The organism is Variovorax sp. F042 (genome assembly GCF_057814215.1).
Genome location: NZ_JBVASX010000001.1, coordinates 1,219,410 through 1,275,829 on the forward strand (window position 1 = coordinate 1,219,410; position 56,420 = coordinate 1,275,829).

Annotated in this window: 51 protein-coding genes (2 of these 51 cut by a window edge); 13 read left to right on the forward strand and 38 right to left on the reverse strand. The window is 65.3% G+C overall.

Annotation, left to right across the window (positions count from 1 at the left end):
* Positions 1-113, forward strand: the final stretch of a protein-coding gene (locus ACZYSP_RS05865; protein WP_143062633.1) for a rhamnan synthesis F family protein. The gene continues 1,225 nt to the left of window position 1, outside the view; only the last 113 of its 1,338 coding nucleotides appear in the window; its start codon lies beyond the left edge, outside the window; it ends in the stop codon at positions 111-113.
* 4 nt (positions 114-117) lie between these two features.
* Here the strand turns inward: ACZYSP_RS05865 and ACZYSP_RS05870 are convergent, their stop codons facing one another.
* The 12 genes from ACZYSP_RS05870 to ACZYSP_RS05925 all read right to left on the reverse strand — a co-directional run bounded on the left by ACZYSP_RS05870 (position 118) and on the right by ACZYSP_RS05925 (position 13,158).
* Positions 118-1,329 (reverse strand): DUF1501 domain-containing protein, encoded by a 1,212-nt coding sequence (locus ACZYSP_RS05870; RefSeq protein ID WP_093050516.1) that lies wholly within the window; start codon positions 1,327-1,329, stop codon positions 118-120.
* 22 nt (positions 1,330-1,351) lie between these two features.
* Positions 1,352-2,950: a DUF1800 domain-containing protein gene (locus ACZYSP_RS05875; RefSeq protein WP_093081480.1), complete on the reverse strand. Its 1,599-nt coding sequence runs from the start codon at positions 2,948-2,950 to the stop codon at positions 1,352-1,354.
* Positions 2,950-3,420 carry a hypothetical protein gene (locus tag ACZYSP_RS05880; protein WP_093081482.1) on the reverse strand — a complete coding sequence of 157 codons (471 nt, stop codon included), beginning with the start codon at positions 3,418-3,420 and terminating at the stop codon, positions 2,950-2,952. The genes ACZYSP_RS05875 and ACZYSP_RS05880 overlap by 1 nt, the downstream gene beginning before the upstream one ends.
* 123 nt (positions 3,421-3,543) lie before the next feature.
* Positions 3,544-4,230, reverse strand: a complete 687-nt coding sequence (locus ACZYSP_RS05885; RefSeq protein ID WP_093081485.1) for a DsbA family oxidoreductase — start codon at positions 4,228-4,230, stop codon at positions 3,544-3,546.
* Positions 4,231-4,276: 46 nt separating this feature from the next.
* Positions 4,277-5,686: an MFS transporter gene (locus ACZYSP_RS05890; protein WP_093050522.1), complete on the reverse strand. Its 1,410-nt coding sequence runs from the start codon at positions 5,684-5,686 to the stop codon at positions 4,277-4,279.
* Positions 5,687-5,738: 52 nt separating this feature from the next.
* On the reverse strand, positions 5,739-7,607 hold the full coding sequence (locus ACZYSP_RS05895; protein ID WP_093081488.1) for a bifunctional sugar phosphate isomerase/epimerase/4-hydroxyphenylpyruvate dioxygenase family protein: 1,869 nt from the start codon (positions 7,605-7,607) through the stop codon (positions 5,739-5,741).
* A 134-nt stretch (positions 7,608-7,741) separates the two neighbouring features.
* Positions 7,742-8,506: an alpha/beta fold hydrolase gene (locus ACZYSP_RS05900; protein WP_093081490.1), complete on the reverse strand. Its 765-nt coding sequence runs from the start codon at positions 8,504-8,506 to the stop codon at positions 7,742-7,744.
* Positions 8,503-9,729 (reverse strand): multidrug effflux MFS transporter, encoded by a 1,227-nt coding sequence (locus ACZYSP_RS05905; protein WP_093081493.1) that lies wholly within the window; start codon positions 9,727-9,729, stop codon positions 8,503-8,505. The genes ACZYSP_RS05900 and ACZYSP_RS05905 overlap by 4 nt, the downstream gene beginning before the upstream one ends.
* Entirely contained in the window at positions 9,726-10,148 is a 423-nt protein-coding gene (locus ACZYSP_RS05910) for a carboxymuconolactone decarboxylase family protein (RefSeq protein ID WP_093081496.1), read from the reverse strand. Before ACZYSP_RS05910 ends, ACZYSP_RS05905 begins: the two co-directional genes overlap by 4 nt.
* The gene (gene pcaB / locus ACZYSP_RS05915) at positions 10,145-11,356 is read right to left on the reverse strand and encodes a 3-carboxy-cis,cis-muconate cycloisomerase (RefSeq protein WP_093050537.1); all 1,212 of its coding nucleotides are present in this window, start codon (positions 11,354-11,356) and stop codon (positions 10,145-10,147) included. The genes ACZYSP_RS05910 and pcaB overlap by 4 nt, the downstream gene beginning before the upstream one ends.
* Before the next feature lie 16 nt (positions 11,357-11,372).
* On the reverse strand, positions 11,373-12,206 hold the full coding sequence (locus ACZYSP_RS05920; protein ID WP_093081498.1) for a shikimate dehydrogenase family protein: 834 nt from the start codon (positions 12,204-12,206) through the stop codon (positions 11,373-11,375).
* Between the two features lie 28 nt (positions 12,207-12,234).
* Complete coding sequence (locus tag ACZYSP_RS05925) at positions 12,235-13,158, reverse strand: shikimate dehydrogenase family protein (protein WP_093051775.1); 924 nt, start codon at positions 13,156-13,158, stop codon at positions 12,235-12,237.
* 199 nt (positions 13,159-13,357) lie between these two features.
* Between ACZYSP_RS05925 and ACZYSP_RS05930 the strand changes: the two genes are divergently transcribed.
* From ACZYSP_RS05930 to ACZYSP_RS05960, 7 genes are all read left to right on the forward strand, one after another.
* Positions 13,358-14,152 carry an IclR family transcriptional regulator domain-containing protein gene (locus ACZYSP_RS05930; RefSeq protein ID WP_093050543.1) on the forward strand — a complete coding sequence of 265 codons (795 nt, stop codon included), beginning with the start codon at positions 13,358-13,360 and terminating at the stop codon, positions 14,150-14,152.
* An 82-nt stretch (positions 14,153-14,234) separates the two neighbouring features.
* Positions 14,235-15,248, forward strand: a complete 1,014-nt coding sequence (locus ACZYSP_RS05935) for a Bug family tripartite tricarboxylate transporter substrate binding protein (protein WP_093081501.1) — start codon at positions 14,235-14,237, stop codon at positions 15,246-15,248.
* A 26-nt stretch (positions 15,249-15,274) separates the two neighbouring features.
* The gene (locus tag ACZYSP_RS05940; protein WP_093081504.1) at positions 15,275-15,940 is read left to right on the forward strand and encodes a response regulator; all 666 of its coding nucleotides are present in this window, start codon (positions 15,275-15,277) and stop codon (positions 15,938-15,940) included.
* Positions 15,941-17,350, forward strand: a complete 1,410-nt coding sequence (locus tag ACZYSP_RS05945; RefSeq protein ID WP_371258873.1) for a sensor histidine kinase — start codon at positions 15,941-15,943, stop codon at positions 17,348-17,350.
* Between the two features lie 13 nt (positions 17,351-17,363).
* Entirely contained in the window at positions 17,364-18,377 is a 1,014-nt protein-coding gene (locus ACZYSP_RS05950) for a Bug family tripartite tricarboxylate transporter substrate binding protein (RefSeq protein ID WP_093081507.1), read from the forward strand.
* Entirely contained in the window at positions 18,377-18,805 is a 429-nt protein-coding gene (locus ACZYSP_RS05955; protein ID WP_256216985.1) for a DUF6194 family protein, read from the forward strand. The genes ACZYSP_RS05950 and ACZYSP_RS05955 overlap by 1 nt, the downstream gene beginning before the upstream one ends.
* Before the next feature lie 196 nt (positions 18,806-19,001).
* Positions 19,002-19,466, forward strand: coding sequence for a DUF2846 domain-containing protein (locus ACZYSP_RS05960; RefSeq protein ID WP_097198853.1), 465 nt, complete (start codon positions 19,002-19,004; stop codon positions 19,464-19,466).
* A 128-nt stretch (positions 19,467-19,594) separates the two neighbouring features.
* Here the strand turns inward: ACZYSP_RS05960 and ACZYSP_RS05965 are convergent, their stop codons facing one another.
* The 16 genes from ACZYSP_RS05965 to ACZYSP_RS06040 all read right to left on the reverse strand — a co-directional run bounded on the left by ACZYSP_RS05965 (position 19,595) and on the right by ACZYSP_RS06040 (position 41,589).
* Positions 19,595-20,818: an ROK family transcriptional regulator gene (locus ACZYSP_RS05965; RefSeq protein ID WP_093081513.1), complete on the reverse strand. Its 1,224-nt coding sequence runs from the start codon at positions 20,816-20,818 to the stop codon at positions 19,595-19,597.
* Positions 20,811-21,608, reverse strand: coding sequence for an ATP-binding cassette domain-containing protein (locus tag ACZYSP_RS05970; protein ID WP_093050559.1), 798 nt, complete (start codon positions 21,606-21,608; stop codon positions 20,811-20,813). Before ACZYSP_RS05970 ends, ACZYSP_RS05965 begins: the two co-directional genes overlap by 8 nt.
* Entirely contained in the window at positions 21,608-22,567 is a 960-nt protein-coding gene (locus ACZYSP_RS05975) for an ABC transporter permease (protein WP_093050562.1), read from the reverse strand. The genes ACZYSP_RS05970 and ACZYSP_RS05975 overlap by 1 nt, the downstream gene beginning before the upstream one ends.
* Before the next feature lie 29 nt (positions 22,568-22,596).
* Positions 22,597-23,574, reverse strand: coding sequence for a sugar ABC transporter substrate-binding protein (locus ACZYSP_RS05980; RefSeq protein ID WP_177142476.1), 978 nt, complete (start codon positions 23,572-23,574; stop codon positions 22,597-22,599).
* Positions 23,575-23,817: 243 nt separating this feature from the next.
* On the reverse strand, positions 23,818-24,273 hold the full coding sequence (locus ACZYSP_RS05985; RefSeq protein WP_177192878.1) for an SUKH-3 domain-containing protein: 456 nt from the start codon (positions 24,271-24,273) through the stop codon (positions 23,818-23,820).
* A 297-nt stretch (positions 24,274-24,570) separates the two neighbouring features.
* Positions 24,571-24,861 carry a hypothetical protein gene (locus ACZYSP_RS05990; RefSeq protein WP_177192879.1) on the reverse strand — a complete coding sequence of 97 codons (291 nt, stop codon included), beginning with the start codon at positions 24,859-24,861 and terminating at the stop codon, positions 24,571-24,573.
* Complete coding sequence (locus ACZYSP_RS05995) at positions 24,858-26,393, reverse strand: RHS repeat domain-containing protein (RefSeq protein WP_256216986.1); 1,536 nt, start codon at positions 26,391-26,393, stop codon at positions 24,858-24,860. Before ACZYSP_RS05995 ends, ACZYSP_RS05990 begins: the two co-directional genes overlap by 4 nt.
* Positions 26,394-26,507: 114 nt before the next feature.
* Positions 26,508-26,819: a hypothetical protein gene (locus tag ACZYSP_RS06000; protein WP_093081523.1), complete on the reverse strand. Its 312-nt coding sequence runs from the start codon at positions 26,817-26,819 to the stop codon at positions 26,508-26,510.
* Between the two features lie 218 nt (positions 26,820-27,037).
* Complete coding sequence (locus ACZYSP_RS06005; RefSeq protein ID WP_093081525.1) at positions 27,038-27,316, reverse strand: DUF7710 domain-containing protein; 279 nt, start codon at positions 27,314-27,316, stop codon at positions 27,038-27,040.
* Entirely contained in the window at positions 27,313-31,986 is a 4,674-nt protein-coding gene (locus ACZYSP_RS06010) for an RHS repeat-associated core domain-containing protein (protein WP_489013113.1), read from the reverse strand. The genes ACZYSP_RS06005 and ACZYSP_RS06010 overlap by 4 nt, the downstream gene beginning before the upstream one ends.
* A 50-nt stretch (positions 31,987-32,036) precedes the next feature.
* The gene (locus ACZYSP_RS06015) at positions 32,037-32,432 is read right to left on the reverse strand and encodes a hypothetical protein (protein WP_143047843.1); all 396 of its coding nucleotides are present in this window, start codon (positions 32,430-32,432) and stop codon (positions 32,037-32,039) included.
* A gap of 41 nt (positions 32,433-32,473) precedes the next feature.
* Positions 32,474-32,968: a pentapeptide repeat-containing protein gene (locus ACZYSP_RS06020; protein WP_093179507.1), complete on the reverse strand. Its 495-nt coding sequence runs from the start codon at positions 32,966-32,968 to the stop codon at positions 32,474-32,476.
* Positions 32,969-32,995: 27 nt separating this feature from the next.
* Positions 32,996-33,250, reverse strand: coding sequence for a hypothetical protein (locus tag ACZYSP_RS06025; protein WP_093081535.1), 255 nt, complete (start codon positions 33,248-33,250; stop codon positions 32,996-32,998).
* 87 nt (positions 33,251-33,337) lie between these two features.
* Positions 33,338-33,670, reverse strand: a complete 333-nt coding sequence (locus ACZYSP_RS06030; RefSeq protein ID WP_093050587.1) for a hypothetical protein — start codon at positions 33,668-33,670, stop codon at positions 33,338-33,340.
* A gap of 28 nt (positions 33,671-33,698) precedes the next feature.
* Positions 33,699-38,531 (reverse strand): RHS repeat-associated core domain-containing protein, encoded by a 4,833-nt coding sequence (locus tag ACZYSP_RS06035; RefSeq protein ID WP_093081539.1) that lies wholly within the window; start codon positions 38,529-38,531, stop codon positions 33,699-33,701.
* A 61-nt stretch (positions 38,532-38,592) separates the two neighbouring features.
* Entirely contained in the window at positions 38,593-41,589 is a 2,997-nt protein-coding gene (locus ACZYSP_RS06040) for a type VI secretion system Vgr family protein (protein ID WP_093081541.1), read from the reverse strand.
* A 358-nt stretch (positions 41,590-41,947) separates the two neighbouring features.
* On the opposite strand from ACZYSP_RS06040, the gene ACZYSP_RS06045 reads away from it, so the two are divergent.
* Entirely contained in the window at positions 41,948-42,157 is a 210-nt protein-coding gene (locus ACZYSP_RS06045; protein WP_093081544.1) for a hypothetical protein, read from the forward strand.
* Between the two features lie 25 nt (positions 42,158-42,182).
* Here the strand turns inward: ACZYSP_RS06045 and ACZYSP_RS06050 are convergent, their stop codons facing one another.
* The 7 genes from ACZYSP_RS06050 to ACZYSP_RS06080 all read right to left on the reverse strand — a co-directional run bounded on the left by ACZYSP_RS06050 (position 42,183) and on the right by ACZYSP_RS06080 (position 49,451).
* The gene (locus tag ACZYSP_RS06050) at positions 42,183-44,405 is read right to left on the reverse strand and encodes a LamG-like jellyroll fold domain-containing protein (protein WP_489013119.1); all 2,223 of its coding nucleotides are present in this window, start codon (positions 44,403-44,405) and stop codon (positions 42,183-42,185) included.
* Positions 44,406-44,498: 93 nt separating this feature from the next.
* On the reverse strand, positions 44,499-45,656 hold the full coding sequence (locus ACZYSP_RS06055) for an MFS transporter (RefSeq protein ID WP_093051784.1): 1,158 nt from the start codon (positions 45,654-45,656) through the stop codon (positions 44,499-44,501).
* Between the two features lie 38 nt (positions 45,657-45,694).
* Complete coding sequence (gene aroC / locus ACZYSP_RS06060; protein WP_093081549.1) at positions 45,695-46,807, reverse strand: chorismate synthase; 1,113 nt, start codon at positions 46,805-46,807, stop codon at positions 45,695-45,697.
* Between the two features lie 32 nt (positions 46,808-46,839).
* Positions 46,840-47,025, reverse strand: coding sequence for a hypothetical protein (locus ACZYSP_RS06065; RefSeq protein WP_093050601.1), 186 nt, complete (start codon positions 47,023-47,025; stop codon positions 46,840-46,842).
* Positions 47,026-47,072: 47 nt separating this feature from the next.
* Complete coding sequence (locus ACZYSP_RS06070; protein ID WP_371258876.1) at positions 47,073-48,650, reverse strand: MFS transporter; 1,578 nt, start codon at positions 48,648-48,650, stop codon at positions 47,073-47,075.
* Positions 48,643-49,104 (reverse strand): SRPBCC family protein, encoded by a 462-nt coding sequence (locus ACZYSP_RS06075; RefSeq protein ID WP_093081554.1) that lies wholly within the window; start codon positions 49,102-49,104, stop codon positions 48,643-48,645. The genes ACZYSP_RS06070 and ACZYSP_RS06075 overlap by 8 nt, the downstream gene beginning before the upstream one ends.
* Positions 48,993-49,451 (reverse strand): ArsR/SmtB family transcription factor, encoded by a 459-nt coding sequence (locus ACZYSP_RS06080; RefSeq protein ID WP_093051787.1) that lies wholly within the window; start codon positions 49,449-49,451, stop codon positions 48,993-48,995. Before ACZYSP_RS06080 ends, ACZYSP_RS06075 begins: the two co-directional genes overlap by 112 nt.
* 105 nt (positions 49,452-49,556) lie before the next feature.
* Between ACZYSP_RS06080 and pip the strand changes: the two genes are divergently transcribed.
* The 4 genes from pip to ACZYSP_RS06100 all read left to right on the forward strand — a co-directional run bounded on the left by pip (position 49,557) and on the right by ACZYSP_RS06100 (position 54,205).
* Positions 49,557-50,510, forward strand: coding sequence for a prolyl aminopeptidase (pip, locus tag ACZYSP_RS06085; RefSeq protein WP_093081557.1), 954 nt, complete (start codon positions 49,557-49,559; stop codon positions 50,508-50,510).
* An 80-nt stretch (positions 50,511-50,590) separates the two neighbouring features.
* The gene (locus ACZYSP_RS06090) at positions 50,591-51,013 is read left to right on the forward strand and encodes a cupin domain-containing protein (RefSeq protein WP_093081559.1); all 423 of its coding nucleotides are present in this window, start codon (positions 50,591-50,593) and stop codon (positions 51,011-51,013) included.
* Between the two features lie 178 nt (positions 51,014-51,191).
* Positions 51,192-53,492, forward strand: a complete 2,301-nt coding sequence (locus ACZYSP_RS06095) for a TonB-dependent receptor (protein ID WP_093081591.1) — start codon at positions 51,192-51,194, stop codon at positions 53,490-53,492.
* Between the two features lie 26 nt (positions 53,493-53,518).
* Entirely contained in the window at positions 53,519-54,205 is a 687-nt protein-coding gene (locus tag ACZYSP_RS06100; RefSeq protein ID WP_093050628.1) for a Fe2+-dependent dioxygenase, read from the forward strand.
* A gap of 217 nt (positions 54,206-54,422) precedes the next feature.
* Here ACZYSP_RS06100 and ACZYSP_RS06105 read toward each other — a convergent pair whose 3' ends face one another.
* The 3 genes in view from ACZYSP_RS06105 to ACZYSP_RS06115 are tightly spaced (at most 10 nt apart) and all read right to left on the reverse strand, a layout consistent with a single transcriptional unit that may run on beyond the window.
* On the reverse strand, positions 54,423-55,439 hold the full coding sequence (locus ACZYSP_RS06105) for a zinc-dependent alcohol dehydrogenase family protein (RefSeq protein ID WP_093081562.1): 1,017 nt from the start codon (positions 55,437-55,439) through the stop codon (positions 54,423-54,425).
* Positions 55,439-56,017, reverse strand: coding sequence for an amino acid synthesis family protein (locus tag ACZYSP_RS06110; RefSeq protein WP_093050634.1), 579 nt, complete (start codon positions 56,015-56,017; stop codon positions 55,439-55,441). Before ACZYSP_RS06110 ends, ACZYSP_RS06105 begins: the two co-directional genes overlap by 1 nt.
* Positions 56,018-56,027: 10 nt before the next feature.
* Positions 56,028-56,420, reverse strand: the 3' end of a protein-coding gene (locus tag ACZYSP_RS06115; RefSeq protein ID WP_256216987.1) for a tripartite tricarboxylate transporter substrate binding protein. The gene runs 579 nt beyond the window's last position; 393 of the gene's 972 nt are visible here — the last part of the coding sequence; its start codon lies off the right edge, out of view; its stop codon occupies positions 56,028-56,030.

Genomic DNA, 56,420 nt, shown 5'->3' on the forward strand with positions numbered 1-56,420 from the left:
ACGTGCCCGCACCGACCCGCCAACGCCTGCTGCGCGACCTCATCAACCGCGGCCGTCTCGACATGCAGCTGGGCCGCTGGCGCGGGATGCTGTTTCGCAACGGCATGCTTTGAGTAACTAGACCAGCTGCAGATCTTTCGGCGCCACCCCGTCGAACACCCGCGCAAGCTGCGCGGGCGACAACCCATACATCCGCTTGAACAGCCCCCCGAACACCGCCCGGTACTCATTGAGCACCGGATAGTCGCGGTTCTGGAACAGCGTGGCCTGCGTCAGCGCCTGCTGCTCGCCCACGACGCGCCCGCCGGCCTGCGCCGAGAGGCCGCCGCCGAGCACCCAGTAGACGGTGCCGTGTCCGTGGTCGGTGCCGCGGTTGCCGTTCTCGCGGAAGGTGCGGCCGAACTCGCTGATGACGACCACCACGGTCTGGTGCCACGCGTCGTCGCCCATCTCCTGTGCGAAGCCGGCGACGCCGCGGCCCAGTTCTTCGAAACGGTTGGCAAGGTAGCCGGTGGCGCCGCCCTGCCCCACATGGGTGTCCCAGCCGCCGACATCGACGAAGCCCAGGTCGAAGCGGTCGCGCATCAGCAGCGCCATGCGGCGCGCCACCAGCTCGAAGCCCTTGGCGGTCATGGCGTTGCGGCTGGCGGCGTCCATCTCGGCCTGCACCGCCCGCGTTACCTCGTCGCGCACCTGGAAGCCCTCGGCCACCGGCTGGGCCAGCGCGGTGTTGCGGTACATGCTCGTAATGATCTGGCTCTGCCGTGCGTCGATGCCCGAACGTGCGTTACCCGCGATCGCCATGTTGGCGGCCTTGGCGCTGCCGCGCATCGAGATGGGCAACTGGTCGGTGAAGGCGATGGGCGACACGTCGGTAACGGGCCCCGCGCCGAGTACGCCGGCCAGCCGGTTGAGAAAGCCCGAGCGGTAGTCGCGGCGCTTGTCGAGCGCCTGGCCTAGCTCGATGGAGTCCTGCGTTTCGAAGTGGCTGCGCGTGAGGTCGTCTGTGCCCGCGAAGGCGATGAAGGAGGCCTGCTTCTGCTGGAACATCGGCATCACGCTCTGTGCCAACGCGGGGTGCAGGCCCCAGTTGCCGTCGAGCGGCAGCGCGCCGTTGGGCGTGCCGGGGCGCGCGATGGCGATGTTGGGGCGCGAGGCGTAGTAGAAGTCGCTGCTCGTTGGCACGAGCAGGTTGCTGCAGTCGTACGCGCCGCGCAGGAACACGACCAGCAGCTTGGCACCTTCGGCCGCGGGCGCGGCCATCAGTTGGCCGGCGGCGCCCGCGAACGGGGCGGCGGCCATGAGCTTCAAGAGTTCTCGACGTTGCATGACGGTGTGTCCTTCTTCTTGATCAACGACGCATCAACTCCGGCGACGCCAGCAGGAAGGTGTTCCACTCCTGCGGGTTCTTCGCCTGCGCCAGCGCCTCGCGCGTGTCCGCGCTCATGCCGACCTGCATTGCGCGCACCGCGTGTGAATCAGCCAACTGCGGGAACGCGGGTTTTTCCAGCGGCGCCTTGTCATCCGTGCGGAACAGCACGGCGCCGTTCGCACCGATGGCACGCGCGATCTCGAAGCGCGTGTTCATCTGCCCAGCGCTGGCCCAGGCTGCCTCGTTGAGCGGATAGCCGTCGGGCGTTTCGTGGCCGTACAGCTGTTCGCCCATGCGGTTGATCCAGTTGAGCATCGGGTTCACGTTCATCACCACGCGGTCGTCGTAGGCGAGCCGCACGCCGGCCATCACGTAGTGCACCGGGTCGCGGAACTTGCGGCCCAGTGAGGCGGCGAACTCGGGCGACTCGAACAGCGCCTTCAGCGTGATGGCGATGTCGCCGTCGCTGCGGGTGAAGGCAGAAGCCATGCGGTCGACCAATGCCTGCGGAGGGTCGTCGGAGACGAAGTACACGGCAAGCTTGCGCGAGATGAAGCGCGCGGTGGCCGGCGCGCGCGCCAGGCGGTCGAGCGCTTCGTCGGCCTCGGCCAGGCCGCTGCTCTTGATGGGCTGACCCAGCAGCGTCTTCGGCCCGTAGTCGTGCCGGTTGGGGTTGAACTCGAACAGGCCCTTGCGCACGTAGTCGGCGCGTACGGCCGGCCGCACGTTCGGCGGCGGCGCATCGAACGGCTGGTTGCTCACGCCAACGCCGGTGAGCACGCGCGCCAGCTCCTGCACGTCGGCCTGCGAATAGCCGCCGCCCACGCCCAGCGTGTGCAGCTCCATCAGCTCGCGTGCGTAGTTCTCGTTGATGCGGTTGGCGGCGTTCTGCGCGTTGTCTAGGTAGCGCAGCATCGCCGGGTGGTGCAGCGTGGCGCCGAGCAGGTCGCGGAACTTGCCGAGCGCATGCGGGCGAATCGCGTTCTCTTCGTAGTCGCCCACCATCGCGCGGATGTTGTCCTTGCGCAGGTTGACGTTGAAGTGGTTCATCCAGAACCACGTCATCTGCTCCTGCAGCTGGTTGGGCGAATACAGGGCGCGCAGCACGAAGCGTTGTTGTGCTTCGCGTGCCAGGTCGTTGAGCCGCTGCTGGTAGGCCTGTCGCGCGGCTTTCTTCTGGTCTTCGTCGGGTAGCGCATCGGACGCCTTGCGCTGTGCGTCGAGTTCGGTGACGAGCTGGTCGAGCGGCGTGCGCGAAATGCTCATCGCATCGATCTGCGCCTGCGCCGCAGGCGGCAGCGGCGCGGGGCGCGGGTTGAGCTGGTCGCGCATCCACAGCGACAGGCCGCGCTTCGCAAGCTGCGCGTCGCTGCTCGCGTTCGCGCCCCAGCTCACGCGGTCTAGCCAGCGCAGTCGGGCGGCGTCATTGATCGGTGCGGAGGGCAACGATACCGACACCACCGGCCGCTGGTCGCCCGGTGCACTTGCGCAGGCCGCAAGCAAGGCCAGCGCACACGCACCGAGCGCCGTCGACGCGCGGCGCATGGAGAACAACGAGGCGGCGGCCGGCACCGCCATCACTCCCTGCGCATGTCGTGATGGCGCACGTCGCCGATGGCGTGCTGTGCGGTGTTGAGCGCGACGTCGACGTGCGCCAGGCCGCGTTGCTGGAACGGCCGCGAGCGCGGGTCGTCTTCTTCGCGCGCCACATCGGAGCGCACCTTGCGCAGCAGGTCGACCGCGGCATGCAGGCGGCCTTCGCGCGGCAGCCACGCATCGGTGGGCTCGCGCCATTCGAGGGGCTTGCCGTCCAGCCATGCAGCGTGCTGGAGATCGCCGATGGCAGCATGGATCTCGTCGACCACCACCTGCTCGTCGCGCGAGATCTGCCCGTCTTCGGGGCGGCGATGCTCCACCTTCCAGGCGGCCGTTTGCAGGTCGGACAAGGCGTGGAGGTAGAACGGGTGCCTGCCGTATTCGTCGGCCAATGCGGGCAACGAAGCCGCAGCCATGAGGGCGAGTGCGGCGATTAGGCTTTTCTTCTTCATCTTCGGAGCTCCTGGGAGTGATGGCGAATCGAGGACGCATCCTCAACCATCGGGACCCGCTCCGCGTTGACGCTCTTTACCCTCGTAACGCCGCGCAAAGACGGCGCCTAAGCGCCAGCTAAGTCAGGCTACGGACAGGCTGGAAGGTGCAGCGCCGGCAATCTGCCGCAGGGCGCGCTCGAACACCTCGACGGGCTGGCCACCCGAAATGAGGTGCTGGTCGTTGATGATGATCGCGGGCACCGAGTGGATGCCGGCATCGGTGTACATGCGCTCGCGTTCGCGGGTTTCCTGTGCGAACTCGTCGCTGTTCAGGATCTCGCGGGCACGGGCTGCGTCGAGCCCGGCTTCGGTCGCCGCGCGCACCAGCACTTCGGAGTCCGATGGGTTCTGACTGTCGGTGAAGTAGGCCTTCAGCAGCAGCTTCTTCAGCGCCGCCTGCTTGGACGGGCTTTCCAGCTCGGCCCAGTGCAGCAGGCGATGTGCGTTGAAGGTGTTGTAGACACGCGGGCGGCCTCCGGGGCTGAATTCGAAGCCCACTGCCGCGCCGCGCTGGCGGATCATTTCGCGCGACTGCGCCTGCTGCTCGCGCGTGGAGCCGTACTTCTGGTTCAGGTGCTCGAAGGTGTCCTGGCCTTCGGGCGGCATCTGCGGGTTCAGCTCGAAGGGCTGGAAGTGCAGCTCCGCGGTGACCTCGGGGGCCACCTTCCTGAGCGCCGCCTCGAGCGAACTCAGGCCGATGGCGCACCAGGGACAGGACACATCGGAGACGAAGTCGATCTTGAGGTGGGAAGAGGTAGGGGTAGTCATGGCGCCATTCTTCACGGCGCCACAACCCTTGGTGCACGAAAGGTTTTCAGGCCGCGGCCTTGGCCAGGCGCGCGTCCTGCAGCGTCTTCTCGCGCATGCGGTCGTACTCCTGCTTGTCGACCGGCACCGCATCGGGCTTGCCGAGGTCGTTCATCCGGATGCGGTAGGTTTCCCGTGCACTCAGTGCGGCCAGGGCCGCCAGCACCGTCACCGCGAAGGTGATGGCACCCACGGTGAACCACACGTTGGTCGAGCCGGGAGGCGCCACGGCGGCGAACAGAGCGGGCAGCAGTGCGGTGAAGGTGGTGCCGATGTTCTGCGAGATGGCCATGGCCGAGACGCGGTTGCGGGTGCGGAACAACTCCGGATAGAAGCTCGGGAAGGTCGCGTTGTAGCCCTGGTACACGATGCCCCACATCAGCAGCGACATGACGATGGCCAGCTGCACGTTGCGGATGCTGATGGCATACAGGTACACGAAGGACAGCAGCCCCGAGAGCAGCGCACCGACGATGATCGGCGGGCGGCGGCCGATGCGGTCCGAGAGGTTGCCCACGAACGGGATCACGATCACGGCCAGGATGTTGCCGAGCACCGGAATCCACAGGTACACGTCTTTCTGGAATCCGATGCCGTAGGCCGCCTGCACGGCATAGGCCGCGCCGAACACTGTGGCCACCACCGGAATGACGTTCATCAGCGCCATGCAGACCACGCGCAGCATGTCGGCCCAGCTGTCGGTGAAGGCCTGGATGATCGGTGCCTTGGCCACTTCGCCCTTCTTGTCCACTTCAGCAAAAGCCGGCGTCTCGTCGACCTCGCGGCGGATGATGTAGCCCGCCACGATGACCAGGAAGCTCAGCAGGAAGGGAATGCGCCAGCCCCACGAGTTGAAGGCCTCCTCGGGCATGTAGTGCGCCAGCGGCAAGAACACGGCAGCCGCCAGAATCTGGCCGGCCTGCACACCCTGCAGCGTGAAGCTCGCGAAGAAGCCGCGACGCCCGAACGGTGCGTGCTCGAGAATCATCGAGCTCGCGCCCGAGATTTCGCCGGCCACTGCAAAGCCCTGGATGAGGCGCAGCAGAACCAGCAGCACCGGAGCCAGCAGGCCGACCTGGTCATAGGTCGGCAGCAGGCCGACGGCCACGGTCGAAAAGCCCATCAGGAACATGCAAAGCACCAGCACCTGCTTGCGCCCGTGCGTGTCGCCCCAGTGGCCGAGCACGAAGGCGCCGATGGGACGCGCGACATAACCCACGCCGTAGGTCGCGAGCGAGGCGACGATGGCCGTCGTCGGGTCGCCCTTCGGGAAGAAGATCTGCGGAAAGATCAGCGCCGCCGCGGTGGCGTAGATGAAGAAGTCGTAGTACTCCAGCGCCGAGCCGATCCAGCCGCTTGCGGCGGCCTTCTTCGACTGGTGCCTGCCTTGCGGCTCATGGGCTGTGTTGGTTGCCATGTGTTGTCTCCAGTGTTGACGAAAAAAAGAAATCAATCAGTCGGTCGATCGGTCAATCCTGCGCCTGCGAAGCCATGCGCGCCGGTGCGTTGAGGGCACCGTAGGCGTCGTAGTTGCCCACGCGCTGTGCGACCTCGAAAAACAGTCCGCCCTCGAAACTCTCGGTATAGATATGCAGGTAGTCGCCGGCCGGCGAACGATCGAACAGCACGCCTGCTTCGCGCATGCGCGCCAGCAGTTCGGGCGCGATGTCGATGCGCGTGGCCAGGTCGTCGTAGTAGTTGTCGGAGATGGGCACGAAGCGCGTGCCGTTGGCGCGCAGCTTGGCGGCCGTCTCGAAGATGTCGGCACAGCTCAGCGCAATGTGATGCACCGCGCCACCGCCAGTCACGCTCAGCGTGCGCGCGGTGCGGGTGCGCTGGCTCAGCGACACGTTGAGCACCAGGCGCAGGCTGCGGTCGGTGTTGGCAACGCCGCGGCTGCGGATCAGGCCGAAGGGGTCGGCAAGCTCCAGGCTCTCGCCGGGTTCCAGGCCGAGCACGGCGCGCGTGAACAGCACCCAGGTGTCGAGCTGGTCTAGCGCCAGGCCAAGAGCCACGTGGTCGATGCGCTGCAGGCCTGCGTCGTTCGCGCCGGCACCGTCGTCTTCGAGAATGAAGTCGGCTTCGTACAAGCCGTTGGCGCCCAGCGCTTCGGGCACGAAATGAATCAGGTTGCCGCCCGGCGCAACGATGGCCGGCACGCGCAGTTCGTTGGGGCCGACCGGGCTGTCGTGCCGCTGCGAACGCATGGCGGTGGCTCGGCCCACGGCCGCGAGGGGATCGTCGCAGCGCACGCCCAGAGCGCACACCGAGGTGCCGTGCGCCTCGAAGCGGCCGCGCGCAAACGAATCAGGCTGCGCGTTGACGATCAGGTTGATCTCGCCCTGGCGATACAGCGTCACGGCCTTCGAGCGGTGCTTGCCGATGCGGCGGAAGCCGAGTTGCTTCACCAGCGTGGACAGCGTTGCTGCAGATGCCTCGTCGGCCGCGAACTCGATGAACGACAGGCCGGAGAGCGCCGGCACCGGCGGTGGGCTGAACAGCTGCACGGGCTCGACGTCGTCCAGCCGCTGGCGCGCTTCGCTTTCGAGGTACAGCAGCGAGCGCATCGCATCCACCGCAGTGCGGCGGTTCGGCGTCTCGCGAAAGATGTCGTTGAAGATCTCCAGCGACAGCGGCCCGGTGTAGCCCGCGCGCAGCACCTGCTCGAAGAAGCCGACCACGTCGAAGTCGCCCTGTCCCGGAAACGAACGATGGTGGCGCGCCCACTGCAGCACGTCCATCGACAGCAGCGGCGCGTCGGCCATCTGCAGAAAGAAGATCTTGTCGCCCGGAATGCTGGCGATGCCGGCCGGATCGTCCTTCAGCGACAGCGTGTGGAAGCTGTCGAGGATCAGGCCCAGGTGCGCGTGGTTCGCCTGCTTCACGATGTTCCAGGCCTGGCCGTACAGCGAGGTGTGGCGGCCCCAGGCGAGTGCCTCGAAACCCACGCGCAGGTTGCGGCGCGCAGCGCGCTCGGCCAGTTCGTGCAGTTGCGCGGCGGCCAGAGCTGGATCGTTCACCGACAGCGGCGAAGTGTTGGAGCAGCACAGCACCATCGGCGCGCCCATGGCCTCCATCAGGTCGAACTTGCGCTCGGCGCGCTCGAGGCTGCGGCGGAACTGCGGCTCGGGCATGCCTTCGAAATCACGGAACGGCTGGTACAGGTCGATGGTCAGGCCCAGGTCCGCCGTGATGCGGCGCAGTTCGGCGGCCGTGCCCTTGAAGTTGATGAAGTCGGCCTCGAACAGCTCGATGCCGTCGAAACCGGCGGCGGCGACGGCTTCGAGCTTCTGGCGGAGCGTGCCGCTGAGCGAGACGGTGGCAATGGAGCGATGCATGGGGGTGGACTTTAGGAACACCCGGGCCCCGCCACAATCTATTCAGCGAGCTTTTGATCGATCATCGATCACATACGTGCATTATTCGCACGAAATACGGGATACACCTAGGCCGGCTGCCCGGCCAGCAACCCTCAAAGGCTGCGCCAGAAATCGATCAGCAGCTGTGTGAACTCCACCGGCCGTTCGACCGCGCTCAGGTGCGCGGCGTCAATGGTGGCCAGGCGCGCGCCTGGAATGGCACCCACCATGGCCTGCGACATGGCCATTGGCGTGGCCTCGTCCTGCAGCCCGCCGATCACCAGCGTGGGCACTGCAATGCGATGGTTGCTCTCGCGGAAATCGATGGCCGCGACGGCATTGCAGCTCTCGATGTAGCCCTGCGCTTCGGTGCGCACCAGCACGTCGTGCAGCGCCTTCGCGGCGACTGCGCCTTCGGGCGTGCCCACGTAGGCCGGTGTGAGCCAGCGTGCCACGGCGCCAGGGGCGATGGCGGCCACACCCTTGGCAGCCACCGTCTCGGCGCGTGCACGCCAGAGGGCCTGGTCGGGGTAGTAAGCGGCCGAATTGGCGATCACCATCGTCTTCAGCAGCTCGGGGTGCCGCACCGCCAGTGCCTGCGCGGTCATGCCGCCCATCGACAGGCCGACGAAATGCACGGGCTCGCCATCCGCCTCGCGCTGGATGAGCTCGGCCACGTCCTGTGCCAGCGTCTCGACGCGCAGCGCGCCGGGCACCACCTCCGACGCGCCGTGGTTGCGGTGGTCGTAGCGCAGCACCGTGTGGGCGCGCGAGAGCTGCGCGGCCACGCCGTCCCACATGCTCAGGTCGCAACCGAGCGCATGGCTGAGCACGACGATCGGGCCCTCGCCCTCGCGAACGACATTCAAACGGGTCATGGTGTGGTTTCCTTTTTCGGGTGTTGAAGACGCGGCAGCCAGAGGAACGCGATGGCCATCAGCACGCAGCCGGCCAGCAGCATCGGCACGACCATCGGCCAGGCGCCATTGGAAAAATCGGCATCGACAAATCGCGCGGCCAGTTGCCCCACGCAGAACGCGACCATCATCATGCCGAAGCCCGACCAGGACACGGCCCGGCCCGCCAGATGCGGCAAGTCGCCCACCGCGCCCGCCTGCCCGCAAGGCTGGTGGATGCCATGGCCGAGGCAGTACACGGCGTGGCCGAACAGCAGCGGCACGGCGCTCAGCGGCATCAGCCAGCAGCCGAGCGCCTGGATGACGGCGCCGGTCAGGCTCAATGAAGCACCGAGCCGCACGGTGCGCACCGGCCCGTAGCGCCGCAACAGCGTGCGGCACATGGTGGTGCTGAAGATGTAGACCAGCGAGCCGCCAGCCGGGATCCAGCCGTACCACGCGGGCGACCAGCCCAGATAGCCGATGTAGACCATCGGCGACAGCAGCAGAAAGCAGAACAGCCCGCCGTAGGTCGTCGCTGCCACCGAGGCCCAGGCGCGGAAAGACCGGCTCGCGAACACCGCGCGCGTGCTGCCGCGCGGCGCGGACGACTCCCCCTCGCCCAGCATCGGCTTGCGCGTTTCGCCGAACGAGCGCCAGCACAGCGCGAACAGCAGCGAGGCATAGACCGCCATCGCGACCATCACCCAGCGCCAGCCCGTGCCCTGCACCAGCCACGCGCCAAGCAGCGGCGCCATCAGGCCGACCACGCCCAGCCCGGTGAGGCCGCGCGCCATGACGTGCGGGCCTTCGTGCGCCGGATACAGGTCGCGCACCGCCGCGCGCGAGCACACGAGAATCGCCGCCATCGAAAAGCCCTGCAGCGTGCGCCAGCCCGCGAGCAGCGCCACGCTGCCTGCGAACGCGCCGCCCAGCGCGGCAATGGCGTAGCAGCCGAGCCCCGCCAGCAGCACCGGCCTGCGACCGAAGCGATCGGCCAGCGGGCCGCACAGCAACTGCGCAAAGCCGAAGGCCAGCACGAACAGCGTGAGGCTGGTGCTGGCCGAACCGAGCTCCTTCGCAATGGCGGGAAGCGCGGGCAAATAACTGTCGGTGGCCACCGGCTGCGCCGCCAGCAGCAGCGGCAGCAGCAAGGTGAAAGTGACGTCGAACCGGCCCTTCTTGCGGGCGACCGGCGCGGTCACTGGGGCGACGCAGGCAGCAGGCCTTTTTCGCGCAGGATGCCGGTCGCGATGCCGAAGGCGTGGTTGGCCACCGGCACGCCGCAGTAGATGGCGGCCATCATGATCACTTCCTTGATGTCGTCCGGCGTGAGGCGCGACTCGGGCGGGCCGTCGAGCGCGGCACGCACGTGCATGGCGAACTCTTCATACGCATGGATGCCCAGCATCATCGACAGCACCATGTAGCGGCGCGTCTTGTCGCCCAGTGCGGGGCGGCCCCAGATGTCGTTCCACGCGTGGCGTGTGATGAGTTCCTGGAACTCGGCGTTGAAGCCGTTGCGGTTGGCGAGCGACTTGTCGACCCAGGCATCGCCGAGCACGCGGCGGCGGTTGACGAGGCCGGCTTCGTAGTCGTTGGCCGGGGTTTCGGGGGCGGTCATTGGGCAAGTTCCTTGTCTGTGAGCCGGGCCTGCAGCGCCTTCACCTCGGCGAGGGCTGTCTGTCCGGCGTTGTGAGCGAGCGCGGGGTCGAACCATTCGTCGGCCGCGTCGCGAGGGAGTTCGGCGCGCAGCCGGTCGATGTTGGCGCGCATGCGCGCGGCGTCGACCTGCAGGCCGGGCAATGCGCCTGCCATTGCGCGCACGCTGCCGTGCGCCGACATCAGCAGCTGCGGCCATTCGGCCAGTTCGGCCTGCCAGGCGCCGAGGGCACGTTCGTGCTGTTGCGGCATGGCGCCAAGCAATGCGGCCACGCGCTGCGGCGCACGGTGCGCGGCGGCGATGGCGACCATCGAAGCCACCGGGTTGCGCTTGTGCGGCATTGCCGACGAACCACCGCGGCCCGGCTCGCTGGGCTCCGCGACTTCGGCCACTTCGTACTGCCCGAGAAGCGCGATGTCGACCGCGATCTTTCCGAGGCTGCCGGTGATAAGGCCCAGCTCGCAGCCGAGCGCCACCCATTCGTCGCGCTGCGTGTGCCACGTTGCGCCGGGGTCGCCCAGGCCAAGCTCCTTGGCCATGCGCTTGCGCACGGCAGCGCCCTGCCCCTTCATCTGCGCCAGCGTGCCGACGGCGCCGCCCAGCTGCAATTGCAGCGCGTGCTTCGCGGCATCGCGCAGCCGGATGCGGCTGCGCACCAGCGGCGCCGCCCAGCCCGCGCACTTGAAGCCGAAGCTGGTGACCGAGGCCGGCTGCATCAGCGTGCGCGCGAGCATCGGCGTTTCGGCGTGCGTGACGGCCAGGCGCAGCAGCGCGTCGGCGGCCTTGGCAAGATCGGTCTCGATGAGCGCGACCGCTTCGCGCGTGACCAGCGCCATTGCGCTATCGATCACGTCCTGGCTGGTGCTGCCGAAGTGCACGAAGGGCGCGGCGTCGGCATTGAAGAGGCCGACGGCTTCGCGCAGCGCCTTCACCAGCGGAATCGCGACGCTGCCCGCGCGGCCGCTCTCGCGCACGATCTTGGCAACATCGAACAGCTCGACCTTGCAACTGCTGACGATCGAATGCGCAGCGCTCTCGGGGATCAGTCCTTCGGCAACCTGCGCGCGCGCGAGTGCCGCTTCGAAGCGCAGCATGGCGTCGACGAAGGCGCGGTCGCTGAAGGCGCCGAGCGTTTCGGATGTAGAGAGGAAGCCTTCAAAAATACTCATGCGATGACCTGGCCTTTCAGTATTTCAATTGGGCCACGGCACGCAATTCCTCCGGGGAGGCTGTGCCGAATCCGAAGAACTCGAGGTAGGCAGGGATCATCTCGAACAGCATGTCGGTGCCGACCTGCACCTGGCAGCCCTTGGCCTTGGCGGCCTGCAGCAGCGGCGTGTATTCGGTCTTCATGACCACCTCGCCGACGAAAGTGCCGGGGTCGATGCGGTCCACGTCGAAGGGCAGCGGGTCGCCCTCCTTCATGCCGAGCGGCGTGGCGTTGACGACCACGTCGTAGCCGGCCGGGTCTTTCGACCCCGTGACCACCTTCATTTGCGGATAGTGCTCGCGCAGCCGCGCGGCCAATGCGCCGGCCGAGGCCTCGCTCATGTCGAACAGCATCAGCTCGGCGGCTCCGGCGGCGGCAATCGATGCGGCAATGGCCGAGCCAACGCCACCCGTGCCCGACACCAGCACGCGCGTGCCCTTGAACAGGCGCCCCTTGCGCTCCACGCCGCGCACGAAGCCCGCGCCGTCGAACTGGTCGCCCAGCAGCGTGCCGTCGGGCCGCTTGAGGATGGCGTTGCAGGCGCCCGCGACGCGCGCCGTGGGCGTCACCTCGTCGACCAGCGACATGGTCGTGACCTTGTGCGGCATGGTCACCAGCGCGCCGCGCAGGTTGCTGAACCTGAAGATCTGCGGCAGCGAGGCCGCGTAGTCCTCGGGCTTCACGCCCATCGGAACCACCACAGCGTCGATGCCGTGCTTGTCGAACCAGGGGTTGTAGATCATCGGGGCCTTGAAGGCCTCGGTGGGATAGCCGATGTGGGCGATGAGCGTGGTCTTGCCGGAAATCATGTCGGTTGTTTCTTTGAAAAATCGGGGCTCAGGCGACGCTGGGCGAGTGGTAACGCAAGGGCTGCGCAATTTCGGCGTGCATTGCCGGCGGATAGATGATTTCGCGCAGGAAGTCGGCGTCGGCCTGCATCGCGGCGGCCGCGTCGAGATGGCCGAAGTAGCGGAAGTAGTGCGGCATCTGCTGGATGAGCATCTCGAAGCCCGCCTGCGCATTGAGCCCGCGCGCACGGGCTGCCTGCACCAGCGGCGTGGGCTGGTTGCGCAGAAGAATGTCGAACAGTGCCGCATGGCCGTCCATGCGCGACACGTCGAGGGGCAATGCGTCGCCCTCGACCAGCCCGAGTTGCGTGGCGTTGATGACGAGGTCATAGCCTTCGGGCGCGTTGCTGTCGGCCGAGACCACAGTCGCGTCGAAGAAGGCGTTGAGCTTGGCTGCCACACCGGCCGCCTTGCCTGCGGCGCTGTCATAGAACGCGATGTACTCCGCGCCGTTCACCGTGCCGCCTTCGGCCAGCGCAACGCCGATGGCTGCGGCGCTCACGCCCGCGCCGAGGATCAGCACCCGCTTGCCGCGGAAGGGAATGTTGTAGTGGTCGAGCGCGCCGATCAGGCCTTCGCCGTCGAACAGGTCGCCTTCGAGCTGGTCGCCCTCGGTGCGGCGCACCACGTTGACCGAGCCGGCCACGCGACCGAAGAGGCCGCAGCCATCGAGCAGGTCGACCACCAGCGGCTTGTGCGGCGGCGCGATCACCATGCCGCGCACGTTGCGCGCGAGAAAGGCCGATTTGAAGAACACCGCGAAGTCGCGCACCGGCACCTGCATGGGGAGCAGCACAGCGTCGATGCCGAAACGCTCGAAGGCGGCGTTGAACATGCGGGGCAGCCGCACATTGCGAACCGGGTCGCCGGGGATCAGGTAAGCCTGGGTGCTGCCGCGGATGGAATGGCTCATGTGCGTGCTTCCGTTCGTCAATCGCTCTTTTCGAGGGCGGATGCCGAGCTTTATAGTCGCTTCGCCTGAATCATGCAGCCATTGGCACTCAGAATCGTGCGATTATCGAACTCAAAAAATCACTGATCGTTCAATTCAAGGGTTTTCACTGTCATCAAATGCAAACTCCGAACCCATCCACACAGGCACACTTCCGCCCATGAGCAAGGACAGCAAGGACGACCCGGCGCCGCCCCCCGGCCTGGACAAGCGCGACTGGATCGCAGGTCTGGAGCGTGGCGTGAGCATCATCGAGGCCTTCGACGACGCCAACCCGCGCCTGACCGCCAGCCAGGCCGGCCAGCGCACGAACATGACCCGCACCGCCGCGCGGCGCTATCTGCTGACCTTGCAGCACATGGGCTATGTGGCGAGCGACGGCAAGCTGTTCTGGCTCACGCCGCGCGTGCTGCGGCTGGGCCAGTCGTACCTGGAATCGGCCCGGCTGCCGCGCGTGGTGCAGCCCTTTCTGCAGCGGGTGGCAGCGGGCACCAACGAGATCGCCTACCTCAGCGTGATGGACGGCGACGAGGTGGTCTACATCGCGCGCAACGGCCCCAACCGCAGCATGAGCACCGGCTACGTGCTCGGCGCGCGCGTGCCGGCGCAGGTCACGGCCTCGGGCATGCTGATGCTGGCGCTGCGCAGCGACGCCGAGCTGAACGAATGGCTGACGACACGGCAGCTGACGGTTTTCACTTCACACACCATCGCGAGCATGGAACGCATGAAGCTAGAACTCGCGCGCATTCGGGCACAAGGCTGGGCGCTGTCCGAGCAGCAGCTCGACCTGAATTCACGCGGCATCGCGGTGCCGCTGCGCGACCGGCACGGCACGCTGGTGGGCGCGCTGAACATCACGATGCCGATGGGGCACGAGAGCTCGGAAGACGCTGTTGCGCGAGTGCTGCCGGTGCTGCGTGAGACGGCGCAGGCGATGCGCAATCTGATCTGACCGTCTGACTGACAGCTTTCCGACAGCATCCGCCGGGCAGGATGCGCGCTTTCAATCCAAAAGCGCTGGAGACACAAGCACCATGTCCGATCTCTTTTCCCCTGACGACGCCCACAGCCTGAGCCGCCGCCACTGGCTGCAAGCCGGCGGCGCCCTCACCCTCGGCGGCCTGCTGCCTTCGCTGGCCTCGGCCCAGGACGCCTGGCCAAGCAAGTCGATCCGCTTCGTCGTGCCCTTCGCCCCTGGCGGCAGCTCCGAGATCGTCGCGCGCTCGACCGCCGCCGAGCTCTCGCGCACGCTGGGCCAGAGCGTTTTCGTCGACAACAAGCCCGGTGCGGCCGGCAACATCGCGATGAGCGAAGTGGCGCGCAGCACCGACCAGCACACGATCATCCTCGGCCACATCGGCACGCTGGCGGTCAATCCGTACATCTTCGCCAAGCTGCCCTACGACGCGAACAAGGACTTCAAGCCCGTGAGCCTGCTGGCCAAGGTGCCCAGCCTCTACGTGGTGCACCCCGACGTGCCGGCGAAGAACCTCAAGGAGTTCATCGCATACGCCAAGTCGAAGCCGGGCAAGCTCAGCTACGGTTCGGCGGGCAACGGCAGCGCGGGCCACCTGGCTTTCGAGTACCTGAAGATGACAGCCGACGTGTTCATGCTGCACGTGCCCTACCGCGGGACCGGCCCGATGGTGACCGACCTGCTCTCGGGCCGGCTCGACGCATCGGCCATCGGCGCGGCGGCGATCATTCCGTTCATCAAGGCGGGCAAGGTGCGCTGCATCGCGACCGGATCGGCCAAGCGCCTGCCCCAGCTGCCCGACGTGCCGACCGTGGCCGAACAGGGCTTCCCGGGCTTCGAGATGACGCAGTGGTACGGCATGCTCGCGCCCGCCAACATCACGCCCGCCAACCTGGCCAAGCTCTCGGCCGAGACGATGAAGGCGGTGAAGTCGCCCGACTCCATGCAGCGCCTGACCGCCGATGCGGCCGAGGCCATCGGCGGCACGCCGGAGCAGTTCGCGCAGTTCATCGCTGCCGAGCAAACCCGCTGGCAAAAAGTCATCGCAAGGGCAAACATCAAGCCTGATTGATCCCGGCAGGCCCTAGCATCGGCGCCATGCGCATCCTGCTGGCGGAAGACGAACACACCCTGGGCACCTGGCTCTGCAAGGCGCTGGAGCATGCGGGCATCCAGGTCGAATGGGTGGACGACGGTCGCCTGGCCGACCGGGCGCTGCAGCAGCGCGACCACGATGCGCTGGTGCTCGACCTGGGCCTGCCCGGGCTCGACGGGCACACGGTGCTGCAACGGCTGCGCGAGCGCGACCAGCGGCTGCCGGCGCTGATCCTCACGGCGCGCGACTCGCTGAACGAGCGCGTGGCTTCGCTCAATGCGGGCGCCGACGACTTCCTCGCCAAGCCCTTCGCGCTGGCCGAGCTCGAAGCGCGCCTGCACGCGCTGGTGCGGCGCGCGCGTGGCGTGGAGCATCCGCGGCTGGCCTGCGGCCCGCTGGTGTACGACGGCGCGCGCCGGCACTTCACGCTGAACGGCGAGGCGCTGGCGCTCTCGCCGCGCGAACTGGCGGTGCTGCGCGTGCTGGTGCAGCGCAGCGGCGAGCCGCTGTCGAAGCAGCAGATCCTCGATCGCGTGTTCTCCGACGACGAAGAGGTGCACCCCGAGGCGGTCGAAGTCTTCGTCTACCGGCTGCGCAAGCGGCTCGACGGCACCGGGGTTCGCATCGTCACGCTGCGCGGGCTCGGTTATGTACTGGAAGCAGACTGAGTGAGCGGCCTGCGTGAACGCCTTCGCCGCGCCAGCCTCTGGCAGCGGCTCGCGCTGCTGCTCTTCCCCGCCCTGCTGGTCGTGACCGGCCTGGAGCTGTGGATGACGCGGCACGACGCGCTGGCCGCCGCCAACGCGGCCTACGACCGCTCGCTGCTGGGTGCGCTCAAGTCCATCGACGCCAATATCTCGACCGCATCGGGCGGCCTGTCGGTCGAGCTGCCGTACACCATGTTCGAGTTCTTCGAGCTGACGGCGAGCGGCCAGGTCTTCTTTCGTGTGTCCACGTCTGACGGGCTGGTGGAGCTCGGCAGCGCCGACCTGCCCGCGCCGCCCACCGAACTGGCGATGGGCGTGCCGGCCTTCTACGACGCCACCTACTTCGGCGAAGCAGTGCGGCTCGCGGCCTACCGCCGCGACCTCGACCGCGCGCCGGCCGGCAGCACCGGGCGCAGCGTGCTGATCCAGGTTGGAGAAAGCACGCGCTCGCGGCAGGAGTTCAGCGCGCGCTTCGTGCGCAGCGCGGCGTTGCGCGACGGGCTGGTGCTGGCAATGCTGTTGTGCGGCACCGCCCTGGCACTCGCGGCGGCGCTGAGGCCGCTCTCGCGGCTGGCGCGCGAGGTGGGCTCGCGCACGCCCGACGACCTCACGCGCATCGCCGAGACCGACCTGCCCGCCGAGGTGCGCCCACTAGTGGCCGCAGTCAACCAGCAGATGTCGCGCACGCAAGACCTCGTGACGCAGCAGCGGCAGTTTCTGGACGACGCCTCGCACCAGCTGCGCACCCACCTCACCACGCTGCAGATGCAGGCCGACTACGCACGGCGCGAACAAGACCCGGCGCAAGTACAAGTGGCGCTCGACGCGCTGGGCACCGAGATCGGCCGCGCGACGCGCAGCGCACAGCAGCTGCTGGCGCTGGGCCGCAGCGACACGGTGTCGGTGGAACCCGCCGAGTTCGACCTTGCGGCGCTGCTGCGCGAAGTGGCGGTCGACCTGCTGCCGCTGGCGCGCGCCAAGCGCATCGACCTGGGCATTCATTCGCCCACGCCGGAGTTCCTTGCCGTGGCAGACCGGGGGCTGATGCGCGAAGCGCTGGGCAACCTTGTGAGCAACGCGATCACCTACACGCCGGCCGAAGGCACGATCACGCTTTTTGCCGCGGGCGACGCAGCGGGCTGGAGCCTCAACGTCGAGGACAACGGGCCCGGTCTCAACGACGAAGAGCGCGCCGCGTTGGGCCAGCGCTTCCGGCGCGGCGCGCGCGCCGGCAAGGGCGGCTTCGGGCTCGGGCTGGCCATTGCGCGCTCCATTGCGCAGCGGCACCGGGGCGAACTGCGACTTGAGGCGCGCGAGGCCGGCCCGGGGCTGCATGCGATCATCTGGTGGCCTCGCCCGGCCGCCACCTGACGGGCCCATTTCCATGTCCACGCCGCCCACCCGCCGCCATGCACTTCGCGCGTTGTGCGCGTTGCTGATGCCTTTCAGCGTGCGCGCAATGGCCGCCGCGAACGACCCCTCCGAAAATGCCGCCGACTGCGTGATCCCCGCCAAGGCCGGCGGCGGCTTCGCGCTGACCTGCGCGCTGGCGCGCGACGCGTTGCAGGCCGTGCGACCCGCGCGCCCACCGCTCACCCAGCGCTACCTGCCGGGCGGCATCGGCGCCGTAGCCTTCGACCGTGTCGCCACAGGCAAGCTCGGCGGCCCAGGCACGCTGGTGGCGTTTTCCAGCGGCTCGCTGCTCAACCTCGCGCAAGGCCGCTTCGGTCCACATTCGCCCTCGGCTGTGCGCTGGATCGCCACGCTGGGCACCGACTACGGCGTGATCGCGGTGCACCGCGACTCGCCCTACAAGCGCTTGCAAGACCTGGTCGCCGCGCTAAGGCAAGACCCGTCGCGCATCGCCTTTGGCGCGGGCGGCACGGTCGGCAGCCAGGACTGGGTGAAGGCCGCGCTGCTGGTGCGCGCGGCGGGGCGCGATCACAAGGCCATGCGCTTCGTTTCTTTCGAAGGTGGCGGGGATGCGCTGAGCGCATTGCAGGGCAAGCATGTCGACGTGTTCCCCGGCGATGCAGCCGAAGCCCTGCAGGCCATTGCGGGCGGCGCGGCGGTGCGACTGCTCGCGGTGCTGTCGGAGAACCGGCTTGGCGGCGCGCTCACCGGCGTGCCGACCGCGCGCGAGCAAGGCATCGACCTGGTGTGGCCGACCGTGCGCGGCCTGTACCTGAGCGCTGACGTGCCTGAAGCCGCGGTACGCGCATGGGTCGCGGCCTTCGGCGAAGCGAGTGCCGCGCCCGGCTACGCCGCGTTGCGCGAGCAGCACGGCCTGTACCCCTTCGCGCTCACCGGCGCAGCGTTAGACGACTACGTGCAGGCGCAGATCAAGGCCTACCGCCGGCTGGCGGACGAACTGGGACTGCGGCGCTGGCCCTCCTGATGAACGCAGGCAAGATCGCGCTCATGACCGAAGACGCCATCACCCAACACATCATCGACCTGCTGGCCGGCGGCCACTTCCAGGTTGCCGACGACAACACCTTCTTCTTCCACAACTCGGACAACAAGTTTCCCTTTGCCACCCTCGTGACGAAGGACAGCGAGTTCGACAACGCCTCGAATCTGGACCGCCCCGGCGTATTCCGCCTGAACATCGGCGTGGGCAAGGAGACCTTCCACGCGCTGTTCGGCGCGACGGACACCGCCGCCATCGACTACACCGCGCTCGACAGGCTGATGCCACATCCTGTGTACGGGAAGATGTACTGGGTCAGTGTGATCAACCCGAGCGACAGGACATTCGAGAAGATGAAGCCGTTGATTGCAGAGGCCCACAGCCTCGCGGCCGCAAGAGACAAGAACAAATAGACAAATAGCCCGGCAGCTGTCTGCCGGGGCCCGCACAGCGATGTTCCTGGAACGCCAATTTCGGCGGGGATCCGCCATCTGAATCCAGATTACGCATTGAAACAAAAAGCATAATGCCCCCGCTCGCGACACCACTGCCGCGAGCGGCCGGGTCGAGGGAGTACTCGGTCTTCTGTACACAACCGAGATCACAAAAATGAAGATCAATCACAAGAGCAGCATCGTTGTCCTGTCGGCGCTGCTGATGACAGGATGCGCCTCCGTCAATATGGCCAGCAAGGAGGAGAGCGACAAGGCCAAGCAGTTCAGCGCCCCGGCCGCCGGGAAATCCGGCCTTTATGTCTATCGCAATAGCTTCGCCGGGAAGGCTTTGAAGAAGGACATCTGGGTCAACGGCAACTGCCTGGGCGAGAGTGCATCCGACGTGTTCTTCTACACGCAGGTGGACGGCGGCAAGAAGAACAAGATCGAAACGGAATCGGAGTTCTCGCCCAACTCCCTGGAGGTATTCATGGATGCCGGCAAGAACTACTTCGTCCGGCAGTTCATCAAGATGGGAGCTTTCGTGGGCGGCGCCGACCTGGAGCAGATTCCGGAAGAGCAAGGCAAGGCCGATGTAGCCAAACTCGGCCTGGCGCAGCCGGGCAAGTGCAGCAAGTAAGCAGTGTCCCTTGGGGGCGATCACAAGCGGCCGATCGCCCTCCCCAGGCAATTTCGACACCGGCCTTCGCTCAAGGAGTGGTCGGCCACCAAGGCGTGCATGAGGTGCGTTGCGACGTCGGTGGCCTCTCAACCGGCCTTCAGAAACACGTCGTGGTCCGGCGCAAAGTTCGCGTGCAGCGGCAGCATCGCGCCGCCCAGCGCACAAGCCTGCGCCCCCGCCTTGCCACCATGCAGCCGCGGCTGCCACAGGCCTTCCCAGTTGCAGCGGTCCAGCGCGGCGCGGGTCTGGTCGAGCAGCGCCTGCAGTAGCGGGCGCGACATCGAGCCGTCCACCACCACATCCGGCAGGTCGAGCATGGCGGTGCCGCTCACGATGGCATGTGCCAGCGCCTGCGATGCGCTTTCCAGCCAGGCTTGCGTCATCGCGGCATAGGGCGGCTGCAAGGCGCGGTCGTCATACGCGGCCATGGCGTCGAGGCCTTCGTCGATCAGGCGCTGCTCCAGCTCCCAGAGCGACGCCTGTGCAACCAGCTGGGGCGGCAATGCACCGCGACTGCCCGGCGGCTGCATCGGCAATGAAGCGAGCGCGCCCGCATTGCCGTGCGCACCGGTGTGCAGATGCGAGTTGATGACCAGCCCGCCCCCCACGAAGGTGTCTACGAAGATGTACAGGAAGCTCTTGAGGTCGTGCCCCCGCCCGCCCACCAGCTCGGCCACGCAGGCGGCCACTGTGTCGCGCGCGAAGCTCACCGGCACGTCGGTGCGCGCGCGCACCTCGGCGGCCAGGTCCATCTGGTTCCACAGGTCGGACTGCGCTTTCGACAGGCCCAGCGTGCGGTGCCAGCCGCCGAGCTGGAACGGTGCGGCCAGCCCGGCCCCAACGTTGCGCGCCGCCAGCGGCCCCAGCCCGTCGCGTAGCCGGTGCATGTGCTGCGTGATGGCGGGCAGCAGCTCGTCCGCATCGGGAAAGTCGTAGCTGATGGCATGGCGCTCGCGCACCTGCGTGGTGAAGTCGATCAGCAGCCATTCGGCGCCGCGCCGGCCCACTTTGATGCCGATGGCAAAGGCGCCGTCCGGGTTCAGCGCCAGCGGCACCGAAGGCTGCCCGATGCGCCCGCGCACGCGGCTTTGCTTGACGATGAGTCCGTCTTCTTCCAGTCGCGCGGTGATGAGCCCGATGGTCTGCGCGCTGAGCCCGGTCAGCCGAGCGAGGTCGGCCTTGGGCAGGCTGGTGTGAACGCGCAATGCCTGCAGCACCGTGCGTTCGTTGAACTGGCGCATGCCGACCTGGTTGGAGCCACGGGGCCGCAACAGGTCGGGCGTGCGCGCAGAAGTGTCCGCATCAGGCATGCGCCTCCGCGGGCAACTGGTCGGCCGTCATGGCGCCGGTCATCACGGCGACGGTGTCGCTCATACTGATCTTCTTCGGGTCGAGCACCGCCGCGCGCTTGCCGAGACGCGCCACGTGGATGCGGTCGGCCACCTCGAACACGTGCGGCATGTTGTGGCTGATGAGCACCACGGGCAGGCCGCGGTCGCGCACGCGGCGAATCAGCTCCAGCACCATGTTGCCCTCCTTCACGCCCAGCGCGGCAGTCGGCTCGTCCATGATGACCACGTGCCGCGCGAAGGCCGCGCTGCGCGCCACCGCCACGCACTGGCGCTGGCCGCCTGAGAGCGTTTCGACCGCCTGCGTCATCGACTGGATGCCGACCTTCAGGTCCGCCATGCGGGCCGTGCTTTCGAGCAGCATCTGCTTCTTGTCGAGCATGCGCAGCACGCTGCCCAGGAAGCCGGGGCGACGCAGCTCGCGGCCGAGGAACAGGTTCTCGTAGATGGTCATGGCCGGGGCCACGGCCAGGTCTTGATAAACCGTTTCGATGCCGGCGCGGCGCGCATCCAGCGGATTGCGAAAGTGCACCGGCTGGCCGTCGAGCAGGATTTGCCCCTCGTCGGGCACCACCGCGCCCGACAGCGCCTTGATGAGCGACGACTTGCCCGCGCCGTTGTCGCCGATCACCGCGAGGATCTCTCCTTCGCGCAGTTCGAAGTCGACGCCGTCGAGCGCCGTGACCTGGCCATAGCGCTTTACCAGGCCCTTGGCCTGCATGACGATCTTGGGGTTGGTGACGGTGTTCATCAGCGGGCTCCCCGGCGCGAGAGCTGGTCCGCGGCCACCGCGAGAATCACAAGCACGCCCGTCACCAGCACCTGGTAGATCGACGACACGCCCATCAGCGTGAGCCCGTTGCGGAACACGCCCACGATGAGCACGCCGATCAGCGAACCCAGCACGATGCCGCGCCCGCCGAACAGGCTGGTGCCGCCGAGCACCACCGCCGTGATGGCGTCGAGGTTCTCGGTCTGCCCCGCGTTCGGGTCGCCCACGCCGGTGCGCGCCACCGACAGCAGCGAGGCGATGCCGTACAGCACGCCCGCCGCCACGTACACGCCCAGCAACACACGCTGCGTCGGAATGCCGACCAGCCGCGTGGCCTCCGCGTTGTTGCCCACCGCGTAGATATGCCGGCCCGCCGCCGTCTCGCGCAGCACGAACCAGGTGAGCGCATAGAGCACCACCATCAGCACCGAACCCCACGCCACCTCGGCGTTGCCGATGGTGAAGGTGGTGCCCAGGCCCGTGAGGCCGCCGGGCAGGTCGGTGATGGTCTGCGACGACGAGTACAGCTGCGTGATCGCGAAGGCGATGTTCAGCGTGCCCAGCGTCACGATGAAAGGCGGCAGCTTGATGCGCGTGACCAGCAGTCCGTTGAGCAGGCCGAACAGCGTCGTCACGCCGATGCCGCACAGGATGGCCACCGGCACGGGCAGCCCGAGTTCGGTGGCGAACTTGCTCATGATGATGCTGCCCAACGCCATCACCATGCCGCACGACAGGTCGATGCCCGCCGTGAGGATCACCAGCGTCTGGCCGATGGCGATCACGCCGACCACCATCACCTGCTGCAGGATCAGCGAAAGGTTGCCGCCCGTGAGAAAACGGTCGGACTGGGTTGCAAAGAAGATGCACGCGCCAAGAAGGGCCAGCCACGGCCCCAAGGCGCCCCACGGAATGTGGTGCGTCGCAGATTTCGCCATCGAGATACTCCCTGGGGGCTGTCAGCTATTTACTTCTTGCCCCAGCACAGCTCGGCGCCGGTCTTCGTGTCCTTGCTGTCGACGCCCGCCACGCTCTTGCCCGCGATCAGCGTCACGCCCGTGTCGACATAGCCCGAGGCCTTCTTGCCCGTCTTGGCGAATTCGACGCCCGCGGCCACGCCCATCGCGGCCATCTTCAGCGGGTACTGCTGCGAGGTCGCGGCAATGATGCCGGCGTTGGTGTCCTTGATGCCCTGGCAGCCGCCGTCGACCGAGACGATCAGCACGCCCTTCTCCTTGCCTGCGCGCTTCAGCGCGTTGTAGGCACCGGCCGCGGCGGGCTCGTTGATCGTGTAGACCAGGTTCACGTCAGGCGCCTTCTGCAGGCAGTTTTCCATCGCCGTCTGCGCCTTGGCCTGATCGCCATAGCTGTCCGCCATGCAGACGATTTCGGGCGCCTTCGACAACTCGTTCGACTTCGCCTCGTTGGCCGGCAGCCCGAAGCCCTTCATGAAGCCGTTGTGGCGCTGCGCACCCACCGGGTGGCCCGGCAGCAGGTCGAGCGCGATGATCTTCGCGGGCTTGCCGGCCATCGCGGCCTTGGCGTATTCGCCGATCAGCACGCCGGCCGTGTAGTTGTTGGTGGCGAAGAGCGCGTCGGTCGCGTCCGGCGGATCGGCCGGGCTGTCGAGCGCGATCACCATCACGCCCTTGTCGCGCGCCTTCTTGATCGCCGGCACGATGGCTTTCGCGTCGCTAGGCGTGATCAGGATGGTCTTGGCGCCGGCCGCGATCATGTTTTCCATCGCGGTGATCTGACCCGCGTTGTCGCCGTCGGCCTTGCCCGCGCCGGAGAGCAGCTTGGCGCCCTGCTTCTTGGCTTCTTCCTGCGCGCCTTCCTTCATCTTGACGAAGAAGGGGTTGGTTTCGGTCTTGGTGACCAGGCCGATGATGGGTTGGTCTGCGGCGAAAGCGGCGGTAGATGCGGTCACTGCGGCGAGGGACATGGCCGCGATGGCCAGGATGGAGCGGGAGGTGCTGTGCATGGTTTGTCTCCTTGGGCGGGCGGCGAGGCGCCTGCGGTCTTTGGATCCGGATCGCTCGGGCCTTGAAGGCTCGGTATCCGGGCGCAGGGGGACTATCGGGCAGGAGAAGGACTAAATCAAGCTGATTTAGTTATCGGAAACCCGAGGTTGAGTGCCTCACTCACGGCTAGAGGCAGAGGGTTTGCATTCATCTGCACGCCCATATCAACCGGGAAGCTTCTCGAACGCTCTGCCGAAAAGAATATTGGCCAATGCTTCTTCCACAGTTTCCCCTATCCTGCAGAAGTAGTCGTCGTACCCGCCATAAAAACCGCCCTGGGTCCCGATGAGAAATGTGAGATGTCCTGAATAACCTTGCCCGACGGGAATCAGAATTTCTTTCGCAAGCCCCTCGTACTTATCAACCGCCCAAGCCCGATCAAATCGCCGCGTTGCGACAGACGGATCGAAATGGCTTTCGTCAGGAGCGTCGCTGCCATATCCGCGGTGCGCTAGGTGAATCCCGCCGAAGGAGCGAGCGAATTCCAGTGCATGCGGGAATACGGTATAGCCGTCTTTACGCCAATTCAGTAGATATAGATCTGTTTTGACATTTCGCTGCGAGTGCCATCCAGCCCGCCTCAAAAGAGAAAGAGATTTTTCGTCAAAGCAAAATTTCATCGGAGTCGCCATACTCGAATAGTCGAGGCACAAAGCCCGCTTACGACATTCATCAATTCTAATATTTTTTCCTCAATGGGTACCGTCTCAGCCCGCACGCGCAACCTCTCGAGGCAATGCATCATTTCTTCCAATGAGGTGCCTTGCTCCCTATATCGGCGAAGCTGGTCATGCAGCCCGATAAAATTAGCATCACCCGAAATTTTCTCCAAGATTTGATAACCAACCACGGGGTTTTTCAGAGAGTATTTTCGAACCCAACCACAAGGCCTTCAAGACCAATTAGTTCTTAAAAAATCAAGTTCGACGCATTTTCTCAGCCGCAAGAGGAAATGAATCCAAAACAAATCTCAACGCCGATTCAATGTCTGGCAATTTATTTCGCACATACATATCATACAAATCGACAGCATCTTCATATTTCTCCAAATATTCATCAAAACCAACTGCAGCCGTATCTCCCAGTAGTTTGATAAAACATTCCCAATGAACCATTTCGCCGTCCCGCACATAATCGCCTTCGATCCAGAGTACCTTCTTGGATCGAACAATTGAACCTAATTTTGAAATTATTTCTGCGTCGCTCATTTCTTCTTCGCCAAAGGACATTGGGTGGGACGGTCCACGAAAATATCGACGCGATCGCCCTCGGGCGTGATGACATTGACATGCGGCATTGTTTTATGCGGATGCCCGTCGGGAAGTGATTCGTGCCCGTAAAGCACGCCTGTTGCAGGATTCGTCTTGAAGTCCATGTGGTACGAGGCCCTTCCGGTGCCGTTCTGACGATTCGATTTGAATGCAGCTTTGTCCCTCGCAGTCTTTGCAGGATCTTTGTCTGCTGCTCCGGCTGACTTTTGCGCGTCTGGGAATGCGGCAAACAAGACGGCCGACGCCTCCTTGAACGAACAGACCGTGACACTTCTCCCCGCCTTGACCTGCCCAGCCTTTTTGAGAATTCCAGCGGGAGAAAGACCGTTAGCGTCAACCCAGCCCGTCGGATTGGGAACAGCTGCATGAAGGTTGCTGCCTCCGATCAGCCGAATCGGATCGCTACTAACGAATCTTCCAGACAGCGGATCGTAGTACCGATACCTGTTGTAGTGCAGCCCCGTCTCTTCATCCCAATACTGCCCCTGGAACCGGATCGGATTCCTGAACCCCGCCCTTCGCCCCGCCTCGCTGATCGCCTCCTTCGCTTCGCCCCACGCCTTGTACTGCGCAGACCAAGCAACGCTTCCTTCATCATCCGTCAGCTCTTGCGGCGTACCCAGGTGGTCGCACTGATAGAACGCCATCTCCTTCCTGTCGAACGCACGCGGCACATTTCTCTGCTCGCCGTTCCACAAAGGATCCTGCTCGATGTCGTAGACGCCGCCATTGGCCTGCATCAGCGCCTTCGCATCCGTCGTCTCACTCAGTGTCATCGCTGTTGCCCGGCGCACCTGCACCAGCGGCACGAACGAGTTCGCCTCGTGGACGTAATGCACGCTCCAGCCGTGCTCACCGCCCTCTTCGATCGCTGACTTGCTCTGAGTGCTCTCGAACGCGAGCACGTCGCCATCCCAGCCGAACAGGGTCGTGGCCTCACCCGAACTCTTCGACAGTCGACGCCCCAGCGCGTCGTAGCTGAAGGTGGTGGTGATGCCGCTTTGATCCGTCGCTGCCGTCATCCGGTTGAAGCCATCCCAAGCGAAGACGGTTCGCCAGCCGTTGCGCAACCGCTCGGTCATGTTGCCGCGCTCGTCATAGCGGTAGCTGGTGCCGGCGTAGCTCTTCAGCAGGTTGTCCAACAGCTTGTTGGCTGGATGCCTGAGCGGGTCGCCGCTCGGTGGAGCGTCGACGATGTTGCCAGCAGGATCGAAGGCGAAGATCTCACGTCCGACGCGGCTGTTGGCTTCGAGCAGGCGGCCCACCGGGTCGTAGCGGTAGCTCAGGTTGCTGCGCCGGCTGTCGCCGATGTCCAGCAGATGGCCCACCTTGTCGTAGCTGTAGCGATGCTGAATGCCGACACCCGACTCGATGGCCCCGGCCTTTGGACGCGATATTTGCTGTTCAAACAGCCGCCCCGCCGGGTCGTATTTCTGCCACTGGCTCAGGCCGTTACCCTGCTCCCGCACAACCTCAAAGCGTAAGTCACCATATTCACTTGGAATCGGGAATGTCCTGCTTTAGGTCGTAGTACCGATACAGGTTGTAGTCTGGTGTGGCGTAAACGGCTTGAGCCAGTCAAACTAACTCGCACTTCCTGGTTTCCAGAATTCAAGCCCCTCCAAAGCGCGCTCGATGTCTGTCAAGTCATCGACTCCCCGCGTTTCGTCGAAAGCCCCGGACAAGATGGATCGAATCTTGGCGAGCCGTCCGGTCACTTCCCCGTCATCAATGAATTTTGTCGTTTCCGCGTAATACTCCGATTTCTTCCCGGGAAAATCGAGCGCGTAGTAGGAGCCAATCTTGTGCAGAGAAATGAGCACGTATTCGATGTCTCGCAGGACATGCAATAGCTTCTCTCCGTCGATCCGCAATTCCTTGTTCTTTTCGATCACCTAAGCTCTCCTAAAAACTTTCAGGCTGCATGCTGGAGCGTCACCTTTAATCGTTAGCTTCTGCCTGTGATACCGAGGGTTCCCAGCCCATTCAAGCCTTGACGCTAGCACATCAAACTCAACATAGTCGCGCCCACAGCCTTGTCCAGTCTGATACTTCTCTTCGGCATAACGAGGTGCATGTTGAATTCCGCCGATCTCTGACCCATCAACACCAATTAATCAAAAATTCCATTTTCAAAATGCATATGCTCTTGCGCGGCGCTCGAAAATTTTCCTATAAACTCCGGCGTTGAATCTTTTTCTGATTTCACTTTGAAATTACCACTTTCAATTGCCCACTCATAAACCGAAATACCCACTGGATATTTAGTCAAGACCCCAGTCAATGCATGCTTTTTTATCCAACCGAACGCATCCTCTTTGACCAGGAAAACCGCCGAAGGGAATTTCGCATTTACCCCATTGAAAACCCAAACTTCCTTAATCTCAGTCATTCACACTCCTCGGGTAAGTTACTATAACGATGCCATCGCTGAATTCTATCGACAGACGATCTTAACTTGGCCTTGTTATTTTCAATAAAATCCCGTTGAGTGGCAGTTAATTCCTCGGACCCATTAATCGGCCTTCCATTTTGCCCAATCTGAATATTCAAACCACCTTCACCTCTCAAATGGAAATGCGCAGGCGCATGATCACCGCTTCGGACATAGTGCTCTAAGCGTAGCCCGCCATCTTGCGCAATAATTTTTTCAGGCAATTTAGGTTCTGTAGAATTTTTCTTGCTTTGGCACGGTTTTTGGCTTTTTTGATCTTTCTTAGCCAAGCCAAGTGGATCCACCCATTGACTGGGATTTGGAGCATATTGGTAAATATTATTTCCGCCATCCAAACCAATTGGATCTCGACTTACGTACCTTCCACTCAAGGGCTCGTAGTAGCGGTGACGGTTGTAGTGCAACCCGGTTTCAGCGTCGAAATATTGACCTTGAAATCGAATCGGATTTGCGATGCCTGCACGGCGCCCCGCCTCGCTGATCGCCTCCCGCGCCTCGCCCCACGCCTTGTACTGCGCCGACCACGCAACGCTTCCCTCATGGTCTGTCAGCTCCTGCGGCGTGCCCAGGTGGTCGCACTGATAGAACGCCATCTCCTTCCTATCGAACGCACGCGGCACATGCCTCTGCTCGCCGTTCCACAAAGGATCCTGCTCGATGTCGTAGACGCCGCCATTGGCCTGCATCAGCGCCTTCGCATCCGTCGTCTCACTCAGTGTCATCGCTGTTGCCCGGCGCACCTGCACCAGCGGCACGAACGAGTTCGCCTCATGGATGTAGTGCACGCTCCAGCCGCGCTCACCGCCCTCTTCGATCGCTGACTTGCTCTGCGTGCTCTCGAACGCGAGCACGTCGCCATCCCAGCCGAACAGCGTCATGGTCTCGCCCGAGCGCTTGGCCAACCGACGCCCTAGCGCGTCGTAGCTGAAGGTAGTGGTGATGCCGCTTTGGTCGGTCGCCGCCATCATGCGGTTGAAGCCGTCCCACGCGAAGACGGTTCGCCAGCCGTTGCGCACGCGCTCGGTCATGTTGCCGCGTTCGTCGTAGCAGTAGCTGGTGCCCGCGTAGCTCTTCAGCAGGTTGTCCAGCAGCTTGTTGGCTGGATGCCTGAGCGGGTCATTGGCCGTCGGAGGGTCGACGATGTTGCCTGCCGGATCGAAGGAGAACACTTCGCGTCCGACGCGGCTGTTGGCTTCCAGCAGACGGCCCACCGGGTCGTAGCGGTAGCTCAGGTTGCCGCGCCGGCTGTCGCCGATGCCCACCAGTTGGCCGGCTTTGTCGTAGCTGTAGCTACGCTGGATGCTCCCTCCCGCCGTGGCCTCGATGGCACCGGGCCTGGTGCGCGAGATCTGCTGTTCGAGCAGCCGGCCTGCGGGGTCGTACTTCTGACGCTGGCTCAGACCGTTGCCCTGCTCCCGCGCAACCTCACGGTGCAGGTCATCGCGCTCGAAGCCAAGGATGTCCTGGCCGTCGAGCATCAGCCCGTGCACATGGCCGGAGCCGTACGTCAACCACTGGGTCACGTGGCCGTCGGGTCGCACGGTGGCGATGCGCTGGTTGAGTTCGTCGTAGCGGTGCTGCCAGACCGCCGTGCGCTTGCGCTCCAGGTAGTGGTGATGCTCGCGCGTCAGGTTGCCGGCCGGGTCGTAGAACCATTGCAGGCGCGCGTCGCTGTTGGCGGCCTCGAGCAGGCGGCCGTTGCGGTCGTAGGCAAAGCGTTCCGACCGATCGCCGGCCCGGCGTTCGCTCAAGCGGCCGAGCGGATCGAACTCGAGTTCGGTGCGGTGCCCCGCTTCGATCACCCCGGCGAGGACACCGCTGGTCTCCTCATGGATGTACTGCGTGGTCTTGCGGTCGAAGCCGGTTTCCTCGAGCAGGCGGCCCACCGGGTCATAGCGGAAGTCGTAGCGACTGCCGTTCTCGTTGTGCAGCTCGGTCAGGCGACCCAGCAGGTCCCAGTAGTACTTGAGCGAGCGGCCTGCGGCGTCGGTGCGACCGGCGATCAGTCCGGCGCGCGTGTAGCTGTAGCGCGTGGCTCGTCCGAGCGCATCGGTGTGCGTCAGCAGGCGGCCTTCGGCATCGTGCTCGAAATGCTCGCTCGTCTCGTCGGGCTGCACGACTTGTTCGAGCTGGCCGGCTGCGTAGCGATAGCTGGTGGTGTTGCCGGCAGCGTCGGTCGCTTTGGCAAGACGGCCCCTTTCGTCGTACTCCCAGCGGCTGGTCTTGGCAGAGCAGTCGGTGTAGCTGAGCAGTTGCCCCGATGGGGAATAGACGAGCACCTTGACGCCGCCCTTCGCATCGGTGATCCGTACGGGCCTGCCGGCCTTGTCGTAGGCGTACTCGGTCTTGTGGCCGAGCGGATCGATCTCTTCCGTGAGATGGCCCTGTGCGTCGTAGTCACGCTTCCACACGCCGCCTTCGGCATCGAGGATGCCCGTGAGGCGATGCAGCTTGTCGTACTCGAAATACACACGGCTGCCGTCGGCACGCGTGTGCGTCTGCAGGTTGCCGTCTTCGTCGTACGTGTAGTCGTCGGTGCTGCCGTCGGTGTGCACGTGGCGCGTGATGTTCTTCGCGTCGTCGCGGAAGAACCATTCCTGCAGCTTGTCTGGGTGAATGATGCGGTAGGTGTAGCCCTGGATGTCGTAGTAGTGCCAGGTCTCGCCTCCCAGCGCGTCGGTCACGTAGGTCAGGCGGATGTTCTTGTCCCACTCCAGCGCGAGCGCGAAGCTGCCGTCGTCGGACCACTCGCGCACGGCCTTGGCATCTGCGCCGGTGCCGTCGTATTCGAGGTTCATGCCTCGGCCGGTGCGGTCGGTGTAGCGGGTCACGAGATGGTGCGCGTAGGTGTAGCTCCAGCTTTCGCCGTTTTCATCCTGCGCGGCGACGAGGTCACCTTCTGCATCGTGCGTGTATGCGGCGAGCTGACGAATGACCTGACCGTCCTTCAGCTCCCACAGCGACTTGATCAAGCCGGTCTGCGCATCCGGCTGCGTGCCCGCGTGCGCCATGACGGCTTCGCCCTGCTTGCTGATGATGTCGCTCAGCACGCGTTCGCCGGTCGAGGCGATCACGTGGTCGTAGCGCAGGCCGATGGACATGCCGTCTTTCGCCTGCTGCGCGACGAGCCGGAAGTGCTGCTGCTTGCTGTCGACGAGCTCGTAGATCTCCCGCCATTCACCATGCTCGCCCGCAGGCAGTGGCTTGCCGAAGTCAAGTGCCAGCAGGCTCTCGTTCAGCCGCGAGATGCTGACCTCTTCGATGGCATCGAAATACGTCTGCCCCACCTCCAGCAGCGGGTAGGCACGGCTGCGCCCGTCGGCCGCGTGATACACCAAGCTCGCCTGCCCTTGGCGTGCGCCGCGCACTGGCGTGGCAACGTCCACCCGCATGCTGTAAGGCGTGATCCACCGGGCTCCCAGGCTACCGCGGTCGAAGGCATCGAGGTCGCTGGCATAGGTGCGCGCCCATTCGATCGCCAGCGGCGCGGCGAGCACGAAATCGGTGTGCGTGAAGCTCTCGTTGCCGGTAGCGAGGCTGATCGAGGCGCCCTTGCGCGCGGGCGCGGGGCAGTTCTTGCAGCCCGAAGTTCCCTGCGCCGGTGCCTGCTTGCTGATGTGTCCAAGCGGCGTGCCCGGATTGTCCTTCTCCGCCTTGGCACCCGCCTGCGGCGGAACGATGGCCGCGCGCTTCCCCTTCTTGCGCAGCAGTGCATCCCGCAGCTTGTGCAGCAGCCACATGATGCTGGCCTGAGCCTCCTTGTTGGCCAGCGCCGACAGTTGGCTGCGAAGCAGGCGCTTGAAGTCCAGCATCTGCGTGATCACGCCGTTGACCTTGCCGGCAACGCCCGCGGGCAGCTGGCTGGCTGCCGTCTTGGCGACGTAGTTCGCCGACTGCTTGGAGTAACGCACGGCAGTGCCCCACATGCGGCTCCAGGTGCTCTGCGTCTTCGGATCGTGCACGCGCGTTTCCGTCACACCGGGCTTCGCGACGTCGAACAGGTCCTTCTGGCCCAGCACGCGCCGCAGGATATCCACCAGGTTGTCGATGATCTTGTCGGCAAGGTCGGCGCAGCTCTTGAGAATGCCGTCGAGCTTGTCGATGGCACCATCGATGAACTTGTCGAGCTCGCCCATGATGGTGGCGTTCAAGTGCCCCACCAGCGTCGTGACGATGGCTTCGCCCAGGTTCGAAGCAGCTGCCTTCAGCTCCTGCTTCACCAGATGTAGCGTGGGCCGAAGGCTCATGCGCGCGGCCGCCATGCTCGGCGGCAACGGGATCAGCCCGATCAGGTTGATGCCCAGGCTGACCCAGGTCAGGAATGCCTCGACGCCGTCCTTGGCCTTCTTCTCGACGATGTTGATGATGTCCAGGAACACATCCACCAACGCCATGATGTTGCCGATGATCGGAATGCTGCCGAGCACCATCGTCAGGCGCTCCAGCGTCACGTAGCCGCCACTGAACGAGCGCAGCCAGTCATCCACCGCCTTGCTCGCGGCGGCGATGTCTTCCTTGACGATGGTGTTCAGCGGCGCTACCGCCGTCTGGGGTTCTCTCTCTGTCGGCTTCTGGCCTTGCTGTTGTGGGCCTTCGTTTCCTGCCATCTTCTCTCCCTGCCTCGAACTGGTACGTTGCCTTTGCTGCGGATGCGGCTTCAGGGCCGGATCACGCAGTCCTTCATCGTGAGAAACGCCGAGCCCATCGCAAAGCCAACCTCGCAGCTCGCAGTGAACTTCGCGCCGCTGCGCATCTCGCCCATCTTCTGGTTCTGTGCGTCGTCCGCCGGAGTCAAGCGCGCCAGTTCCTGGTTGCCGCGCACATCGGCCGCGCGGATCATCGACGTACCGCCGAAGGAATCAGACGCTTCGACAACCACCGCCGGGAACTGCACACGCTTGCCGTACTCCGGCATGCCGAGCGCGCGGCGGCCCTGCTTCTCGTAACTCTGGTGCAGCTTGGTCAGCGTGGTTTTCGTTTCCGCTTGCGCCAAGCACAGAGAGACGGCGCCCAGGAGGGCAGTGGCGATAAAGACGGTCTTGATGTTTTTCATGAACATGGAATCGATGAAGTGATGGCGTTGCCCGTCAGGGCTCAATTGATGTTCGCGCCCTGAAACTCGAGCTGTTCGAATGTGCTGCCCGTGAAGTCCACGCTGCGCCCCTGCAGTCCCTGCGCATGCACCACGGTGCCGCCGCAGTTCAGCACCCCGACGTCGTTCCAGTGGCCGCCCGCGAAGCTGATGTCGTCCCACTGACATTGCGTGAAGGTGCTGGTACTGATGCTGCCGCCATCGAAGTTGGCGCGCGTGAAGCTGCAGTTGATGAAAGTGCACCCAGTGATCGAAATGCCGCCGAAGTCGCACTGCGTGAAGCTGCAGCCCGTGAACTGGCAGGCGCTCCAGCCCGCCTGCTTGAAGCTGGTGGCGGTGAAACTGGTGCCGGTGAAGGTCGTTGCGGCGAACTGGGCGAGCCCCAGGTCGAGCCCTGCATAAGCGAAGCTGTCGGCCTGGCCCACGAGCCCGGCGGGCGCACCGCCTGCGCCTTTGCGCCACATGTCGTGGGCGAGGATGATGACTTGAGAAGACATGTCGAATCCTTGGATGACGCCGTCGACTCAACGCGAGAGCTGCTTCCGGAGGATCCGGCCAGCGCGCTTCTCGATCAGCAGGCTGGGTTCGGGCAGGCCCGGCAAGGCGCCCCGATGGCCTTGCGGCTCGCCCTTCGTCACCCACGACGCGCTGTAGTCGTCGGGTTCTTCGGCCAGGACGAGTTTGTAGTTTGCGAGCTGCAGGCCTGAAGACCTTGCATCTTCACAGGCTGCCGCAATCGCCTGCGCCGCCAGACCATCAACTTCGATGGTTTCGTTCATTCTCATTCTTCCTCCCTCTGCAAAATTGAAAGCACCGAGTCCAGGCAGGCGCAACGTCTTTCGAGCCAGACCCGGTGCCGGGCGTCACTACCGGCTTCCTTGCTCCCGGAGTATTTCGCCCGTGGTCTTGGAGGCGATGTACGTGATCGACCGCCCCAGCTTGCTGGCGTTGCCGAGCCCCTTCTGCCCCGGAGGCAGCTTGGCCGTGAATGCAATGCCGATGGTGTTGACTCCGTTCTCGTCTTCGCCGTTTTCCTTTTTCCTCTCGGCGATGTGAACGTTGAAATTGTTCAGGTCCTGCCCGGTCTTCTCGAACAGCTTGTACGCGTTGCCCAACGCAACGACCACAGGTGTATTGAGCAGCAGCTGATCCGGCGACTCGACTTCGAAGATCGGTGCGGCAGAGGCATTGAAGTTCATGAAAATTCCCAACGCAATGATCAGGCTCTTAAAGCCTGTAGGTTTGATTCGCCTTCGGGTTGTAGCCCTTGTAGCCGTCGCTTGGCGTGCCGACGTAGCCTCGGTAGTCCGGATGATCATGTTGCATTCCTGCTTTGGCGGCGTCCTTGTCTTCGGGAGAGAAGTTGTTGCTTCCGTAGTAGTCCTTGGCCCGCGTTGTGCGATTCCCGTATTGATCCGAGTGATCCCCATGGGTGTGCCAGTAGCCCACTTCCTGGGCGCACTTCGGAATGCTCTTGGCCGTAGGGCCCCAGGGGTTGACGGTGTCCTTCTCGCCCCTGGTCGCCTTGGTGAAGTCGTATTTGCCATCCGGCGTCTTGTAGACCAGGCCGCCGTACTCCACGTTGTCTCGAATGGACTTGTCGTTGTAACGCATCATCGCCGCCTTGGCCGCGCCGTCCGCCGTGGCGAAACGACCTCCCTTGGCTGTCTTGCATTTGACAGGCGCAGCTTGCAAGCCCAACGGGTCGACCCACGCCACGGGATTGGGCACGTATGCATGGGTGTTAAGACCGCCGCCCAAGCCCAACGGATCGCTGCTGATGAATCTGCCAGCCTGCGGATCGTAGTAACGATGCCTGTTGTAGTGCAGCCCAGTCTCATCGTCCAGATACTGCCCCTGGAAACGGATCGGGTTGGCAAAGCCGGCCCGTCTTCCTGCTTCGCTGATGACCTCTCTTGCCTCGCCCCATGCCTTGTACTGCGCCGACCAGGCAATCTGGCCTTCATGATCCGTCAGCTCCTGGGGCGTGCCGAGATGATCGCACTGGTAGAAGGCAATCTCCTCCTTCGCGAAGGCACCCGGCCTCGGCAGTTGCTCGCCGTTCCACAACGGGTCCTGCTCGATGTCGTACTCCCCGCCATTGGCATCCATCAGCGTTTTCACGACCGTGGTCGAGCTCAGTGCGACGGCTCGCGCTTGCCTGATCTGCACCAGCGGCACAAACGAATCCGGCTCGTGGATGTAGTGGACGCTCCAGCCCCGTCCCTGCCGCTCGCTCTCGCCGGCCGTGCTCTGCGTGCTCTCGAAGGCCAGCGTGTCGCCGTCCCAGCCGAACAGCGTCATGGCTTCGCGTGAGCGCTTGGCGATGCGTCGCCCCACAGGGTCATAGCTGAAGGTGGTGGAGCCCTCTTCGCTTGTGGCCGCGGTCATGCGGTTGAAGCCGTTCCACTCGAAGACCGTTTTCTTCCCGTTCCTGACACGCTCGATCAGGTTTCCGCGCTTGTCGTAGCGGTAGGTGGTGCCCGCGTATTCCTTCAGCAGGTTGTCCAACAGCTTGCTGACTGCGCGCAGGCCTTGCGGCGCATCGCCACGTGCGGCGTCGGCGATGTTGCCGGCCGGGTCGAATGCAAAGGTCTCGCGGCCCAGGCGGCTGTTGGCTTCGAGCAGGCGGCCCACGGGGTCATACCTGTAGTTCAGATTGCCGCGCCGGCTGTCCCCGATGGCGGTCAGCTGACCGGCCTTGTCGTAGCCATAGCTCCGGCGAAGGCTCAGTGCGCCGGCGCTGTCCGGCTTCGCATGCGATATCTGCTGCTCCAGCAACCTGCCGGCAGGGTCGTACCTCAGCCGCTGGCTCAGGCCATTGCCCTGCGTTCGGCCGATCTCCCGATGAAGATCGTCGCGTTCGAAGCCCAGGATGTCCTGTCCATCAACAAGCAAGCCATGCACGTGGCCCGAACCGTAGGTCAGCCATTGCGTGACATGGCCGTCGGGGCGAATGGTCGCAATGCGCTGGTTGAGTTCGTCGTAGCGGTGCTGCCAGACTGCCGTCTGCGAACTGGCCAGATGGTGCTGGTGCTCGCGCGTCAGGTTCCCGGCGGGATCGTAGAACCACTGCAACTTTGCGTCGGAATTGACTGCTTCGATCAACATGCCGTTGAGATCGAAGGCAAAGGTCTCGACCTGCCCCTCGCCCGCATTGCGCTCGACGAGGCGCCCCATCGGATCGAAACGAAACCCTGTCGTGTGCGCCTGCGCCTCGACGACTTGCACCAGCGCGCCGGTGGATTCCTCGTAGAGGTACTGCCTGCGTTGCCTGTCGAAGCCGGTTTCCTCCAGTAGTCTCCCCGCCGGGTCGTAGCTGAAGTTGTAGCGGCTGCCGTTTTCGTTGCGCAGTTCGGTCAGGCGCCCCAGCAGATCCCAGTGGTATTGCAGCGTCTGGCCCGCGGCATCAGTGCGTCCGGCCACGAGCCCGGCGCGGTTGTAGCTATAGCGGGTACGACGACCCAACGCATCGGTGTGAGCGAGCAAGCGACCTTCGGCGTCATGCGTGAAGTGCTCGCGGGTCTGGTCGGGCAGGGAGACTTCTTCGAGTTGGCCCGGATGATTGCCATCGCTCCTTGAAGCAGCTTCGCCTTCCGGGGTGTAGCGATATCGGGTGGCCTGCCCTGCCGCATCGATGGTTTTGGTCAGCCGCCCGCGACTGTCATACTCCCACCGGCTGGTCTTTCCCGAGCAGTCGGTGTAGCTGGCGAGCTGGCCGGCCGGTGTGTACGTCAGCTGTTTCGAACCACCCTTGGCATCGGTGATGCACGCCGGCCGGCCGGCCTTGTCGTAGGCGTACTCGGTCTTGTGACCCAACGGGTCGATCTCTTCGGTGAGATGGCCCTGCGCGTCGTAGTCGCGCTTCCAGATGCTGCCTTCGGCGTCGCGCAAGCCCGTCAGGCGATTCAGCCGGTCGTATTCGAAATGAACACGGCTGCCATCGGCCCGTGTGTGCATTTGCAGGTTGCCGACGACGTCGTAGGTGTAGTCGTCGGTGCTGCCGTCTGTGTGTACATGACGGGTGACGTTCTTGGCGTCATCGCGGAAGAACCATTCCTGCAGCTTGTCGGGATGGATGATGCGGTAGGTGTAACCCAGGATGTCGTAGTAGAACCATGTCTCGCCGCCCAGGGCATCGGTCACGTAGGTCAGGCGGATGTTCTTGTCCCACTCGAACTTCAGTGCAAAGCTGCCATCGTCGGACCACTCGCGCACCGCCTTGGCATCGGCGCCAGTGCCGTTGTATTCGAGGTTCATGCCGCGGCCGGTGCGATCGGTATAGCGGGTCACGAGGTGATGGCTGTAGCTGTAGCTCCAGCTGGCGCCGTTCTCGTCCTTCGCGGACACGAGATCGCGTTCTGCATCGTGCGTGTAGGCGGCAAGCTGGCGCACGACCTGGCCGTCCTTCAACTCCCACAGAGACTTGATCAGGCCCGTGCGCGCATCGGGCTGCGTGCCCACGTGCGCCATGATGGCTTCGCCTTGCCTGCTGATGATGTCGCTCAGCACCTGCTCGCCCGTGTCCGAGATCACATGGTCATAGCGCAGGCCGATGGAGGCGCCGTCCCTGGCTTGCAGCGTCACAAGCCGATAGTGCGACCGGCCTTCCACAAGCTCGTAGATCTCACGCCAGTTGCCCTGCTCACCCAAAGGCAGTGGCTTGCCGAAGTCCAGCGTCAGCAACGACTCGCTCAGACGCGAGACGGTCATCTCTTCGATGGGATCGCGATAGACCTGGCCCACGGCCAGCAAGGGGTATGCGTGGCTGCGGCCGTCGGCTGCGTGATAAACCAGACTCGGTTGACCCTTGCGCTCACCCCTGGCTGGTGTCATCAGGTCCACGCGCGTGCTGTAGGGCGTGAGCCAGCGCGCGCCCAGGATGCCTCGGTCGTAGGCATCGAGCTGGCTGCGGTACGTGCGTGCCCATTCGATCGGCAACGGCGCGGCGAGCACGAAGTCTGTGTGGGTGAAGCTCTCGCAGCCAGTGACGAGGCTGATCGACTTGCCGAGCGCGACAGGCGCCGGGCAATTCTTGCAGCCTGCGTCTTTCTGGCCATCCGCCTGCTTGCCGATGTGCCCGAGCTGGTCGCCCGGCTTGTCCTTCTGGGCCACCGCGCCGGCATTCGGCGAAACAATCGCGCCGCGCTGCCCCTTCTTGCGCTGGATGGCGGCCAGCAGCTTGTGCAGCAGCCACATGATGCTGGCTTGTGCTTCCTTGTCGGCCAGGCGCACGAGCTGGTTTCTAAAGGTCTTCTTGAAGTCCAGCAGGCTCCCGATCACGCCATTGACCTGCCCCGCCACGCTCTCGGGCAAGCGGTTGGCAGCAACCTTGGCGGCGTAGTTGGCCGACTGCTTCGTGTACTTGACGGCGCTGCCCCACAACCGGTTCCACGTGCTCTGAGTCTTCGGGTCGTGCACGCTGGTTTCCGCCACGACAGGCGTACTGACCGTGAACATGTCCTTCTGGCCCAGCACCCGCTGCAGGATGTCGACCAGGTTGTCCACGATGCTGTCGCCCAGCTTTGTGCAGCCTTGCAACATGTCTCCAAGCTTGGCGATAGCGCCATCGATGAAGACCTCCAGCTCGCCGACGATGGTCGCGTTCAGGTGTCCTACCAGCGTGGTGACGATGGCTTCGCCCAGGTTCGAGGCGGCTGCCTTCAGCTCCTGCCTCACCAGATGCAGCGTGGGGCGCAGGCTCATGCGCGCGGCCGCCATGTTCATCGGCAACGGGATCAACCCGATCAGGTTGATGCCCAGGCTGACCCAGTTCAGGAATGCGTCGATCCCGTCCTTGGCCTTCTTCTCGACGATGTTGATGATGTCCAGGAACACATCCACCAACGCCATGATGTTGCCGACGATCGGAATGCTGCCGAGCACCATCGTCAGGCGCTCCAGCGTCACGTAGCCGCCGCTGAACGAGCGCAACCAGTCGTCCACCGCCTTGCTCGCGGCGGCGATGTCTTCCGTAACGATGGTGTTCAGTGGCGCAACCGCCGTCTGGGGTTCGCGCTCCGTCGCCTGCGGCGTCGGCGCTGCTTCCGGTCCTGCCATTTTTTCTTGTTCTCTTCGAGCTTGTGCGTTGGGTTGGTGGAGTGCGGCGCGCCGCGGCGGGTCAGCCCATGAAGCCGGGTGTTCGGCCTGTCAGTGCAGGGTTGGCGGCAGCTGTTGCAACGCCCGGCTTCATGCCCCCCGAAGCCATGCCGCTCATCACGCCGGTGATCGGCGCACCCATCGGCCCCAGCTTGGCGCCGGCCGCCTGGATCGCCATGCCGGTTGCTGCCTGGCTCGCCTGGCCGAGCAACGCCTTGGCGCCCCCTCGCTGGATGGCCTGCGCTGCACCCACAGCCTGCTGCGCGACACCGGCCGCCTGGGTTACCTGGCCCAGCGTGCTCGCGGCCTTGCTGCCCATACCCGCGACACCGGCGAGCGCGCCCGCGGCACCGCCTGCCGAACCGGCCATGCCCGCAAAGCCGCTGGTCAAGCCCGAAAGCCCCGATACAGCGCCGCCGCCCCCCTCGGCGCCTGCGCCCGTCGCACCCTTTGCCTTCCAGTCCTTGGGCGTGCCGAAATAGCTCCCCTCCTCCCACGGGTCGCGGGGGTCCTTGCCGAATGTGACCTTGGCAGTGCCGATGGGCAGGCCCGAGACGGTCGCGAACCCGTTGCGGTCGAAGGTGCCGGCGTGCGTGCCGCCTTCCGAATCGACCACGGTGAAGTCGCCCTGCGCCACGCCCTGGCGCTTTTCGCCAGTCGGCTTGATGTACTGGTGGTACAGGTCGAGCTGCCCCTTCGGCACCTGCGGCGGATTGGGCAGCGCAGGCTTGCCCTCGTTGGCGGGCCCGACGAGGCTGTGTACCGATGCATGCTCGCGCCAGATGCCGGAAGTGCCATGCTCGATCCCGCCCGAACTCCAGCGGCTGTAGCTCGAGCCGCCGTTGATCACCACCTCTTCCTTTGCGTGGATGGTGATCTTGTTGGCGGTCTGCGTGATGTTGAGCTTGGCCAGCACGTTGACGCTGTCCTTCAGCGCCTTGATGTCGATGTCGGCACCGGCCGCCACGAGCCGCATGCCGGCCTTGGAGGCGAACATGCGGATCGCGCTCTGCACGCTCACCAGCAGGCTCTTGCCCGCGCTCACGCTCGTATGGCCACCGCTGGTGAGCGCGCTGTGCTCGTTGCTCACGATGTGGGTCGAGCCCTGCGCCACGGTTTGCAGGCCCTTGGCGCTGGCCAATGTCAGGTGCGATTCCTGGAACTCGGGAAAGTCGCCCTGCTCGCGATTGCCGCCCTGTCCCTTGATGGCATCGTTCTGCTCCTTGAGGCTCGTGGTGACCTCGTCCTGGTCGCCGGCCTCGTGGGCCTGTGCACCTTGCGCCACTTCGCTCAAACCTTCGTGCAGATCGCGCGCCTGAGTGAGACGGCCCACCGTCTCGCTCATGTCGGTGATGTGCGCCTGCGCATTCGGGCGCGCTTCGGTGGTGACCAGCAGCCCCTTGCCCGCACGCATCACCCCATGCCCGTCGGTACGCAACTCGAAGCCCTGCCCCCGGGCATCCTTGCGCCCCGCCGTGTCCTCGATGCGCCCGATGTGCCCCACGCTCAGTTGGCTGGCCTGGTGATCACTGCGCAACTGCGCCTGGATCTTGCCCTGCGTGTCGTCCAGCACGATGTGGTTGCTGCGCCCGCCGCCCAACTCGCGGCTCCTGATGCCCGACAGGTGCTTCTGCTCGGGCAGCTGCCACGCCGGCATGGTGTCGGCGTTGTGCACGCAGCCGGTGACGATCGGGTAGTCGGGGTCGCCGTTCAGAAAGTCGACGATCACCTCCATGCCGATGCGCGGCACGGAGGTCATGCCGAAGGTGGCGCCTGCCCACGCGGTGGACACGCGCACCCAGCAGCTGGAGTGTTCGTTCTCCTGCCCGATGCGGTCCCACTGGAACTGCACCTTGATGCGTCCGTACTGGTCGGTCCAGATCTGCTCGCCCTGCGGGCCCACCACCATGGCCGTTTGCGGCCCGCGGGTGCGCGGCTTGGCTGTGGTGCGCTGCGGGCGCCAGGCGTAGCTGGTGGGCTGCGCGTCGAAGGCGAAGCGCTGCACGGAGCCTTCGGTGCCTTCCGCGCCCTCGCTGGCCTGCAGGTTCTCCTGCAGGTGGTAGCTCACGCCCACGAGCAGGTACTGCTGGTTCTGGTCGGCCTTGGGGTGGCCGGTCAGGCGCAGGGTGTGGCCGGTGGCGAGTTCGCGCAGGTTGGCGCGGCCGGTGACGCGGCTGCGCTGGCTCAGCTGTTCTTCGTTGCGGATGCGCGCGTAAGTCTCGCCGTCGCCGTGCTGCACGAAGCCGCCGGGCCATTCGTACTGTTCGTAGGCGTCGTGGTCGTGCCCGGGCGACATCTGGCGCAGGTGCGACAGCTCGGCCTTGGGCTTCTGGAAGTCGTAGTCGTCGTTGTAGTGGTGGCCCGAGCGCACTTCTTCCGCGATCTCCCACGCATAGATGCGCTCGCGCTGGCCCATGCCGGACTTCTCCAGCGGGTGGTAGCGCACTTCTTCCCCGCCGGGCAGCGGGCTGTGCGAGTGGGCGATGTCATCGGCGAACACGAGCACGTGCTGCGACGCTTCGTGCCTGAAGTGGTAGTAGATGCCTTCGAGCTCGCACAGGCGAGAGATGAAGTCGAAGTCGCTCTCGTGGTACTGCACGCAGTAGTCCCACTGCCGGTAGTCGCCGCGCGTGAGCTTCTTCTCGATGGGGTAGCCGTAGCTGCCGAGCACTTCCACCACGATGTCGGGCACGCTCTTGCCCTGGAAGATGCGAAAGTCGCTGCGCCGCGTGGCCAGCCACAGCCAGGGCCGCAGGCGCATCCGGTAGAAGGAGTGCCGCGCATCCTCCTGCTCCAGCCCGAAGCGGGTGGCAATGCCGCCCAGGTAGCGCACGCCGCCTTCGGTTTCCACCGACACGGTGGTGGCCTTGCCCAGCAGGGTCTTGGGGTCGATGTTGTTGCTGTTGCCCAGCAACTCGATGTCGAAGGCGTACAGCTGGCTCAGCGCTTCGCGGCCTACCAGCTGGCGGAATTGCAACGCTTCGCCTGCGGGCGTCTGGATCGTTACTCGGCGCGTCATTGCAACGCCCCGTCAGCCCTGTAGCCCCAATTAATTAATAAAGACTTATAAAATAAGAATATTGTTTTAGCAATGAGCTTCATGCCCACCTCCCGCTGCACATTTTGACAATTATTTTAAATGTTGATTTATCGTAAGAATCGATGCGAAAAATAGATGGCCAATTAAATCAGCATAAAGTTCGCCCCCTGCCACTGCCAGTGCAGGAAGTCACGCGGAGGGGCAATGCGTGATGAATTACTGGTCCGAATCAATTGCCATGCCGGAGAAGGCTCGGCCCGTGATGAGTGAGCACTGGTCGGAAGACTGAAAAGCGAGCCCGAATTGCGCTATTTCCGATGCTCGCCCTTGGCTATGCGTGACGAAGCCACTGCCGGGCCGGGGCTTTGGCGGCAAAAGCGCGTCAGGGCGCGTATCGCCGGCCAACCTCGATGAATACGACTACCCGAACATCGGGCGGTCGTTGCGCAAACTGGCTTCGGAGTACTTTGCGATCTTAGAGAAGGGGAACGGCAAGGGTCCCGCGAAGACAGCAGCGAAGGCGGGAAAGGCCGGCAAGAAGCAGTAAGCCGGCCTTTCCGTGCCAAGGGGGCTCAGGCCGGCTTGCGTGCCGTGAGCCACTGCGCCGGGGCCAGCGCCGCTGCCACCACGCGGACTTCGCCGATGTTGCCGAAGAAGCCGTCGACACGCTTGAACCCCCACGAGCCATCTGCGAGTTTGCGATCCCACCATGAGCCACCGCCTACGACCCATGGCGATGCGGCCGAGAGCGTGGCCAGCCCTGGATTGGCCGAGACGTTGCGCAGGACCGGCGCTCCTTCGACGTACATCGTGGTGTCGTGCGACACAGGGTCGTTCACGATTGCGATGTGCACCCAGCGATCAGCAATGACCTCACCCGACCAGTTGGTCTTGGGCTTACCCGCGCCAATCGGACTCGGCACCACTTCCCACTGCACCTCGCGCAGGCTGGAAATAGCAAACAACATCGGCGGTGATTCGGGGTCGCCGCCCGAATAGCCGGAGAGTTCGCCACGGCGGCCATCGCGCGTCATGACGTTCATCCATTGATTGTTGTCGGCGGTCCAACTCTTGTCGAGCTTGACGAAGGCTTCGATGGTGTAGCCGTTCTCCAGTGTCTGCGCGTTGATCGGAGCGGCATCCTTGGTCAGGAAATAGCTCATGCGCGGCGGCGCACCATTCTTGTCCCTCATGGTGTTCAGGAAACGCACCGAGCCAGGCGCGGCCGAGAGATAGTGGCGGTCATCGCTCCATACGATGTCTCCCTCCACTGCTCCTGCGACCCCGAGTTGGTTCAGCTTGTCTCGGTACAGAGGGTTATTGCCGGTGACGTCGTCGATCTTGGTGTCCACCGGCACCGGCTGATTCGCCGTGCCGCCAAAGAAGCGCCAGTGCGCCAGCGTATTCGCCACCTTGGGATAGTCATCCGAGTTCGTGGCGGGCCGTTGTGTGACCGTCGCGGGCTCCTTGTAGTTGGCGAGGATCATCGCGCGAGCCTTGTCCACCAGCGAGCTCTCGATGGTGGCGCTGCCGGTGCCGAAGCTCTTGTTGAAGCCCGCGAAGCGCAGCGCAAAATCCATGTCGATGACGAAGGCCTCGTTGGGCGTGGTGAGCACGGCCTGGTCGAAGCTGTTGAGCGTGGCGGCCGGCTTCTGCGGCACCCACGGCGAGAACGACAGCACCTTGATCTTCTTGTTGGTCAGGTCGAACTCGTACAGGCGCATCAGGCCGTTGCCGCCCTGGTAGGCCATCTGGTAGTCGACCACCATCTCCTCGACCTTGCGGCCGAAGTCGTTGGTCTTCGTGAGATGCGCGGCGCCATGGTGATGGCCGTTGAGCGTCATGAAGATCTGGTCGTTGTCGCGGATCAGCTTCTCCCAGAGCATCTTGCCGTAGTCGGTCTCGAGCGGGCTGGTGCCGTCGGGCGCGATGTTGAGCAACTGGTGGTTCACCAGGATGACGGGCAACGTCGGGTTCTTCGCAATCACCTGGCGGGCCCAGGCGATGCCTGCGTCGGAGATACGCCATGACAGCGACAGTACCATGAACTTCTGGCCTTGCGCCTCGAACACGTGGTACTCGTGGAAGCCGCTGGCGTCGCGCACGCCGAAGGTGGCCTGCTGCTTCGCACGCTCCGCGCCGAACCACTGGATGTAGGGCTCGTTGGCGGGAGTACGGCTGGCATCGGTGCCGCCGACGGGGTCGATGCTGTAGTCGATGTCTTTCATCACGTCATGGTTGCCGGCGAGCACGCTGTAGGGCAGCTTCGCGTCTTCGAGCACCTTCATCGCGGCATCGGCCACCTTCCACTGATCGGGCTTGCCGACCTGGTCGACCACGTCGCCAAGGTGGATGGTGAAGGGAATGTTCAGCGCCTTGGCATTGGCGGCGATCCACTTCGTCTGGGCGGCGAAGGGTGCGCTGCCGAAGCGCTTGTCATATTGGTCGCTCTCGTCGGCAGTGGCATAGCGTGCATAGAACTGTGTGTCGGGCATCACAGCGAGCGCGAAGCTTGAGATCTTGGCTGCGACAGCCGGCGGAGCGGGCGGCGGCGCCGATGCCGGGGCGGGTGCAGGCGCCGGCAGCGGGCCCAAGGCGGGTGAACCGCCGCTACCACCGCCGCAGGCCGCGAGCAAGGCGCTGCTGCCGCCAACGGTCAGCAGCGATGCGCCGAGCTTGAGCATCTGGCGGCGCGGCGGCGTGTTGCTGTTGTTGTTCTGTTCGGAATCATTCGATTCGGCGGGCGAAGCAATGCGCGGCGTGCGGGCGCCGCGCGGGTCGTCGGAAACGGACATGGAAAAGGAGGAGAAATTGCGAAGCTCGCAGCGTAGAAAGCTGCGGTGACATGCGCATGCAAGGCCCATGACACATTGTTTCCCCGTCAGGCCCTACTTCTTACTGGCCGCGCGCTCCATCCGATCCAGCCTCACCACACGCCACGCACAAAGGCTGCCAAGCACAGCCAGCAGCGCCGCCGCCGTGAACATCGTGCGATACCCGAAAGCCTGCGCGACCGCACCGCCAAGCAACACGCCCAGCACGCCGCCGAAGCCATAGCCGATCACCGTGAACAGCGCCTGCCCTCGCCCGCGCAGGTGGCCGGGGAAGCGGCGCGACACCACTGCGATGCAGGTCGTGTGGTGCGCCGCGAAGCTCAGCGCATGCAACCACTGCGCCACGATGAGCGCCGCAATCCAGCCGCCCAGCCCCGCTGTCAGCCCCAGCCGGGCGACGGCCGCGATGCCGCACACCAGCATCCAGCGCGGCATCGGCATCAGGCCGATGAGCCGGCCCTGCAAGAAAAACCACACGATTTCCGCCACCACCGACAGCGCCCACAGCAGGCCGATGGTGCTCTTGCCGTAGCCGATCGAATCGAGGTACAGCGAGAAGAAGGCGTACACCGAGAAGTGCGACATCACCTGGAAGAACAGCGCCGCGAAGAACCACCGCACCGCCGGATTGCGAAGCACCGGCCCGATGGGCTCCTTCACTGCGTCGTGCGCCGCGGGCGGCTCGCGCACGTCGGGCAGCTTCATGGTCGCGATCAGCACGATGGCCAGCGTGCCCGCGGCCCAGGCCGGAAAGTGCTTCATGCCGAAGCGCTCGAACCACTCGCCTGCCACGAACACCGTGAGCAGAAAACCGGCCGATCCGCACAGCCGGATGCGCCCATAGCGCCCCCAGTCGCCGGCCACCAATTGCGCCATCGCGGCCTCGGTGAGCGACATCATCGAGCTGGTGTGGGTGAACATCACGAGCAGCACCAGCGCGAGCCACCACGCGCCGCCGTGCCACCACAGCCCGAAGGAGCTGAGCAGCGCCACCGCCGCACTGAAGCGCAGCAGCTTGACGCGCTGCCCCGTGTGGTCGCTGAGCGCGCCCCAGGCATAGGGCGCGAACACCCGCGTGATCGACTGCACCGAAGCCAGCAGGCTGATGGTGAAGATCGGCAGCCCCAAATCTTTGAGCCACAGGGGCAGGTACGGGTTGAAGAACCCGATGTGCGCGAAATAGCTGGCCGACAGACCAGCGAATGCCAGCATGTGGCCGCGTGCTGCGGCCACTGGTGGCGGGGCGGACACTACAGGAAGGACGCCTGCGGCGACGCTGCCTCGGTCTTGCCGGCTTGCGTTTGCACGTCGCCGCACTGCGCGCGGTTGCGCAGCACGTGCTCCATGACCACCAGCGCCAGCATGGCTTCAGCGATGGGCGTCGCGCGAATGCCGACGCACGGGTCGTGGCGGCCCTTGGTGATGACTTCGACGGGGTTGTTGTTGATGTCGATGGACTGGCGCGGGCTGATGATCGAGCTGGTGGGTTTGATCGCGATGCTCACCTCGAGGTCTTGCCCCGAGCTGATGCCGCCGAGGATGCCGCCGGCGTTGTTCGTGACGAAGCCAGTGGGCGTGATCGAGTCGCCGTGCGTAGTGCCGCGCTGGGTGACGCTGTCCCAGCCGGCGCCGATCTCGACCGCCTTCACCGCGTTGATGCCCATCATCGCGTAGGCGATCTCGGCATCGAGCTTGTCGAACAGCGGCTCGCCGAGGCCGATCGGCACGTTGGTGGCAGTCACGCGGATGCGCGCGCCGCACGAATCGCCGGCCTTGCGCAGGCGGTCCATGTAGTTTTCCAGCGCGCTCACGTCGGCGATGGGGGCGAAGAAGGGGTTGTTGGGCACGTGCTCCCAGCTCTCGAACGGAATGGCGATTTCGCCGATCTGCGTCATGCAGCCGCGAAACACCATGCCATGCTTCTCAGCCAGCCACTTCTTGGCGACCGCGCCGGCCGCGACCATGGGTGCGGTCAGCCGTGCCGAGGAGCGCCCGCCGCCGCGCGGGTCGCGAATGCCGTATTTCTTCCAGTAGGTGAAGTCGGCGTGGCCGGGGCGGAACTGCTGGGCGATCTGCCCGTAGTCCTTGCTGCGCTGGTCGGTGTTCTGGATCAGCAGCGCGATGGGGGTGCCGGTGGTCTTGCCCTCGTACACGCCCGACAGGATCTGCACCGCGTCGGGCTCGTTGCGCTGGGTGACGTGGCGGCTGGTGCCGGGGCGCCGGCGATCGAGGTCGCCCTGGATGTCGGCCTCGCTGAGTTCCATGCCCGGGGGGCAGCCGTCGATGACGCAGCCGATGGCCGGGCCATGCGACTCGCCGAAATTGGTGACCGCGAAGAGTGTTCCGAAGGTGTTGCCGCTCATGGCGGGGATTATCCCTACAAAGCGGCCGCCCCTCAGTCGGTCGTGTTTTCCAGGCGCTTGGTCAGCGCGCCCACCTGCAGCTCGATGGAGAACAGCCGTTCGTTCAGCACCGCAGTCTGGAGCCGGATCGCCTCGATGATGGCCTTGGTCTGCGGGTCGGGGGCGTTTTCGCAGAGTTCGGCCAGGTCATGCAGCTTCTTGCGCAGTTCGTTGCTCATGGAAGGCTCCGGTGATCGCGTCGTGGAAGCCCCAGTATGGGGTTTCGTCAACGCTCCGGCAATGCGGCGGCACCCGGGGTTTCGGGTGCTACCGCCCCTCCCGCCCCACGCAGCCGCACGGCCACCAACCCGCCTACGAACAGCAACACCGCCGCGCAGATGCCGGCCGTGAGGCGCAGGCCATGCAGCAAGGCCTCGCGGCCCGCCTCGAGCAGTTCGGCGCCCGCGCTCCCGCCAAGCTGCCCGGCCAGCACGACCGCGCCGCCCAGCGTGCTGCGGGCGGCTTCCACCTCGGCCGGACCCGCAAGGCCCATCGGCACGGCATCGGCCATGGTGTTGCGGTAGATGGCCGCGCCGATGCTGCCGAGGATCGCAATGCCCAGCGCACCGCCGAATTCCGAGCTGGTTTCGGAGATCGCCGAGGCCACGCCCGCACGCTCCGGTGGCGCGCTGCCCACCACCAGGTCGGTCGCCAGCGTGAACACCGGCGCCAACCCGAGCGAGGAGATGACCGCGCTGCTCACCATCCAGGCCAGCCCGTCCTGCGCGGGCAACACGGCCAGCATGCCGAAACCCAGCGCCGCCACCGCCAGCCCGCCGCCCATCACGAAGGCCGGTCGCATGCGCCGCACCAGTGCCGGCACGACCATCGAGCCGACGATGAAGGCGCCCGCGCCCGGCATGCTCCACAGGCCCGCATGCAACGGCGACAAGCCGAGCACCAGCTGCAGGTACTGGGCGTTGTACAGAAAGATGCCGAACATCACGAAGCAGGCCAGCATGTAGGAGCCGAGCGAAACGCTGAAGGCCGGCAGGCTGAACAACCGCAGGTCGATCATCGGGTCGGCCAGCCGCTTCTGCCGGCGCACGAACAGCGCTCCGAGCACCAGCCCGAGCACGATCGACAGCACCGGTATCGCATGCATGCCGTGCTCCGCGATCTGCTTGACACCGTAGATCACCGGCAGCACCGCGCCCAGCGACAGCGCCACGCTGGCCAGGTCGAGCCGGGCCGCGTCGGGGTCGCGGTACTCGGGCAGCAGCAAGGGTCCGAGCAGCAGCAGCAGCACCATCACCGGCACGCCGATCAGGAACACCGAGCCCCACGGAAAGAACTGCAGCAGCACGCCGCCCAGCACCGGGCCAATGACGGCGCCAGCCGAGTAGCTCGAAATCCACACGCCAATGGCGATGGTGCGCTGCCCCGGATCGAGGAACATGTTGCGGATCAGCGAGAGTGTGGACGGCGCCAGCGTCGCGCCCGCCACCCCGAGCAGCGCCCGGGTGGCGATGAGCATGTTGGCGCTGGTCGAGAACGCCGCCAGCACAGAGGCAATGCCGAACGCCCCCGCGCCGATCAGCAGCAGCCGCCGCCGGCCAATGCGGTCGCCCAGCGTGCCCATGGTGACCAGCAGGCCGGCCACGAAGAAGCCGTAGATGTCGACGATCCACAGCAACTGCGAAGCCGTGGGCTTGAGGTCTTCGCTGATCGACGGGATCGCAAGGTTCAGCACTGTGAGGTCCATCGAATAGAGCATGCATGGCAGCGCGATGACCGCCAGGCCGGTCCATTCGCGCACCGTGGCGCGGGCCGGAGCTGGTGTGTTCTTCATTCTTTCAGGCAGCAAGGCTTAGCCAGCCCTCCAGCTTGACGAGCGCTCCGCTCCAGCCGTGGTTGTGGGCATCGCGCGCGGCTTCGTCGAAGAACTGCTCGTGCAGCAGCACCAGCTCGCAGCCCTCGGCATCGGGCTCGATGCTCAGGGTGACGCGCGACTCGCGCTCCGGCGTGCTGCGCCAGGCCCAGCTGAAGACCAGCTTGCGGTTCGGAACCACTTCGAGATACGTGCCGCTCACGTCGTGCGTCTCGCCGTCGTTGGCCAGCATGGCCACGCGAAAGCGCCCGCCCACGCGCAGGTCGACCTCGGCGATGGGTACCGAAACGATCTCCTCGGGCCCGAACCAGAGCTTCAGCGCTTGCGGGTCGGTCCACGCGCGCCAGACTTTGTCGGGCGAGACGCGGTAGTGCCGCCTGAGGCTGAGCGAGGGGCGCTCTGCGTCGCCGGTGGAAGGGTTCGCCATTCGGTCTCCTCCTGGTGATAGAGAAAGCGCGCCAGTGCATCGAGGCGCCCGGTCCAGAACTTCTCGTAGCGGGACAACCACACGGCGGCCTCCTGCATGGGCCGGGGCGACAGCTCGCAGCGCACGATGCGGCCCTCTTTCGTGCGAGAGATCAGGCCCGCGTCTTCGAGCACGCGCAGGTGCTTCATGAAGCCGGTGAGGGACATGTCGTGCGGCCCGGCCAGCTCGGTCACGCTGAGGCTGCGCTCGCCCAGGGCTTCGAGCACGGCGCGCCGCGTGGAATCGGAGAGCGCGGCGAAGACTGCGTCGAGGGCGTCGGTGTCCGGATGAGCGGCTGAGTGAACCATGCGGTTGAGTATCTGGAAGGCCTGCAGGCCCGTCAAGCGGCGCTTCCCCAAAGCCCCTTCGTGCGACCATTCATCCTGAATCATCGACAGGCAAAGGCCCCTCCAATGACCGAACTGCGCCAACCATATCCCCCGATCGAACCGTACGAAAGCGGCATGCTCGACGTGGGCGACGGCCACCAGATCTACTACGAGCGCGCGGGCACGCCCGGCGCCAAGCCCGCAGTGTTCCTGCATGGCGGCCCTGGCGGCGGCATCTCGCCCGAACACCGGCGGCTGTTCGACCCGGCACGCTACGACCTGATGCTGTTCGACCAGCGCGGCTGCGGCCGCTCGCTGCCGCACGCAGGCCTGGAGGCCAACACGACATGGCATCTGGTCGCCGACATCGAGCGCCTGCGCGAGCGCGCCGGTGTCGACAAGTGGCTGGTATTCGGCGGCTCGTGGGGGTCGACGCTCGCCCTCGCCTACGCCCAGAAGCATCCCGAACGCGTAAGCGAACTGGTGCTGCGCGGCATCTACACCGTGACCCGGGCAGAACTCCGGTGGTACTACCAGTTCGGCGTGTCGGAGATGTTCCCCGACAAGTGGGAGAAGTTCCAGGCTCCCATTCCCGAGGCCGAGCGCGGCGACATGATCGCCGCCTACCGCAAGCGGCTCACCGGCGACGACCCGGTGGCACGCATCGAGGCGGCGCGCGCCTGGAGCGTGTGGGAAGCCGAGACCATCACCCTGCTGCCGAGCCCGGCGATTGCCGAAGCGCATGGCGAAGATCATTTCGCGCTGGCCTTCGCACGGCTGGAAAACCACTACTTCGTGCACGACGCGTGGCTCGAAGAAGGCCAGTTGCTGCGCGACGCGCACCGGCTGCACGGCATTCCCGGGGTGATCGTGCACGGCCGCTACGACATGCCCTGCCCCGCGCGCTACGCATGGGCGCTGCACAAGGCCTGGGCCGAAGCCGAGTTCCATCTGATCGAGGGCGCAGGGCATGCCTACTCGGAGCCCGGCATCCTCGACCGGCTGCTGCGCGCGACCGACGGTTTTGCCAGCCGCTGAATCGCGCGCAGCCGCTACGGCCCGGGAACGCTTTATGCGTGCTGCACCGCACCACACAACCACCTGCGAAGGAGCGCCCCATGCTGGACCGTACCGCCACCCAGTTCTCCCACGTGAAGCCCGGCGACACAGAGTTCGTATCGGGTGGTTTGCGTGATTTTTTTCTCTATCGCGACCTTGGCATCGCCGAGGCCACCAACGGCAAGGTGATCGCGCATCTGGTCAAGGCCAACATGGCACCGGAAACGGGCACCGGCTGGCACCGCCACGAGGCGGACTTCCAGATCGTGATCATGGTCAAGGGCTGGGCCCGCTTCATGTACGAAGACAAGGAAACGCTGGTCGAGGCCGGCGACGTGGTGCACCAGCGCCCGGGCATCCGGCACTTCCTGTTCGACTATTCGCCCGACATGGAGTACCTGGAAATCGTCTCGCCGGCGGACTTCAAGAGCATCGACGTGGAGCCGGTGTGCGAGATTCCGGCGCCTACGCCCTGGAAGTAAGTCAGCGCAAGCGGCAGGCCTACTGAAGAAACCTGCCTTCCACCTGACCTCGCACGTAAAGACAGGAGGCTGTCTCCTCAGCCAAACACCCGGCGAGGAATACTTCAAACAAGAGTCATTCGCAGCCAGAATGCCGGCCGATGCTGCTTTCGTTTGCATCGTCTCCAAGGCACTCACGATGACCCGCTCCACTCGCCCGATGCGTCACCGCACGCCCATCGCACTCGCCCTGATCGGCCTGTGCGCTTCGTCCCTCCCCACCGCATTCGCCCAGCAAGCCGCGCAGCCCGCGGCTTCCTCGCCCTCCGCTGCGCCTGCGCCTGCCCCCGGCACCTCCGTCCCCGCCACGCTGCGCGAAGTGCAGGTTCAGGGCGCACAGGACAAGACCGGCTTCGGCGCCAACCCGTCTTCGCTCAACCGCCTGCCGGCCGACCTGCGCGATGCGCCGCAATCCGTCACCGTCATCAACCAGGCCGTAATGCAGTCCCAGGGCGCGACCTCGCTCGCAAGCGCACTGCGCAACGTGCCGGGCCTGACCATCGGCGGTGCCGAGGGCGGGCAGATCGGCACCAACATCAACCTCAACGGCTTCTCGGCGCGCACCGACATCTACCTGGACGGCGCGCGTGACCGCGCCCAGTACTACCGCGACACCTTCGCGCTCGAATCGGTCGAGGTGCTGATGGGCCCGTCGTCGATGCTGTTCGGCCGCGGCTCCACCGGCGGCGTGATCAACCAGGTCACGAAGAAGCCGTCGCTCGCGGCAGCGGGCGAGGTCTCGGTGTCGGCGAGCACCACGGGGCTCGTGCGCTCGACCATCGACATCAACCGCCCGCTGTCCGACACCTCGGCCTTCCGCATCGCGGCCATGGGCCAGCAGGGCGACGCCAGTACGCGCGAGCAGACCAAGCTGAAAGACTTCGGCCTCGACGCCTCGCTGAAGTTCGGCATCAACACGCCGACGCAGGTCACGCTCTCGGCGCTGGTGCAGCACAACCGCGACCAGCCCGACTACGGCGTGCCGCCGCTCAACGGCCACCCCGTGAAGGTCGACCGCGACACGGCCTACGGCTTCAGCGACGACCGCACGATCTCCGACATCCAGGCCTTCAGCGCGGTGGTGCAGCACAAGCTCACGCCCGACACCTCGATCCGCAACCAGACGCAGTACAACGACGTGACCACCGATGCGCGCGAGACCGCGCCGCAGAGCATCGGCACGCTGTCGGCCAAGGGCGTGTTCACGCCCTTCTCCACCGGCACCACGGCCGTGCCGGCCGCCGCGTTCTCGTCGCTGCCGCTGAGCAGCCTGTGGGTGCGCCAGCAAAGCCATGACCGCACGATCCACGACAAGTCGCTGTTCAACCTCACCGAGCTCAACACCAAGTTCACCACCGGCTCGGTCAAGCACACGCTGCTCGCGGGCCTGGAGCTGGGCCACGACACCTACGACAACCAGGCTTACTACCGCAACGGCACCTGCGCGGGCGTGGCGCTGAACCCGGCTGGCGGCACCAGTGGCTATGCCACCTGCTCGCCGCTGCTCGCGCCTTACCAGGGCAACACGCCGAGCACCGCGCCCTCGCTGCCGGGCAACCTGGCCACCGCCAGCGCGACGACCGTCGCGGGCTACGTGAACGACACCATCGAGCTGAGCCCGCAGTGGAAGCTGGTGGCCGGCGTGCGGCAAGACCACTACCGCGCGAGCATCTACAACAGCATTCCGACCGCGACCACGCTCGCCTCCGAAAGCCAGACCGTCGACTTCACCAGCGTGCGCGCTGGCGCCATCTGGCAGCCGACGCCCGAGCAGTCGTACTACGTGTCGTACAGCACCTCGTTCAACCCCTCGCTCGAACAGCTGGTGGCCACCACGGGCAGCACGCAGCCGCTGCCACCGCAAAAGAACAAGGCCTATGAAGTCGGCGGCAAGTGGGACTTGAACGACGGCAACCTCTCGCTGACAGCCGCCGCGTTCCAGATCACGCAGACCAATGCACGCTCGCAGAACAGCGACGGCACCTACAGCGCGACCGGCACGATACGCGTGAACGGCGCACGTGCCGGCGTCGCGGGCCGCGTGACCGACAAGCTGCAGCTGTTCGGCGCCTACACGCACCTGGACGCGACCATCATCGACGGCATCGCGCCCGGCACGCTCGGCAAGGTGCCCGCCAACACGCCGAAGGACGCGGCCAGCCTGTGGGCCACCTACGCGATCACGCCCGAGTGGGAGATCGGCGGCGGCACCACCTACAGCGCCAGGCGCTTCGCCAACAACACCGACCTCGTGCAGGTCGGCGGATATGCGCGACTCGACGCGATGGTGGCTTACCATCAGCCCAAGTACGACATCCGGCTGAACCTGTTCAACCTGGCCAACCGCCATTACTACGACGCGCTGATCCCATCGGACGGCGGCCGTGCGGTGCCGGGCTCAGGCCGCGCCGCCACGCTGTCGCTCACCTACCGGCTCTGAGTTTCCCCAGGAGCATTCGACACAACATGCTGGTCTGCATTCCCGGCGTCCTCGACCGCGAAGCGCTCGCGGCAGTTCGCGCGCGCCTCGATGCGGCCGGCGACGCCTGGGTCGACGGCCGCGTCACCGCGGGACACCAGGGCGCGCCGGTCAAGTTCAACCAGCAGATCGACGAAGGCTCGGCGGTGGCGCACGAATGCCAGGCCATCGTGGCGAGCGCGCTCGAACGCCATCCGACCTTCATCAGCGCGGCGCTGCCCAACCTGCTGTACCCGCCGATGTTCAACCGCTACAGCGAAGGCATGCGCTTCGGCCTGCACGTGGACGGCGGCGTGCGCATCGACCCGCGCACCGGCCGCAAGCTGCGCACCGACCTGTCGGCCACGCTCTTCCTGTCGGACGCCGACAGCTACGACGGCGGCGAACTGCAGATGGAAGACACGCACGGCATGCAGACCGTGAAGCTCGCGGCCGGCGACATGGTGCTCTACCCCGCCACCAGCCTGCACCAGGTGACGCCCATCACGCGCGGCGTGCGGCTCGCGTGTTTCTTCTGGGTGCAGAGCCTCGTGCGCGACGCAGGCGACCGCGCATTGCTGTTCGACATGGACAACGCGATCCAGCGCCTCAACCAGAGCGGCGCCGACGAATCGGCGCGCCGCACGCTGGTGGGCACGTATCACAACCTGCTTCGCAAATGGAGCGATACCTGAGTTCCTTGAACCCTCCCGGCTAATCGCGCCGATCTCGACGCCGATCGGCTGTTGTCGGGCCTGCTGGATCTGACGCAGATCGAGGCGGGCCGCACACCGCACAGGGGCGCCGAAACTCGCTGCGCCACACACACCGCGACGGCGTGCTCATGCGCGCCTTCCAGCGATTGATGAACCTCGGTCGTGCTCTTCCATCGCAGGAACAGTCTGCCCAGAATCAGCGCCCCCGTATTGCCGCAGGGAGCAACACGCTCTTGCCCAGCATGCCTCCGCTGTCGAGCAACTCGTGCACGCGGCGCGCGTCTTCAAGCGCAAAAAGCGCAGCCTTGGGCGCACGCACGCGGCCCGCGGCCATGAGGGCAATGGCCGACTCCATCAGCCCGCGCCGTTGAGCGGCATCGGCGTCGATGGAGTGAATCGAAAAAGTGCGTACCGCCAGGCTCTTGCCCAGCAGCTTGCGAAGCTCCTCGAACACGTCACCCGCCGGCGGGCCGGTGACGATGTTGTAGGAAACCGCCATTCCGAACGGCGCCAGGGCGCGCAGGCAGGCGATGAAGTGCGCGCCTCCGAGATGGTCGAAGGCCAGGTCGACGCCGCGCCCGCCGGTAAGCTGCATGACCTTCTCGGTCAGTCCCTGAGGATCGCTCTCGACGACTTCGTGCGCGCCATTGGCCAGCGCGAAGTCCTTCTTCTGCGGTGTCGAGGCCGTCCCGATCACATGCAGGCCGCGATCGCGCGCCACCTGCACCAGTGCCGTGGCCACGCCACCCGCCGCGCCGGGAATCAGGATGGAGGTCGCAGGCGAGTTGCCATTGCTCGACAGCATGGCCAGTGCGAGCTGGAAGTTTCCAAGACTGACGGCATCCTCGAAGCGGATCGCATCGGGGAGAACGAATGGCGCGGCCTCGGGCACGCAGATGGCTTCGGCGTAGCAGCCGCCGCGCTGCTTCAGTTCCCGCGCGCTCACGAACACGCGCTGGCCGACCTGCAGGGCCGTGACGCCGGGTCCGACCGCATCGACCACGCCGGCCATCTCGTTGCCGGGAATCGCCGGCATGGGCGGCATCCACTTGTAGGTGCCGTTGCGGATCAGCACGTCGGGGCCGCCGGCGCCGATGGCCATCGCCTTGACGCGCACTTCGCCCGCCTGCGGCTGCGGCAGAGGAAGCTCCACCAGTTGCAGAACCTCCGGGCCGCCGGGGGCCTCGAGCTGGATCGCCTTCATGGTGTGCATCACCGCTGCCCGTCGTGCACGGCCACCTGCTCCTTGGTGAGCCCGCCCAGGCGTGCATGCACCCGCCCTCCCGTGCCCATCACCAGCGCGAACAGGATCTCGTTCGGGCGCGGTGCGTCCTGGATGCCCACCTCCATCGAGTTGTAGTGGCTGCGCACGTACGCGGCATGGATGTAGTGCAGCGGCACCATGAGCCGGTAGCCGGTGGCGGCCACCGCCTTGGCCGAGGGGACGATCGCCTTCGGCTCGCCCAGGATGCTGCGCATGGCCCATCCCCCGGCCTCGTGCCAGACCGCGCCGTGCTCCAGCTCTCCGTTCACGCCGACGATCGCGGCCTTGCTGTAGACCTCGATCTTGTCCTGCCCGAGCACCTCGACCAACTCAGTGGCAAGCAACGTGCCGAGCGAGCGCAGCTCGGCCATGAAGGGCATCAGGTCCGGCTCGTACCGTCCCGCGTAGGGGTTGTGGATGACCGCGCAGGCAGCCGCCAGCCTGAGCGGCGTCGCGGCCGGCGGACCGCCCTCGTGGTAGATCGTTTCGATGGAAAGACTGCGCTTGCGGATCTCGATCAGTGACATGGAATTGACCTCATTGCTTGGGAATGTGTGCGTCGTTCACGACGGCGGTCCACCGCTTCAGCTCGGCGGCCACCATCGTGGTCATTTCTTCCGGTGTGCTGCCGCGCGCTTCGCCGCCCATCTCTTCCAGCCGCGCACGCACGCCCAGCGCCTGCAGGGCCTTGAGCGTCTCGGCCTGCAGGCGATCGACGATCGGGCGCGGAGTACCGGCTGGCGCCATGAAGCCGGCCCAGGAGCGCACGTCGTAGCCTGGCACGCCTTGCTCGGCCACGGTCGGCAGCTCCGGCATCTGGCTCCATCGTTGCGCACCGGTGGTGGCCAGCGCCCGCAGCTTCCCTGCCTTGATGTTGGCCATGACGGCCGTGGGCGGCGCGATGATCATCGGCACCTCGCCGCCGAGCAG

Bases quoted from the DNA above. Each gene is read 5' to 3' on its own strand.
- ACZYSP_RS06005 (WP_093081525.1), bottom strand. From the start codon at position 27,316: ATGACTGAGATTAAGGAAGTTTGGGTTTTCAATGGGGTAAATGCGAAA.
- ACZYSP_RS06100 (WP_093050628.1), top strand. From the start codon at position 53,519: ATGCTGGTCTGCATTCCCGGCGTCCTCGACCGCGAAGCGCTCGCGGCA.
- ACZYSP_RS05960 (WP_097198853.1), top strand. From the start codon at position 19,002: ATGAAGATCAATCACAAGAGCAGCATCGTTGTCCTGTCGGCGCTGCTG.
- ACZYSP_RS06080 (WP_093051787.1), bottom strand. From the start codon at position 49,451: ATGGTTCACTCAGCCGCTCATCCGGACACCGACGCCCTCGACGCAGTC.
- ACZYSP_RS05930 (WP_093050543.1), top strand. From the start codon at position 13,358: ATGAGCAAGGACAGCAAGGACGACCCGGCGCCGCCCCCCGGCCTGGAC.
- ACZYSP_RS05910 (WP_093081496.1), bottom strand. From the start codon at position 10,148: ATGACCGCCCCCGAAACCCCGGCCAACGACTACGAAGCCGGCCTCGTC.
- ACZYSP_RS05985 (WP_177192878.1), bottom strand. From the start codon at position 24,273: ATGAAATTTTGCTTTGACGAAAAATCTCTTTCTCTTTTGAGGCGGGCT.
- ACZYSP_RS05900 (WP_093081490.1), bottom strand. From the start codon at position 8,506: ATGACCCGTTTGAATGTCGTTCGCGAGGGCGAGGGCCCGATCGTCGTG.
- ACZYSP_RS06090 (WP_093081559.1), top strand. From the start codon at position 50,591: ATGCTGGACCGTACCGCCACCCAGTTCTCCCACGTGAAGCCCGGCGAC.
- ACZYSP_RS06025 (WP_093081535.1), bottom strand. From the start codon at position 33,250: ATGAACGAAACCATCGAAGTTGATGGTCTGGCGGCGCAGGCGATTGCG.
- ACZYSP_RS06015 (WP_143047843.1), bottom strand. From the start codon at position 32,432: ATGAAAAACATCAAGACCGTCTTTATCGCCACTGCCCTCCTGGGCGCC.
- ACZYSP_RS05975 (WP_093050562.1), bottom strand. From the start codon at position 22,567: ATGGCGAAATCTGCGACGCACCACATTCCGTGGGGCGCCTTGGGGCCG.
- ACZYSP_RS05885 (WP_093081485.1), bottom strand. From the start codon at position 4,230: ATGACTACCCCTACCTCTTCCCACCTCAAGATCGACTTCGTCTCCGAT.
- ACZYSP_RS05925 (WP_093051775.1), bottom strand. From the start codon at position 13,158: ATGAGCCATTCCATCCGCGGCAGCACCCAGGCTTACCTGATCCCCGGC.
- pip (WP_093081557.1), top strand. From the start codon at position 49,557: ATGACCGAACTGCGCCAACCATATCCCCCGATCGAACCGTACGAAAGC.
- ACZYSP_RS05895 (WP_093081488.1), bottom strand. From the start codon at position 7,607: ATGCATCGCTCCATTGCCACCGTCTCGCTCAGCGGCACGCTCCGCCAG.
- ACZYSP_RS05970 (WP_093050559.1), bottom strand. From the start codon at position 21,608: ATGAACACCGTCACCAACCCCAAGATCGTCATGCAGGCCAAGGGCCTG.
- ACZYSP_RS05990 (WP_177192879.1), bottom strand. From the start codon at position 24,861: ATGAGCGACGCAGAAATAATTTCAAAATTAGGTTCAATTGTTCGATCC.
- ACZYSP_RS06055 (WP_093051784.1), bottom strand. From the start codon at position 45,656: ATGCTGGCATTCGCTGGTCTGTCGGCCAGCTATTTCGCGCACATCGGG.
- ACZYSP_RS06040 (WP_093081541.1), bottom strand. From the start codon at position 41,589: ATGACGCGCCGAGTAACGATCCAGACGCCCGCAGGCGAAGCGTTGCAA.
- ACZYSP_RS06075 (WP_093081554.1), bottom strand. From the start codon at position 49,104: ATGGCGAACCCTTCCACCGGCGACGCAGAGCGCCCCTCGCTCAGCCTC.
- aroC (WP_093081549.1), bottom strand. From the start codon at position 46,807: ATGAGCGGCAACACCTTCGGAACACTCTTCGCGGTCACCAATTTCGGC.
- ACZYSP_RS06030 (WP_093050587.1), bottom strand. From the start codon at position 33,670: ATGAACTTCAATGCCTCTGCCGCACCGATCTTCGAAGTCGAGTCGCCG.
- ACZYSP_RS05980 (WP_177142476.1), bottom strand. From the start codon at position 23,574: ATGTCCCTCGCCGCAGTGACCGCATCTACCGCCGCTTTCGCCGCAGAC.
- ACZYSP_RS06065 (WP_093050601.1), bottom strand. From the start codon at position 47,025: ATGAGCAACGAACTGCGCAAGAAGCTGCATGACCTGGCCGAACTCTGC.
- ACZYSP_RS06095 (WP_093081591.1), top strand. From the start codon at position 51,192: ATGACCCGCTCCACTCGCCCGATGCGTCACCGCACGCCCATCGCACTC.
- ACZYSP_RS06020 (WP_093179507.1), bottom strand. From the start codon at position 32,968: ATGTCTTCTCAAGTCATCATCCTCGCCCACGACATGTGGCGCAAAGGC.
- ACZYSP_RS06050 (WP_489013119.1), bottom strand. From the start codon at position 44,405: ATGTCCGTTTCCGACGACCCGCGCGGCGCCCGCACGCCGCGCATTGCT.
- ACZYSP_RS06110 (WP_093050634.1), bottom strand. From the start codon at position 56,017: ATGTCACTGATCGAGATCCGCAAGCGCAGTCTTTCCATCGAAACGATC.
- ACZYSP_RS05935 (WP_093081501.1), top strand. From the start codon at position 14,235: ATGTCCGATCTCTTTTCCCCTGACGACGCCCACAGCCTGAGCCGCCGC.
- ACZYSP_RS05955 (WP_256216985.1), top strand. From the start codon at position 18,377: ATGAACGCAGGCAAGATCGCGCTCATGACCGAAGACGCCATCACCCAA.
- ACZYSP_RS05890 (WP_093050522.1), bottom strand. From the start codon at position 5,686: ATGGCAACCAACACAGCCCATGAGCCGCAAGGCAGGCACCAGTCGAAG.
- ACZYSP_RS05940 (WP_093081504.1), top strand. From the start codon at position 15,275: ATGCGCATCCTGCTGGCGGAAGACGAACACACCCTGGGCACCTGGCTC.
- ACZYSP_RS05950 (WP_093081507.1), top strand. From the start codon at position 17,364: ATGTCCACGCCGCCCACCCGCCGCCATGCACTTCGCGCGTTGTGCGCG.
- ACZYSP_RS06035 (WP_093081539.1), bottom strand. From the start codon at position 38,531: ATGGCAGGACCGGAAGCAGCGCCGACGCCGCAGGCGACGGAGCGCGAA.
- pcaB (WP_093050537.1), bottom strand. From the start codon at position 11,356: ATGAGTATTTTTGAAGGCTTCCTCTCTACATCCGAAACGCTCGGCGCC.
- ACZYSP_RS05880 (WP_093081482.1), bottom strand. From the start codon at position 3,420: ATGAAGAAGAAAAGCCTAATCGCCGCACTCGCCCTCATGGCTGCGGCT.
- ACZYSP_RS05875 (WP_093081480.1), bottom strand. From the start codon at position 2,950: ATGGCGGTGCCGGCCGCCGCCTCGTTGTTCTCCATGCGCCGCGCGTCG.
- ACZYSP_RS05920 (WP_093081498.1), bottom strand. From the start codon at position 12,206: ATGATTTCCGGCAAGACCACGCTCATCGCCCACATCGGCTATCCCACC.
- ACZYSP_RS06105 (WP_093081562.1), bottom strand. From the start codon at position 55,439: ATGCACACCATGAAGGCGATCCAGCTCGAGGCCCCCGGCGGCCCGGAG.
- ACZYSP_RS05870 (WP_093050516.1), bottom strand. From the start codon at position 1,329: ATGCAACGTCGAGAACTCTTGAAGCTCATGGCCGCCGCCCCGTTCGCG.
- ACZYSP_RS05965 (WP_093081513.1), bottom strand. From the start codon at position 20,818: ATGCCTGATGCGGACACTTCTGCGCGCACGCCCGACCTGTTGCGGCCC.
- ACZYSP_RS06010 (WP_489013113.1), bottom strand. From the start codon at position 31,986: ATGGCAGGAAACGAAGGCCCACAACAGCAAGGCCAGAAGCCGACAGAG.